Annotated in this window: 73 protein-coding genes and 1 other annotated feature (1 of these 74 only partly in view); of the genes, 70 read left to right on the top strand and 3 right to left on the bottom strand. The window is 43.5% G+C overall.

All coding sequences use genetic code 11. From position 1 onward, the window contains the following. From clpC to pssA, 4 genes are all read left to right on the top strand, one after another. Nucleotides 1-226, top strand: the 3' end of a protein-coding gene (clpC, locus tag BLT91_RS26455) for an ATP-dependent protease ATP-binding subunit ClpC (protein WP_090826752.1). It extends 2,216 nt beyond the left edge of the window; 226 of the gene's 2,442 nt are visible here — the last part of the coding sequence; its start codon lies off the left edge, out of view; the stop codon is at nt 224-226. 156 nt (nt 227-382) lie between these two features. After that, on the top strand, nt 383-1,750 hold the full coding sequence (radA, locus tag BLT91_RS26450) for a DNA repair protein RadA (RefSeq protein WP_090826750.1): 1,368 nt from the start codon (nt 383-385) through the stop codon (nt 1,748-1,750). Nucleotides 1,751-1,791: 41 nt separating this feature from the next. Next, nucleotides 1,792-2,871 carry a DNA integrity scanning diadenylate cyclase DisA gene (gene disA / locus BLT91_RS26445; RefSeq protein ID WP_090826747.1) on the top strand — a complete coding sequence of 360 codons (1,080 nt, stop codon included), beginning with the start codon at nt 1,792-1,794 and terminating at the stop codon, nt 2,869-2,871. Between the two features lie 85 nt (nt 2,872-2,956). Beyond that, a complete protein-coding gene (pssA, locus tag BLT91_RS26440) occupies nt 2,957-3,706 on the top strand; it encodes a CDP-diacylglycerol--serine O-phosphatidyltransferase (RefSeq protein ID WP_090826745.1) in 750 nt (249 codons plus the stop codon). An 81-nt stretch (nt 3,707-3,787) separates the two neighbouring features. Here the strand turns inward: pssA and BLT91_RS26435 are convergent, their stop codons facing one another. Then, the gene (locus BLT91_RS26435; RefSeq protein ID WP_090826762.1) at nt 3,788-4,183 is read right to left on the bottom strand and encodes a DUF1573 domain-containing protein; all 396 of its coding nucleotides are present in this window, start codon (nt 4,181-4,183) and stop codon (nt 3,788-3,790) included. A gap of 154 nt (nt 4,184-4,337) precedes the next feature. Between BLT91_RS26435 and BLT91_RS26430 the strand changes: the two genes are divergently transcribed. From BLT91_RS26430 to BLT91_RS26120, 63 genes are all read left to right on the top strand, one after another. Continuing rightward, nucleotides 4,338-5,405, top strand: a complete 1,068-nt coding sequence (locus tag BLT91_RS26430) for a PIN/TRAM domain-containing protein (RefSeq protein ID WP_090826743.1) — start codon at nt 4,338-4,340, stop codon at nt 5,403-5,405. A gap of 184 nt (nt 5,406-5,589) precedes the next feature. Next, entirely contained in the window at nt 5,590-6,294 is a 705-nt protein-coding gene (gene ispD / locus BLT91_RS26425) for a 2-C-methyl-D-erythritol 4-phosphate cytidylyltransferase (RefSeq protein ID WP_090826741.1), read from the top strand. Next, a complete protein-coding gene (ispF, locus tag BLT91_RS26420) occupies nt 6,291-6,776 on the top strand; it encodes a 2-C-methyl-D-erythritol 2,4-cyclodiphosphate synthase (RefSeq protein ID WP_090826739.1) in 486 nt (161 codons plus the stop codon). The genes ispD and ispF overlap by 4 nt, the downstream gene beginning before the upstream one ends. Before the next feature lie 33 nt (nt 6,777-6,809). After that, on the top strand, nt 6,810-8,264 hold the full coding sequence (gene gltX, locus BLT91_RS26415) for a glutamate--tRNA ligase (protein ID WP_090826737.1): 1,455 nt from the start codon (nt 6,810-6,812) through the stop codon (nt 8,262-8,264). Between the two features lie 328 nt (nt 8,265-8,592). After that, entirely contained in the window at nt 8,593-9,264 is a 672-nt protein-coding gene (gene cysE, locus BLT91_RS26410) for a serine O-acetyltransferase (RefSeq protein WP_090826736.1), read from the top strand. Beyond that, nucleotides 9,245-10,639, top strand: coding sequence for a cysteine--tRNA ligase (gene cysS / locus BLT91_RS26405; RefSeq protein WP_090826734.1), 1,395 nt, complete (start codon nt 9,245-9,247; stop codon nt 10,637-10,639). The genes cysE and cysS overlap by 20 nt, the downstream gene beginning before the upstream one ends. Next, nucleotides 10,636-11,067 carry a Mini-ribonuclease 3 gene (locus tag BLT91_RS26400; protein WP_090826732.1) on the top strand — a complete coding sequence of 144 codons (432 nt, stop codon included), beginning with the start codon at nt 10,636-10,638 and terminating at the stop codon, nt 11,065-11,067. Before cysS ends, BLT91_RS26400 begins: the two co-directional genes overlap by 4 nt. A gap of 53 nt (nt 11,068-11,120) precedes the next feature. Next, nucleotides 11,121-11,861, top strand: a complete 741-nt coding sequence (gene rlmB, locus BLT91_RS26395) for a 23S rRNA (guanosine(2251)-2'-O)-methyltransferase RlmB (protein WP_090826730.1) — start codon at nt 11,121-11,123, stop codon at nt 11,859-11,861. 5 nt (nt 11,862-11,866) lie between these two features. Then, nucleotides 11,867-12,379 carry an NYN domain-containing protein gene (locus tag BLT91_RS26390; RefSeq protein WP_090826728.1) on the top strand — a complete coding sequence of 171 codons (513 nt, stop codon included), beginning with the start codon at nt 11,867-11,869 and terminating at the stop codon, nt 12,377-12,379. 120 nt (nt 12,380-12,499) lie between these two features. Beyond that, on the top strand, nt 12,500-13,144 hold the full coding sequence (gene sigH / locus BLT91_RS26385) for an RNA polymerase sporulation sigma factor SigH (RefSeq protein WP_028557511.1): 645 nt from the start codon (nt 12,500-12,502) through the stop codon (nt 13,142-13,144). Nucleotides 13,145-13,367: 223 nt separating this feature from the next. Next, nucleotides 13,368-13,517, top strand: a complete 150-nt coding sequence (gene rpmG, locus BLT91_RS26380) for a 50S ribosomal protein L33 (protein WP_079418041.1) — start codon at nt 13,368-13,370, stop codon at nt 13,515-13,517. 19 nt (nt 13,518-13,536) lie between these two features. Continuing rightward, a complete protein-coding gene (secE, locus tag BLT91_RS26375; protein WP_090826726.1) occupies nt 13,537-13,749 on the top strand; it encodes a preprotein translocase subunit SecE in 213 nt (70 codons plus the stop codon). 24 nt (nt 13,750-13,773) lie between these two features. Continuing rightward, nucleotides 13,774-14,307, top strand: coding sequence for a transcription termination/antitermination protein NusG (nusG, locus tag BLT91_RS26370; RefSeq protein WP_090826724.1), 534 nt, complete (start codon nt 13,774-13,776; stop codon nt 14,305-14,307). A 101-nt stretch (nt 14,308-14,408) separates the two neighbouring features. After that, nucleotides 14,409-14,834, top strand: a complete 426-nt coding sequence (gene rplK / locus BLT91_RS26365) for a 50S ribosomal protein L11 (RefSeq protein WP_028557508.1) — start codon at nt 14,409-14,411, stop codon at nt 14,832-14,834. Nucleotides 14,835-14,948: 114 nt separating this feature from the next. Continuing rightward, the gene (gene rplA, locus BLT91_RS26360) at nt 14,949-15,641 is read left to right on the top strand and encodes a 50S ribosomal protein L1 (RefSeq protein WP_090826722.1); all 693 of its coding nucleotides are present in this window, start codon (nt 14,949-14,951) and stop codon (nt 15,639-15,641) included. A gap of 54 nt (nt 15,642-15,695) precedes the next feature. Next, nucleotides 15,696-15,850: a sequence feature (ribosomal protein L10 leader region), on the top strand. Nucleotides 15,851-15,917: 67 nt separating this feature from the next. Further along, on the top strand, nt 15,918-16,427 hold the full coding sequence (gene rplJ, locus BLT91_RS26355) for a 50S ribosomal protein L10 (RefSeq protein WP_090826720.1): 510 nt from the start codon (nt 15,918-15,920) through the stop codon (nt 16,425-16,427). A 54-nt stretch (nt 16,428-16,481) separates the two neighbouring features. Further along, nucleotides 16,482-16,847: a 50S ribosomal protein L7/L12 gene (rplL, locus tag BLT91_RS26350; protein ID WP_090826719.1), complete on the top strand. Its 366-nt coding sequence runs from the start codon at nt 16,482-16,484 to the stop codon at nt 16,845-16,847. A 137-nt stretch (nt 16,848-16,984) separates the two neighbouring features. After that, nucleotides 16,985-17,581 carry a class I SAM-dependent methyltransferase gene (locus BLT91_RS26345; RefSeq protein ID WP_090826717.1) on the top strand — a complete coding sequence of 199 codons (597 nt, stop codon included), beginning with the start codon at nt 16,985-16,987 and terminating at the stop codon, nt 17,579-17,581. A 384-nt stretch (nt 17,582-17,965) separates the two neighbouring features. Beyond that, a complete protein-coding gene (rpoB, locus tag BLT91_RS26340) occupies nt 17,966-21,505 on the top strand; it encodes a DNA-directed RNA polymerase subunit beta (RefSeq protein ID WP_090826715.1) in 3,540 nt (1,179 codons plus the stop codon). Between the two features lie 68 nt (nt 21,506-21,573). Next, nucleotides 21,574-25,194, top strand: coding sequence for a DNA-directed RNA polymerase subunit beta' (gene rpoC, locus BLT91_RS26335; RefSeq protein ID WP_090826714.1), 3,621 nt, complete (start codon nt 21,574-21,576; stop codon nt 25,192-25,194). 188 nt (nt 25,195-25,382) lie between these two features. Then, nucleotides 25,383-25,634 (top strand): ribosomal L7Ae/L30e/S12e/Gadd45 family protein, encoded by a 252-nt coding sequence (locus tag BLT91_RS26330; protein ID WP_090826712.1) that lies wholly within the window; start codon nt 25,383-25,385, stop codon nt 25,632-25,634. A gap of 163 nt (nt 25,635-25,797) precedes the next feature. After that, nucleotides 25,798-26,217 carry a 30S ribosomal protein S12 gene (rpsL, locus tag BLT91_RS26325; RefSeq protein WP_028557500.1) on the top strand — a complete coding sequence of 140 codons (420 nt, stop codon included), beginning with the start codon at nt 25,798-25,800 and terminating at the stop codon, nt 26,215-26,217. A 44-nt stretch (nt 26,218-26,261) separates the two neighbouring features. Then, the gene (rpsG, locus tag BLT91_RS26320; protein ID WP_090826710.1) at nt 26,262-26,732 is read left to right on the top strand and encodes a 30S ribosomal protein S7; all 471 of its coding nucleotides are present in this window, start codon (nt 26,262-26,264) and stop codon (nt 26,730-26,732) included. A 37-nt stretch (nt 26,733-26,769) separates the two neighbouring features. Beyond that, nucleotides 26,770-28,845 carry an elongation factor G gene (gene fusA, locus BLT91_RS26315; protein ID WP_090826709.1) on the top strand — a complete coding sequence of 692 codons (2,076 nt, stop codon included), beginning with the start codon at nt 26,770-26,772 and terminating at the stop codon, nt 28,843-28,845. Nucleotides 28,846-28,884: 39 nt separating this feature from the next. Beyond that, the gene (tuf, locus tag BLT91_RS26310) at nt 28,885-30,075 is read left to right on the top strand and encodes an elongation factor Tu (protein WP_028557497.1); all 1,191 of its coding nucleotides are present in this window, start codon (nt 28,885-28,887) and stop codon (nt 30,073-30,075) included. Nucleotides 30,076-30,314: 239 nt separating this feature from the next. After that, nucleotides 30,315-30,623, top strand: a complete 309-nt coding sequence (rpsJ, locus tag BLT91_RS26305) for a 30S ribosomal protein S10 (RefSeq protein ID WP_028557496.1) — start codon at nt 30,315-30,317, stop codon at nt 30,621-30,623. A 45-nt stretch (nt 30,624-30,668) separates the two neighbouring features. After that, nucleotides 30,669-31,292 (top strand): 50S ribosomal protein L3, encoded by a 624-nt coding sequence (rplC, locus tag BLT91_RS26300; protein WP_029196463.1) that lies wholly within the window; start codon nt 30,669-30,671, stop codon nt 31,290-31,292. Nucleotides 31,293-31,308: 16 nt separating this feature from the next. Beyond that, entirely contained in the window at nt 31,309-31,935 is a 627-nt protein-coding gene (gene rplD / locus BLT91_RS26295) for a 50S ribosomal protein L4 (protein WP_090826707.1), read from the top strand. Beyond that, entirely contained in the window at nt 31,932-32,222 is a 291-nt protein-coding gene (gene rplW, locus BLT91_RS26290) for a 50S ribosomal protein L23 (protein ID WP_028557493.1), read from the top strand. Before rplD ends, rplW begins: the two co-directional genes overlap by 4 nt. A 30-nt stretch (nt 32,223-32,252) precedes the next feature. After that, the gene (gene rplB / locus BLT91_RS26285; protein ID WP_028557492.1) at nt 32,253-33,083 is read left to right on the top strand and encodes a 50S ribosomal protein L2; all 831 of its coding nucleotides are present in this window, start codon (nt 32,253-32,255) and stop codon (nt 33,081-33,083) included. An 84-nt stretch (nt 33,084-33,167) separates the two neighbouring features. Beyond that, complete coding sequence (gene rpsS / locus BLT91_RS26280; protein WP_029196461.1) at nt 33,168-33,446, top strand: 30S ribosomal protein S19; 279 nt, start codon at nt 33,168-33,170, stop codon at nt 33,444-33,446. A 30-nt stretch (nt 33,447-33,476) separates the two neighbouring features. Continuing rightward, complete coding sequence (gene rplV / locus BLT91_RS26275) at nt 33,477-33,809, top strand: 50S ribosomal protein L22 (RefSeq protein WP_028557490.1); 333 nt, start codon at nt 33,477-33,479, stop codon at nt 33,807-33,809. Nucleotides 33,810-33,822: 13 nt separating this feature from the next. Continuing rightward, nucleotides 33,823-34,485, top strand: coding sequence for a 30S ribosomal protein S3 (gene rpsC, locus BLT91_RS26270; protein WP_090826705.1), 663 nt, complete (start codon nt 33,823-33,825; stop codon nt 34,483-34,485). A gap of 3 nt (nt 34,486-34,488) precedes the next feature. After that, nucleotides 34,489-34,923 (top strand): 50S ribosomal protein L16, encoded by a 435-nt coding sequence (gene rplP, locus BLT91_RS26265; protein WP_090826703.1) that lies wholly within the window; start codon nt 34,489-34,491, stop codon nt 34,921-34,923. Then, nucleotides 34,913-35,110 (top strand): 50S ribosomal protein L29, encoded by a 198-nt coding sequence (gene rpmC / locus BLT91_RS26260; RefSeq protein ID WP_028557487.1) that lies wholly within the window; start codon nt 34,913-34,915, stop codon nt 35,108-35,110. The genes rplP and rpmC overlap by 11 nt, the downstream gene beginning before the upstream one ends. Before the next feature lie 27 nt (nt 35,111-35,137). Then, on the top strand, nt 35,138-35,401 hold the full coding sequence (gene rpsQ, locus BLT91_RS26255; protein WP_090826701.1) for a 30S ribosomal protein S17: 264 nt from the start codon (nt 35,138-35,140) through the stop codon (nt 35,399-35,401). Between the two features lie 35 nt (nt 35,402-35,436). Continuing rightward, the gene (gene rplN / locus BLT91_RS26250) at nt 35,437-35,805 is read left to right on the top strand and encodes a 50S ribosomal protein L14 (RefSeq protein WP_028557485.1); all 369 of its coding nucleotides are present in this window, start codon (nt 35,437-35,439) and stop codon (nt 35,803-35,805) included. Between the two features lie 55 nt (nt 35,806-35,860). Further along, entirely contained in the window at nt 35,861-36,214 is a 354-nt protein-coding gene (gene rplX, locus BLT91_RS26245) for a 50S ribosomal protein L24 (protein WP_079418006.1), read from the top strand. 33 nt (nt 36,215-36,247) lie between these two features. Further along, nucleotides 36,248-36,790 carry a 50S ribosomal protein L5 gene (gene rplE, locus BLT91_RS26240; protein ID WP_090826699.1) on the top strand — a complete coding sequence of 181 codons (543 nt, stop codon included), beginning with the start codon at nt 36,248-36,250 and terminating at the stop codon, nt 36,788-36,790. Nucleotides 36,791-36,826: 36 nt separating this feature from the next. Next, nucleotides 36,827-37,012 (top strand): type Z 30S ribosomal protein S14, encoded by a 186-nt coding sequence (locus tag BLT91_RS26235; protein ID WP_029196455.1) that lies wholly within the window; start codon nt 36,827-36,829, stop codon nt 37,010-37,012. Nucleotides 37,013-37,044: 32 nt separating this feature from the next. Further along, entirely contained in the window at nt 37,045-37,443 is a 399-nt protein-coding gene (rpsH, locus tag BLT91_RS26230; RefSeq protein ID WP_029196454.1) for a 30S ribosomal protein S8, read from the top strand. Between the two features lie 29 nt (nt 37,444-37,472). Continuing rightward, entirely contained in the window at nt 37,473-38,015 is a 543-nt protein-coding gene (rplF, locus tag BLT91_RS26225) for a 50S ribosomal protein L6 (RefSeq protein WP_029196453.1), read from the top strand. 101 nt (nt 38,016-38,116) lie between these two features. Further along, a complete protein-coding gene (gene rplR / locus BLT91_RS26220) occupies nt 38,117-38,485 on the top strand; it encodes a 50S ribosomal protein L18 (RefSeq protein ID WP_090826697.1) in 369 nt (122 codons plus the stop codon). Between the two features lie 28 nt (nt 38,486-38,513). Continuing rightward, nucleotides 38,514-39,011, top strand: coding sequence for a 30S ribosomal protein S5 (gene rpsE, locus BLT91_RS26215; protein WP_029196451.1), 498 nt, complete (start codon nt 38,514-38,516; stop codon nt 39,009-39,011). Between the two features lie 11 nt (nt 39,012-39,022). After that, complete coding sequence (gene rpmD / locus BLT91_RS26210; RefSeq protein WP_079417994.1) at nt 39,023-39,211, top strand: 50S ribosomal protein L30; 189 nt, start codon at nt 39,023-39,025, stop codon at nt 39,209-39,211. Nucleotides 39,212-39,246: 35 nt separating this feature from the next. After that, nucleotides 39,247-39,687, top strand: coding sequence for a 50S ribosomal protein L15 (gene rplO / locus BLT91_RS26205; RefSeq protein ID WP_090826695.1), 441 nt, complete (start codon nt 39,247-39,249; stop codon nt 39,685-39,687). Continuing rightward, nucleotides 39,687-40,991, top strand: a complete 1,305-nt coding sequence (gene secY / locus BLT91_RS26200) for a preprotein translocase subunit SecY (RefSeq protein WP_090826693.1) — start codon at nt 39,687-39,689, stop codon at nt 40,989-40,991. The genes rplO and secY overlap by 1 nt, the downstream gene beginning before the upstream one ends. 85 nt (nt 40,992-41,076) lie before the next feature. Then, nucleotides 41,077-41,727 carry an adenylate kinase gene (locus tag BLT91_RS26195; RefSeq protein ID WP_090826691.1) on the top strand — a complete coding sequence of 217 codons (651 nt, stop codon included), beginning with the start codon at nt 41,077-41,079 and terminating at the stop codon, nt 41,725-41,727. Beyond that, complete coding sequence (map, locus tag BLT91_RS26190) at nt 41,727-42,479, top strand: type I methionyl aminopeptidase (RefSeq protein WP_090826689.1); 753 nt, start codon at nt 41,727-41,729, stop codon at nt 42,477-42,479. Before BLT91_RS26195 ends, map begins: the two co-directional genes overlap by 1 nt. Nucleotides 42,480-42,488: 9 nt before the next feature. Then, nucleotides 42,489-42,794, top strand: a complete 306-nt coding sequence (locus BLT91_RS26185) for a KOW domain-containing RNA-binding protein (RefSeq protein WP_090826687.1) — start codon at nt 42,489-42,491, stop codon at nt 42,792-42,794. Nucleotides 42,795-42,796: 2 nt separating this feature from the next. Beyond that, nucleotides 42,797-43,015 carry a translation initiation factor IF-1 gene (gene infA / locus BLT91_RS26180; RefSeq protein ID WP_009676800.1) on the top strand — a complete coding sequence of 73 codons (219 nt, stop codon included), beginning with the start codon at nt 42,797-42,799 and terminating at the stop codon, nt 43,013-43,015. A 125-nt stretch (nt 43,016-43,140) separates the two neighbouring features. Then, a complete protein-coding gene (gene rpmJ, locus BLT91_RS26175; RefSeq protein ID WP_003333770.1) occupies nt 43,141-43,254 on the top strand; it encodes a 50S ribosomal protein L36 in 114 nt (37 codons plus the stop codon). A gap of 19 nt (nt 43,255-43,273) precedes the next feature. Beyond that, entirely contained in the window at nt 43,274-43,642 is a 369-nt protein-coding gene (gene rpsM / locus BLT91_RS26170; protein ID WP_028557471.1) for a 30S ribosomal protein S13, read from the top strand. Between the two features lie 18 nt (nt 43,643-43,660). Next, a complete protein-coding gene (rpsK, locus tag BLT91_RS26165) occupies nt 43,661-44,056 on the top strand; it encodes a 30S ribosomal protein S11 (RefSeq protein ID WP_079417968.1) in 396 nt (131 codons plus the stop codon). 126 nt (nt 44,057-44,182) lie between these two features. Continuing rightward, entirely contained in the window at nt 44,183-45,127 is a 945-nt protein-coding gene (locus BLT91_RS26160; protein ID WP_090826685.1) for a DNA-directed RNA polymerase subunit alpha, read from the top strand. Nucleotides 45,128-45,151: 24 nt separating this feature from the next. Next, nucleotides 45,152-45,517 (top strand): 50S ribosomal protein L17, encoded by a 366-nt coding sequence (gene rplQ / locus BLT91_RS26155; protein ID WP_047683156.1) that lies wholly within the window; start codon nt 45,152-45,154, stop codon nt 45,515-45,517. Nucleotides 45,518-45,655: 138 nt separating this feature from the next. After that, nucleotides 45,656-46,417 carry a tRNA pseudouridine(38-40) synthase TruA gene (gene truA / locus BLT91_RS26150; RefSeq protein WP_090826760.1) on the top strand — a complete coding sequence of 254 codons (762 nt, stop codon included), beginning with the start codon at nt 45,656-45,658 and terminating at the stop codon, nt 46,415-46,417. A 173-nt stretch (nt 46,418-46,590) separates the two neighbouring features. Continuing rightward, entirely contained in the window at nt 46,591-47,028 is a 438-nt protein-coding gene (rplM, locus tag BLT91_RS26145; RefSeq protein ID WP_029196440.1) for a 50S ribosomal protein L13, read from the top strand. Nucleotides 47,029-47,046: 18 nt separating this feature from the next. Continuing rightward, entirely contained in the window at nt 47,047-47,439 is a 393-nt protein-coding gene (gene rpsI / locus BLT91_RS26140) for a 30S ribosomal protein S9 (protein ID WP_090826682.1), read from the top strand. A 219-nt stretch (nt 47,440-47,658) separates the two neighbouring features. Continuing rightward, nucleotides 47,659-48,351 carry a phosphoadenylyl-sulfate reductase gene (locus BLT91_RS26135; RefSeq protein WP_090826680.1) on the top strand — a complete coding sequence of 231 codons (693 nt, stop codon included), beginning with the start codon at nt 47,659-47,661 and terminating at the stop codon, nt 48,349-48,351. A gap of 33 nt (nt 48,352-48,384) precedes the next feature. Continuing rightward, the gene (gene sat, locus BLT91_RS26130) at nt 48,385-49,557 is read left to right on the top strand and encodes a sulfate adenylyltransferase (RefSeq protein WP_090826679.1); all 1,173 of its coding nucleotides are present in this window, start codon (nt 48,385-48,387) and stop codon (nt 49,555-49,557) included. 71 nt (nt 49,558-49,628) lie between these two features. Beyond that, nucleotides 49,629-50,384, top strand: coding sequence for an N-acetylmuramoyl-L-alanine amidase CwlD (gene cwlD / locus BLT91_RS26125; RefSeq protein ID WP_090826676.1), 756 nt, complete (start codon nt 49,629-49,631; stop codon nt 50,382-50,384). A 60-nt stretch (nt 50,385-50,444) separates the two neighbouring features. Beyond that, nucleotides 50,445-51,542: an Mrp/NBP35 family ATP-binding protein gene (locus tag BLT91_RS26120; RefSeq protein WP_090826674.1), complete on the top strand. Its 1,098-nt coding sequence runs from the start codon at nt 50,445-50,447 to the stop codon at nt 51,540-51,542. Nucleotides 51,543-51,593: 51 nt separating this feature from the next. Here BLT91_RS26120 and gerD read toward each other — a convergent pair whose 3' ends face one another. Next, nucleotides 51,594-52,415, bottom strand: a complete 822-nt coding sequence (gene gerD / locus BLT91_RS26115) for a spore germination lipoprotein GerD (protein ID WP_090826672.1) — start codon at nt 52,413-52,415, stop codon at nt 51,594-51,596. A 137-nt stretch (nt 52,416-52,552) separates the two neighbouring features. Here gerD and BLT91_RS26110 point away from each other — a divergent pair, with 137 nt between their 5' ends. Further along, the gene (locus tag BLT91_RS26110; protein WP_090826670.1) at nt 52,553-53,149 is read left to right on the top strand and encodes a KinB-signaling pathway activation protein; all 597 of its coding nucleotides are present in this window, start codon (nt 52,553-52,555) and stop codon (nt 53,147-53,149) included. 36 nt (nt 53,150-53,185) lie between these two features. Here the strand turns inward: BLT91_RS26110 and pdaB are convergent, their stop codons facing one another. After that, the gene (pdaB, locus tag BLT91_RS26105; protein WP_090826668.1) at nt 53,186-53,968 is read right to left on the bottom strand and encodes a polysaccharide deacetylase family sporulation protein PdaB; all 783 of its coding nucleotides are present in this window, start codon (nt 53,966-53,968) and stop codon (nt 53,186-53,188) included. 116 nt (nt 53,969-54,084) lie between these two features. Here pdaB and BLT91_RS26100 point away from each other — a divergent pair, with 116 nt between their 5' ends. Both BLT91_RS26100 and BLT91_RS26095 read left to right on the top strand, forming a co-directional pair. Continuing rightward, nucleotides 54,085-54,696 carry a stage II sporulation protein M gene (locus tag BLT91_RS26100; RefSeq protein ID WP_175532534.1) on the top strand — a complete coding sequence of 204 codons (612 nt, stop codon included), beginning with the start codon at nt 54,085-54,087 and terminating at the stop codon, nt 54,694-54,696. A 153-nt stretch (nt 54,697-54,849) separates the two neighbouring features. Further along, the gene (locus BLT91_RS26095) at nt 54,850-55,080 is read left to right on the top strand and encodes a hypothetical protein (protein WP_090826664.1); all 231 of its coding nucleotides are present in this window, start codon (nt 54,850-54,852) and stop codon (nt 55,078-55,080) included. The last annotated feature ends 279 nt before the right edge of the window (nt 55,081-55,359 follow it).

Here is a 55,359-nt window from a genome sequence, read left to right as displayed (position 1 = left end):
GGTTGATTTCTTGCTAACGGATAAAGCCAAGGTATTTCTTGCTAAAGAAGGATTCGATCCTACTTACGGGGCAAGACCGCTGCGCAGAGCAATTCAGAAGCATATTGAGGACCGCTTATCTGAGGAGCTTCTCAGAGGTAACATTTCCAAAGGCGACTCCTTAACGATTGATGAGAATGAAGGCGAGCTTGTCGTCCTGAAGGGCGAAGGCGTAGCTGTTAAATAAAAAAAAAGCAAAGAAGCATTTTGCTCCATCCGGCTAGGGTGCAGCAAAATGCTTTTTATTTGCTGCAGCCCTTTCATGGGCTTCGTAAAAATGGTAAACTTTATTGGTAAGGATAGCCAAATATGATCGTGAAGATTTTAAGGAGTCACTTACGCCATGAGCAAACAGAAAACGAAATTTTGCTGTCAAGAATGCGGTTATGAGTCGCCGAAATGGATGGGGAAATGCCCAGGTTGTCAATCTTGGAATACGATGGTGGAAGAGATTGAGACGGTTGTTCGCACAAAGGGAATGAATTCTTCAGCACCTCGAACGAAAGAAAAACCTACCCCTATCATACATATAGAAAGTAGCCCTGAACCTAGGGTTGTTACGAGCAATAAAGAATTGAATCGTGTCTTAGGCGGAGGTATCGTACCGGGATCCTTGATTCTAGTAGGTGGAGATCCAGGAATCGGGAAGTCGACTTTGCTGCTCCAAACTTCCTTCGAGCTTACGCAGGCACAGCAAAAAGTGCTTTATATATCGGGTGAAGAATCCGTCAAACAGACCAAACTTCGTGCAGATCGTTTGAATGCTTCATCTCCGCTGTTGTACGTGCTTTGCGAGACGAACCTTGAGCTTATTGAGGAAGCAATTCAAGAAATTGATCCTGATTTTCTGGTCATCGATTCGATTCAAACGGTGTATCACCCTGGGATTACTTCAGCGCCAGGTACCGTTTCACAAGTTCGGGAATGCACGGGTCATTTTATGAGAATAGCTAAGGGTAAAGGAATTGCAACAGTCCTTGTCGGTCATGTGACGAAGGAAGGCGCCATTGCGGGGCCAAGGATGCTGGAGCACATGGTGGATTGTGTGCTTTATTTCGAAGGAGAGCGCCATCATTCTTATCGCGTGCTTCGCGCGGTCAAGAATCGATTTGGCTCAACGAATGAAATCGGCATTTTTGAGATGCAAGAAGCAGGCCTTGTCGAAGTTAGCAATCCATCCGAATTATTTCTATCGGAAAGACCGCTTGGGGTTGCCGGGTCTACGGTCGTTGCCAGTATGGAAGGGACTCGTCCCGTATTGGTAGAGATCCAAGCCTTGGTATCTTCGACCAATTTCCCTTCTCCGAGAAGGATGGCTACAGGCGTTGATCATAACCGACTCTCTCTAATCATTGCAGTTTTGGAGAAACGTATGGGAATGTTCCTGCAAAATCAAGATGCTTACCTTAATGTAGCCGGCGGTGTAAAGCTTGATGAACCGGCTGTTGATCTTGCGATAGCCATTAGTATTGCATCCAGTTTTAAGGATCAACCGACTGGGCCCTATGATGTAGTGTTCGGTGAGATCGGGTTGACAGGAGAGGTCCGCGGTGTATCCCGGATTGACCAACGTGTGAAGGAAGCGGAAAAGCTTGGGTTCCGTAGAGTGATTATGCCGGAAAAAAGTTTGAAGGGATGGATACATCCGCCCGGTATGGAGATTATCGGAGTGAACACGGTAGCAGAGGCATTGAGAGCGGCACTGGGTTAACTCGTGGGTCATTCAACCTGCAAGCCTTCAGGAGGAAAATAATGAGTAAAGAAGAGATAAAGCGAGACGTCATGAGCCAATTGCTGCAAATGGTAGCACCTGGTACACCGTTCCGTGATGGATTGGAGAATGTTCTGCGCGCCAAAACGGGTGGACTGATTGTAGTTGGATATAGTACAGAAGTAATGGCAATCGTGGATGGAGGATTTTCCATAGATTGTGAGTTTTCTCCCAATTATTTATATGAGCTTGCCAAAATGGATGGCGCGATCATTCTAAGTGAGGATATCAAGCGCATCCTATATGCGAACACACAGTTAATCCCGGATTCCTCCATTTCTTCATCGGAGACAGGAATCAGGCACCGGACAGCCGAACGTGTTGCGAAGCAAACGAACAAATTGGTTGTTTCGATTTCGCAGCGACGTAATGTGATAACACTCTATCAAGGTAATTTGCGTTATGCGCTGAAAGATATTGGTGTCATTTTGACGAAAGCGAATCAAGCAATCCAGACCTTGGAACGTTACAAAGTTGTATTAGACCAGTCATTGACCAATCTAAGCGCATCAGAGTTTGAGGAATTAGTTACATTACACGATGTTACCAACGTTATTGCTCGCTTTGAGATGGTGCTGCGCATCAAGTCCGAGATCAACCGGTACATAAACGAACTCGGCAACGAAGGTCGTCTTATTAGTATGCAGCTCGAGGAACTTGTAGGAAATGCGGAACTTGAAGCTCGTCTTCTCGTAAAAGATTATGTGCGTGATTTCTCAGAAGACCGCGTCAAGGAAATGCTGGCAGGCTTAAAGCGTTTATCTTCAGATGAACTGCTGGAACCGCATCAAATCATTCGGTTACTAGGTTATCAGCATACCAATTCTATTGTCGAAGAACCGGTGTCCCCTCGTGGATTTCGTATTCTTGGAAAAATTCCGCGACTTCCCTCTATCATTATTGCCAATCTTGTGGAGAAGTTTGGTTACTTGCCGCACATGATGATGGCGACGATCGAAGAATTGGATGAAGTTGACGGAATCGGAGAAGTCAGAGCCCGCGCCATAAAGGAAGGTCTCAAAAGAATTCAAGAACAAGTGTTCATTGACAGACATATTTAAACTAGATACAATCATAAAGTATCATTGTTGAGGTTTTATTAAGTCAAGATTAGGGTATAGTAAATCCAGAGGTGGACAAAAACATATGTTAACGAAATCAATTCCCAGCCTTTTTACAGTAGGGAACTTATTCCTAGGTGTTCTGTCAATTATTCTTGCCTTCAGTGGTAAACACGGAATCGCAGCAGTACTCGTCATTGTCGCTATGTTACTTGATGGACTGGACGGACGTGTGGCCAGAGCTTTGAACGCACAAAGTGAGTTTGGTAAAGAGTTAGATTCGCTGTCCGATGTAATTTCCTTCGGTGTAGCACCTGCCTTTATCATGTATGTTGTTGCCTTTAATGATCCGAATGTGATCAGTCCGGCATTTGCTTGGATCGTCACAGCGATCTTCCCGATTTGTGGAGCGCTCCGTTTAGCCCGTTTCAATGTCGTTGCTGGTACACCTGGCTATTTCATCGGTCTGCCGATCCCGGCAGCAGGTGGTGTTCTTTGTACACTAGCGTTGTTTGTGAACGAAATTAATGTGTATGTGCTCTTAGTAAGCACCATCCTATTGTCGTACTTAATGGTAAGTACAGTTAAGTACCCGAACTTCAAGAAAGCTGGTATTCCCAAAGCAGCGATTTGGATTACGCCAATTATTGTTGCTGTAGCTATCTTGATTGCTATCAAATGGCCTGAGTCCATTTCCAAGATGATCTTCGTACCTTTGCTGTTGTACGCGCTATATGGCTTAAAAAAAAACGTTGATGGGTTCTTCATCCGTTTACGGAGAAAGAACAAAAGACGCGGCATGGATGATACAAACTCAGTAAAATCCGACGTCTAAGCGTAATTGCTCGAAAAATAAAAAGCATTTATTTTCTTCTGATGATTCAGATAGAAAATAAATGCTTTTTTTTGTTCATCTTCATGACATGTTGAAAAGTCCTAGTGTGTTGCATTTCTTAGACTCGTTCTCAACGACTTGTTCCAAATTAACGTCAAGTATGTTGCTTAGTGCGGACATATAAAAGAGATTTTTGCCCAGTTCACTACTAACGACCTCGATGCATTGTTCACATAAGTGTCCGGATACATGAGTGCCGAGCACATCCTTGGCTTCATTCAAAGTCATTTCTGGATGGTACTCTTGCTTGGCTGCATGAACCTGAATACATCCACATTCTGTAATGGATTTCACCACGGAACGATTAGCAGCTGCGCCTGACTGTTGAAATTTGGATAAGACGTCAAGCAGACTTCGGTGACGGAGTAACAATTCTGATACTTGATCCTGAAACTGCTTTAAAGTCAAGGAGCTCATTCCATCCACCTCGGGTGTGTTGGTAACTTCCAATTTCATTATAATGGAAGCCCTCTAATATTTCAATTTTCCATGTGAAGAAGTGATTAACGATGGATAAATTGGAACATAATTGTAATAAAGCTTAAACAAAGTTGATCTAGGGGGTGAATCTATGATGAGAAAATGGGTACAGTTCATTTTGGCCATCATGGGTGGTAGTTTAGGTTATGGATGGAGCGATACGATCCTTCGAACGACAGGGTTCATGAGTGAGGCAGGAAAAGGATTTTGGATCAATAGTTTATGCGCTGTCGCTATGTTCTTTCTTTCATCGTGGGTTGCAAGTCAGGGAATGAAGCTGTTGATGAGAGGCGAAAGGAATGTCGCGGACATTCCCGTATCCGATTTGCTCTCAGGTACATTAGGATTAGTCATTGGACTGCTTATATCAGTATTAGCGTTTCCTGTGCTAGAGCAGGCAAAGTGGGCGGGTCCCTTTTTACCTTTCATTGTTTCGGCGGTATTAGCTGTGATGGGGTTTCGTATTGGTTACAGTAAGCGAGAAGAACTTGTTCAGATCATTGCGAAGAGCCGATCGGCAGGTCCTGAGAAGCAGACACACCGTCCTTATGAGGAACATAAGATTCTCGATACTAGTGTCATTATTGACGGGCGGATCGCTGATATTTGCAAAACAGGCTTTATCGAGGGAACACTCGTTATACCGGAATTTGTCTTGGAAGAGCTGCAGCACATTGCTGATTCTTCGGATTTACTCAAACGGAATCGCGGTCGACGCGGTTTAGACATTTTGAACAAAATCCAAAAGGAACTCGAAGTAAAGGTGCTAATTTACGAAGGAGATTTCGAAGAAATATCTGAGGTAGATAGCAAGTTAGTTCGTCTGGCAAAAGTATTGCAAGGCAAAGTAATCACGAACGATTTCAATCTGAATAAAGTATGTGAATTGCAAGGTGTTTCGGTCCTCAATATTAACGACCTCGCGAATGCGGTGAAGCCTGTTGTCCTACCGGGTGAAGAAATTATTGTTCAAGTCATTAAAGACGGCAAAGAGCATGGACAAGGTGTTGCTTATCTTGACGATGGTACGATGATTGTTGTGGAAGGCGGGCGCGAATTTATCGGGATGACACTCGAGGTGATGGTCACAAGTGTCCTGCAGACATCGGCGGGACGTATGATTTTCGCTAAACCAAAACTATTGGAAAAAGCGCAGTAAAACCAGTATGATAAGGAGATGTAACGTAGCTCTTTCTAGTTGATAGGAAAGTATAAGTATTATACTTTTGCTTTGCATCAACTTTGACAAAACGCTCGTCCTAATAGGACGATGGGGTCGTTTATCCTTGGGCCTATGATTACGAAGAAAGCTTTCTAATAGAAAGCGCTTAGTTGGAGGACTTATGGGGAAGCTAGGGGTTATCATCGTGGCTGCGGGCAAGGGCTCGCGAATGCGAACGGCTGAAAGTAAACAATACTTACAACTGGGACAGCAGCCAATTCTGGTACATACCTTGCAATTATTTCAAAACATACATGAAGTGGATGAAATCATTCTCGTTGTTGGGGCAGATGATGTAGATCGCTGTAACGGCTATGTACAGGGCTATGCTCTCACCAAGATCACTCATGTGCTAGCGGGAGGTGCAGAGCGTCAAGATTCCGTTAGACGGGGCCTGGAGTCCTTACAAGAGGATACGGATTGGGTGCTTGTTCATGATGGTGTTCGGCCTTTCGTGAAAAAAGAACATGTGTTCGATTGCCTTGCGAAAGCAAAAGAACAGAATGCAGCCGTGCTGGCCGTCCCTGTCAAAGATACGATCAAAATCGTAGATATCGAGAAACGAATTCAATCTACACCGGATAGACGAAGCTTGTGGGCGATCCAAACGCCGCAAGCTTTTCGGCTTTCCCTACTACAGGAGGCGCATGAGCGCGCACTTCAGGACGATTTTATGGGGACGGACGATGCCATGTTGGTGGAGCGAATAGGAACGACGGTACATGTGGTCGAAGGGGACTATTATAATATTAAGATTACAACTCCGGAAGACTTACCATGGGCAGAATGGATACTATATAACGTAAGGGGAGAGGGACACCTATGATTCGCGTGGGACAAGGATTTGATGTTCATCAGTTGGTGGAAGGACGAAAGTGCATTATTGGGGGCGTAACGATACCTTACGAAAAGGGGTTGCTTGGTCACTCGGATGCCGATGTGCTGCTGCACGCAATTAGCGATGCAATTTTAGGCGCACTGGGCTTAGGTGATATCGGGAAGCATTTCCCGGATACGTCTGCAGAGTTCAAGGATGCGGATAGCTTGATACTGCTGAAACAGGTTTGGCAGCTAGCTAAGGATAGAGGTTATCATCTTGGGAATACAGATTCCACGATCATTGCCCAGAAGCCGAAAATGGCGCCGTACATTCCGCAAATGGTAAAAATTATTGCAGCTGCGCTAGATGCTAAGCCGGATCAAGTCAATGTGAAGGCTACGACGACGGAACAGCTTGGTTTCACAGGTCGCGGTGAAGGAATTGCTGCGCAATCGGTTGTTTGTTTAATTCGAGATGTGCTAGAATAGCAGGTATTATCGGGGAGAAGAGGGTACACTGTCATGAATAAACCTTTACGTGTGCGTTATGCACCTAGTCCGACTGGACATTTACATATTGGCGGTGCTCGTACGGCACTGTTTGATTATTTATTGGCGCGTCGCCATGGCGGTGCGTTTGTTGTGCGTTTTGAAGATACAGATCAAACTCGTCACAAAGAGTCTGGTATCGAGGATCAGCTGAACGGCCTTAGATGGCTTGGCTTAGAGTGGGATGAGAGTGTAGATATCGGAGGTCCTTACGGTCCTTATCGTCAGATGGAACGACTGGATATTTACCAGACTTATCTCGATCAATTGGTTCAGGGCGGACATGCTTACCATTGCTATTGCTCAGAAGCGGATTTGGAGCAGGAGCGGTCAGAGCAAGAAGCACGCGGGGAGATGGGTGGTTATTCAGGTAAGTGCCGTAACTTAACACCTGAGCAAGTTGCTGCTTATCAAGGTGAGGGACGTAAGCCTTCAATTCGTTTCCGTGTCCCGGAAGACCGTATTATCGGCTTCGAGGACAAGGTGCGCGAGCATGTTGAATTTGAATCCAATGGGATTGGCGATTTCATCATCGCGCGTGCTGATGGCATCCCTACCTATAATTTTGCCGTTATAGTTGATGATCATTTGATGAAGATCAACCTGGTTATTCGTGGTGAGGAGCATCTCTCCAATACACCAAGACAAATCCTGATGTACGAAGCACTCGGACTTCCAGTTCCGGATTTTGCACACTTAGCGCTTATTTTGAATCAAGACCGTAAAAAAATGAGCAAACGGGATGAGTCCATCATCCAATTTATCGAACAGTACAGAGAGCTAGGCTACCTGCCGGAAGCTGTCGTTAACTTCATAGCACTGCTAGGTTGGTCTCCTGGCGGCGAAGAAGAGATGTTCACGAAGGAAGAGCTTATTGCCCAGTTTGACCTGGATCGTGTATCTAAGAGTCCGGCTGTGTTTGATATGGATAAATTGAATTGGATGAACAATGCTTATCTGAAAAAGGCCCCTCTCTCCCGTGTGGTTGAGCTAAGTTTGCCTCATTTGCAAAAGGCCGGGTATATCCAAGAAGATTTGGATGAAGCGGGTCAAGAATGGGTTGCGGCTTTGGTTGGCCTCAATCAAGAGAGAATGCGCTATGCGGCAGAGATCATTGATCTAGCTGGCATCTTCTTTAAAGAAGAGCTGGTTATCGATGAGGAAGCAGCTGCTGTCTTGAAGGAAGAACATGTGCCTATCGTATTAACTAGCTTCCTAGGGCAAGTCGAGCAAGCTGAAGCTTTCACGGTAGAAGCCATTCCTGCTTTGCTGAAACAAGTGCAGAAAGATACAGGCTATAAAGGGAAGCAACTGTTCATGTCGATCCGTTCTGCGCTAACAGGACAAGTACACGGTCCGGATCTAAATGTGTCTCTTTATCTGCTTGGCAAAGAAAAAGTCGTATCTCGTCTAAGGAACTTATTGTAAAGCGGGTTTCTTTTCGCTATACTTAGTTCAATATCGAATGCAATGATCAGGAGAGTACGTTAACTAGGGATTTATCAGAGAGGATAATCGGAGCCATGAGGCTTCGGCTGTGAGTTATCCAATCCCTGTAATCGGAAATGCACCTGGGAGCTGCCGCGCCGAACTCTCGTAAGAGTAGGGTAGGCGCAGCCGGAATACCCACGTTACGGGAACCTAAGTTGGGAGACTTCCGAGTCACCAAGCAGAGTGGAACCGCGATAACTACGCCTCTGCAGCCATTTGGCTGCTGGGGCTTTTTTGTATTAATCTGGGTGAAGAAGGTGAGAACATGTGGGCAACGATCAAATCTGATATATCCGCCGTATTCGATAACGACCCGGCTGCACGCAGTTGGTTTGAAGTTGTGTTTACGTATTCTGGGCTTCATGCGATATGGTCACATCGAATCGGTCACTGGTTTTACAAACGGAGGATGTTTACAATCGCTCGGATCGTCTCGCAATGGAGCCGTTTCATGACAGGGATTGAGATTCATCCAGGAGCGACGATCGGGCGAAGACTATTCATCGATCATGGCATGGGTGTTGTAATTGGTGAAACCTGCGAGATTGGTGACGATGTTATTTTATACCAAGGTGTTACCTTAGGGGGAACAGGGAAAGAGAAAGGTAAGAGACATCCGACTATTGGCAATAATGTAGTTATTGGCTCGGGTGCCAAAATTCTCGGCTCCTTCCTCGTAGGTGAAAACTCACGCATTGGCTCTAATGCGGTAGTCATTCAGGAGGTTCCCTCCAATAGCACCGTTGTCACTATACCTGCTAAACTAGTGAAACGGGACGGGGTTCGTGTAAATCGTTTGGACCACGGTAACTTACCTGATCCCATTATTGATATATTTCAGGAACTTCAACAGCAGATTAACGATTTAAAACAGCAACTTGAACAAGAACGACTTAAGAATGGAGAAGCGAGAGAACATGACACTCAGAGTGTATAATACGCTAACACGTAAGAAAGAAGAGTTCATTCCCATAGAACCAGGCAAAGTTAAGATGTACGTTTGCGGTCCTACTGTCTATAACTATATTCATATTGGTAATGGCAGGCCGGTTATTTTCTTCGATGTCGTACGTCGCTATTTGGAGTCACAGAACTATGAAGTGACCTATATTACGAACTTTACCGATGTGGATGATAAAATGATTCGTAAAGCCGAGGAATTAGCTGTTACCGTTCCAGAGCTTGCAGAAACGTTTATCCAAGCCTTTCTGGAAGATGTCAAAACGCTCGGTGTTCATGATGCTACCTTGAATCCGCGTGTAACGGAGAACATCCAGGAAATCATCGATTTCATTGATGCTCTCGTGGAGAAAGATTACGCGTACGAGGTGCGTGGTGATGTTTATTATCGAACAAGCAAATTTGCAGACTATGGCAAGTTATCTAATCAAAATCTGGATGAGCTCCAATACGGTATACGTATTGAAGTGGACGACCGCAAAGAGAATCCTCAGGATTTTGTTCTGTGGAAAGCGGCGAAACCCGGAGAAATTTTTTGGGATAGCCCATGGGGCCAAGGCCGTCCAGGCTGGCATATCGAATGTTCTGCAATGGTGCGCAAATATTTGGGTGAAACGATTGATATTCACGGCGGCGGACAAGATTTAACTTTCCCGCATCATGAATGTGAAATTGCTCAGACAGAAGCTGTAACGGGGCATCCAATGGCTAACTATTGGATGCATAATGCGTTCCTGAACATCGACAATGAGAAGATGTCAAAGTCGCTTGGCAATGGAATCCTTATTCGCGATCTAGTAAAACAAATCAAGCCGAACGTGTTCCGTTTCTTCATGTTGTCCGCGCATTATCGCAATCCGCTGAATTTCAGCGACGAGAGCTTAAAACAAGCTTCTAACGCGTTAGAGCGTATCCAAAATGCTTATGACAACTTGAAGCATCGGCTAGCTACTGCTTCTAGTGAAGTGGAGTCCACAGTAACGGATCGCATGGCTGCGATTGCTAGTCAGTTCGTTGATAAGATGAACGACGATTTCAATACACCGGATGCTATTACAGCGGTATTTGATCTTGTAGCGGAAGCGAATCTGTACCTTCAACAGGAGCGGGTAAATGCAGCCACGCTGAAGCTTTTCTTGGATCAGTTCCAAGTTTTCGATCAAACCTTAGGTATTCTTTCGCTGCAAGCAGACGAACTGCTGGACGAAGAGATCGAGCAGTTGATTATAGAGCGGACAGAGTCGCGTAAGTCGAAGAACTGGGCTCGCGCAGATGAAATTCGTGATTTGCTCACGGAGAAAGGGATATTCCTTGAAGACACACCGCAGGGAATACGTTGGCGCCGCAAATGAGCGAGTCTTTCACTGATGCTGCAAACCTGTTTGTTTTCCCGCCATCCAAAAGTCCCCATTTACTGAATCCGCTTGTCTTAGCTTATATCGGGGATGCTGTGTATGAGGTGTACATTAGGCAATTTGTTATTTCTGGAGCCAACCATCGGCCAAACCATTTGCATAAAGCATCAACCGGATATGTCTCGGCGAAAGCCCAGTCCAAACTGCTGGAGGCTTTGATGCCAATGCTAACGGAAGAAGAAGTAGATATGGTAAAGCGCGGTCGCAATGCCAAATCAGGAACTACAGCCAAAAACGCGGATGTGCTGGAATACCGGCACAGCACCGCGTTTGAGTGCTTAATCGGATATTTGTACTATAAGCAATCCTTTGAGAGATTGAAGGAAATATTGGACTTTGCGCTTGCTCACAAGCAAAACGCTTAGCAAATGCATACGATGTAAGTTTTGCCAAAGCAAAACTTTTAGGAGGAACAATCATGGATGAAGAATATATCGGCGGGAAGCACTCTGTTCTGGAGGCGATTCGTGCAGGTCGGACAATTAATAAAATATGGTTAGCTGAGAATGCGCAGAAACAATTCGCCGGACCTATTGTAGCGGAAGCGAAAAATCTGGGGATTCTCGTTCAATTTACGGACAAGCGAAAGCTGGACCAAATGGTGGAAGGACTTCAGCACCAAGGGGTTATAGCACAAGTAGCTGCCTATGAGTATGTCGAAGTGGAAGATATTATAGCCAAGGCGAAAAAGCTTGGTCAAGAACCATTTATTCTGGTTCTCGATGAGATTGAAGATCCGCATAATCTCGGATCGATCTTGCGGACAGCAGATTGCACAGGTGTTCATGGTGTAATTATTCCCAAACGGCGATCCGTCGGACTTACAGCAACGGTTTCCAAAACTTCGGCTGGGGCCGTTGAATATGTGCCTGTTGCTCGTGTAACGAATATTGCTCAGACGATCGAGAAGTTGAAAGAACAGGGAGTTTGGGTTGCCGGAACAGACGTATCCGCAGCTCAAGATGTATACAAGGCCAACTTCAATATGCCAATAGCGCTTGTTATTGGCAATGAAGGCAAAGGTGTAGGTAGACTGATTAAAGAAAAGTGTGACTTCCTAGTCAAACTGCCGATGGCTGGGCATGTGAATTCTTTGAATGCCTCCGTTGCCGCGGGTGTATTGATGTATGAAGTGGTACGACAGCGAAATAAGAGTTAAATGAGATGGAAGAGTTTCTGATTGTAGATGGCTACAATATCATTGGAGCTTGGCCGGAGCTAAGTAAGCTGAAGGATACGGATCTGGAAGGTGCCCGCGATAAGTTAATTCATATGCTGGCGGAATTTCAATCCTACTCAGGTATGAAGGTATACCTTGTTTTCGACGCCTATATGGTTCCTGGACTTGGGAAGAAATACGTACAGAGCAAGCTGAACGTACTCTATACCAAAGAGAAGGAAACCGCGGATGAACGGATCGAACGCCTGGTCACGAATCTGATAGGAAGACGTAAGCAAATCTATGTAGCCACCTCCGATATGATTGAGCAGCATGTGATTTTCGGTAAAGGAGCTCTTCGATTGCCTGCCGGTGAACTTCTTATCAAAATCAAACAAAATCGCAAAGAGGTCCGAGAACGCATTCATCCGGAATCTTCCTCGAAGCGCAATCCGTTCGAAGGTAAACTGAGTGGCGAGCTCAAAGCGCAGTTCGAGCGGTGGCGAAGAGGAGAGTGAAATCGTCCAAATGCTAGAAATGGTGCGGTTCCCCGTTGACGGTGTGAGTTTTCTTCATGTATACTTAACCTAAACTTTTATAGAGAATCTGGGTAGTCCTGCAGGCCGGAGGGATTGTTGGTGAGTGTCGACCTCAAAGAACTGAGAATGTATGATTATGACCTCAAGCCAGATGAAGACATCGTCGAAGCAGTTCGTGAAGGCAGTAGCGAAGCGTTGGAATACCTTATCAATAAATATAAGAATTTCGTTCGTGCCAAAGCACGTTCTTATTTCTTGATAGGTGCAGACCGAGAAGACATTGTGCAGGAAGGTATGATAGGATTATATAAATCTATCCGTGACTTCCGAGGAGACAAGCTAGCTTCATTCAAAGCCTTTGCTGAACTGTGCATTACACGACAGATCATCACGGCGATCAAGACAGCAACGCGTCAAAAGCACATTCCTCTTAATTCCTACGTGTCATTGGACAAGCCTATCTACGATGAAGATTCTGATCGGACGCTGCTTGACGTCATTAGCGGTTCCCGGGTGACTGATCCTGAGGAGCTCGTGATTAATCAAGAAGAGTTTACGGGCCTTGAAGATAAAATGGGAGAGATATTAAGTGACTTAGAGCGCAGAGTGCTGATGCTCTATCTCGATGGCAGATCGTATCAAGAAATTGCTGTAGATCTAGATCGTCATGTAAAGTCTATTGATAATGCTCTTCAACGTGTCAAACGCAAGCTTGAACGTTATCTAGAAGTTAGAGATTTGTAGAAGTACCCGTGCTGCTTAAGCTGCGCGGGTGTTTTTCTTTGGATGAATGTTTAACAATTCTCTGGAGAGTCTATACTGGTGATACTCTCGCATTTGTGAGACTTCTGCCTTGACACCCTGTTACGGGTTGTGATAAAGTATTTCAGGTAGCCCTAAAAGTCGCTTTCTTTTTGACGCGCTTCGAAGGGCTTTAATTAGAAAGTGTCTGTAGGAGGTGTACATCATGCGGGTCATCATCACATTAGCGTGCACAAATTGCAAACAAAGAAACTATGCATCCACTAAAAATAAGCGCAACAATCCCGACCGTATTGAGTTGAAGAAATATTGCAAATTTTGCAATGAACATACTGCTCATCGCGAGACTAGGTAGTTCTTTGGAGGTGTAGTTTGTGGCGTTCTTGGCTAGAATGAGACAAAGCTTCGGATCCACTTTTTCCTTCTTCACCGACAGTTGGACAGAACTCAAAAAGGTCAAGTGGCCAAGTCGCAAAGAGATGATTACCTATACGCTTGTCGTAATTGGTACTGTAGCCTTTGTTGCTATTTATTTTTTTGTGCTGGATCTAGGAATTTCTGAGTTGCTGCGCCTTGTTTTTAAATAAACAGGACTATAGGTGAATTTATTCATGGAAAAAAGATGGTACGTCGTACATACCTATTCAGGGTATGAGAACAAAGTGAAAGCCAACCTAGAGAAACGTGTTGAGTCCATGGAAATGACGGACAAGATCTTCCGTGTGCTTGTGCCTATGGAAGAAGAACTGGTTAACAAAGACGGCAAGAAAAAAGTCGTCATGCGTAAAGTTTATCCAGGGTATGTCCTCGTCGAAATGATTCAAACGGATGACTCTTGGTACGTAGTGCGTAATACGCCAGGAGTAACTGGATTCGTAGGTTCTACGGGATCCGGCTCTAAACCGACTGCATTATTACCTGAGGAAGTTGAATCTATTTTGAAGCATATGGGGATGGAAGAGCCGAAGGAGAAAATCGACTTCGAACTCAAAGAAACCGTACGCGTCAAGGTGGGCCCTTTCGCAAACTTTGTTGGTTCTGTAGAAGAAATTGTGGCTGACAAAGGTAAACTTAAGGTGCATGTCAACATGTTTGGTAGAGAAACCCCGCTTGAGCTCGATTTCAATCAAGTGGAAAAGCTATAAAACAAGACAACCAAGGGTTTCTACCAGGTCTATTCCTCGGGATAGACCTTCGTTAGTGGGATTGCAAGTGATCCCATATTAAATGCAAGGAGGTGTCTATCATGGCAAAAAAGGTTATTAAAATCGTGAAGCTTCAAGTTCAAGCTGCGAAAGCAAATCCAGCACCGCCGATCGGTCCAGCATTGGGTCAAGCAGGTGTGAACATCATGGCTTTCTGTAAAGAGTTTAACGCTCGTACTGCTGATCAAGTTGGTCTTATCATTCCGGTTGAAATCACAGTTTTCGAGGATCGTTCCTTTACATTCATCACAAAAACGCCTCCGGCTGCAGTTCTTCTTCGCGTCGTTGCTGGTATCGAAAAAGGATCCGGTGAACCAAACAAAAAGAAAGTTGCAACTGTGAAACGCGCTAAAGTTCGCGAAATCGCTGAACAAAAAATGCCTGACCTGAATGCTGCATCCGTTGAGGCTGCAATGCGTATGGTTGAAGGTACTGCTCGCAGCATGGGAATCGTCATCGAAGATTAATTCCGCAAGGAATGCGGCTATGTAAGCATGTGCTTACGAGGAAGTTTCTACGAAAACTCTTAAGCCGCTCGGTGGGAGGATTATCCGCTAATACCACTAAGGAGGATTTAGATTATGCCTAAACACGGTAAAAAATACCGCGAGGTATCTCAGCTTGTAGACGCTGAAACCTTGTATGATCCGTCAGAAGCAATCGAGCTTGTTAAGAAAACAGCTCCTGCTAAATTTGATGAAACTGTGGATATCGCAGTTCGTCTGGGTGTAGACCCAAGAAAACAAGATCAGGCTGTTCGTGGAGTCGTAGTACTTCCACACGGTACTGGTAAAACGAAACGTGTACTTGTATTTGCCAAAGGCGAGAAAGCGAAAGAAGCTGAAGCAGCTGGTGCAGATTTTGTTGGTGATGCTGATATGATCAACAAAATTCAACAAGGTTGGTTCGAATTTGACGTTTGCGTAGCTACTCCAGACATGATGAGCGAAGTTGGTAAACTGGGTCGTATCCTCGGGGGTAAAGGTTTAATGCCAAACCCTAAAGCAGGAACAGTTACTTTCGACGTTACTAAAGCTGTTCAGGAGATCAAAGCTGGTAAAATCGAATACCGTCTTGACAAAGCAGGACAAATCCATGCTCCACTTGGTAAAGTATCTTTCGATGCTGATAAGTTGAACGAAAACTTCAAAGCATTGGTTGATGCACTTGTAAGAGCGAAACCAGCAGCTGCTAAAGGTGTTTACCTTAAAAACATTGCTGTATCCTCGACAATGGGACCTAGTGTTCGTGTTAACCTGCAATCCTTTAGATAAGTAAAAGCTACCAGTTGACTTCGGTTGCTGGGCGTGATACTCTATCAAAGGTCATAAAAATGAATATGCAAACCGTAGACAGTAGGTGCCAATGTGCTTAATTTCCTACCGAGGTGTTATGATATATATAACGATTTCTTTGTACATCAGGGAAAAAGTGAACACATCATGCCTTCGTAGCGTCTACGAAGGCATTTCTTATTTATAGATAAGAAATGCTGATGCTCCTACTGTTTGCGATCTTGAAAGATAAATGCATAAGAAGTGAGGTGTACTATGGCAAACGCGAAAATTCTTGCAGAGAAAGAACAAGCTGTAGCTGAAGTAACTGAGAAGTTTAAAGCTAGCACTTGTACAATCGTAGCAGATTACCGTGGTTTGAACGTAGCTCAAGTAACTCAGCTGCGTAAGAGCTTACGTGAAGCTGGTATCGAATTTACAGTTCTTAAGAACTCCTTAGCAAGACGCGCAACGGCTAAAGCTGAACTAAGTGAGTTGGATGAGTTCTTAACAGGACCTACAGCTATTGCTTTCAGCAAAGACGATGTGATCTCTCCTGCTAAAATCTTAACTGAATTTGCTAAAAAGAATGATAAATTGAGCGTGAAAGCTGGCGTGGTCGAAGGCCGCGTAGTTGGATACGATCAAATCAAAGCACTTGCTGAACTTCCATCCAGAGATGGTCTTCTCTCCATGTTGCTTAGCGTTCTTCAAGCTCCAGTTCGTAACTTTGCACTTGCTGTTAAAGCAGTTGCTGAGAAAAAAGAAGCTGAAGGTCAAGCTTAATTTTGTTTTACAACAACAACCACAAAATATATGAATGATAATGGAGGTTTAACCATGAGTAACAATGCAACTATCCTAGAAGCAATCAAAGGCATGACAATCTTGGAACTAAACGATCTGGTTAAAGCAATTGAAGAAGAGTTTGGCGTAACAGCAGCAGCTCCAGTAGCAGCTGGCGGTGGCGCAGCAGTAGCAGTAGAAGAAGCACAAACTGAGTTTGATGTAATCTTGACTAGCGCAGGCGCATCCAAAATCAACGTAATTAAAGTAGTTCGTGAAATCACAGGTCTTGGCCTGAAAGAAGCGAAAGACTTGGTTGACGGAGCTCCTAAAGCAGTTAAAGAAAAAGTTGGACAAGAAGAAGCAGAAGCAGTTAAAGCTAAACTTACAGAAGCTGGTGCTTCCGTAGAAGTGAAGTAATTCTTTTTCTTAGAAAACCTCTTGAAGCTTAACTTCAAGAGGTTTTTTTAACCTAAGCTTTTACCCTTAGGAAAGCCTTGGGAACGCTCTTTGTTAGTTGATTTTCCTATAGGTAAAAATGAGGAGGGAATCTTAACGTGTCAGAGCATTATTATACGCAACGGCCCACAGTTAAGCGAGATGTCCATACAACGCAAGAAGAGCTGCGTGGTAAAACATTTACGTTCCTGACGGATGCGGGTGTCTTTTCGAAAAAAGGTGTCGATTATGGTAGTAAGCATTTAATAGAAACGATGCAATTGCGAGAGGATGCCAAAGTGCTCGATGTGGGTTGCGGCTACGGTCCTATTGGTCTAAGTGCAGCCGTGATGTGTCCGAAGGGGCACGTGACGATGGTCGACATCAATGAGAGGGCGATCGAACTTTCTGCTGATAATGCGCGGCGTAATGGGATCACGAATGTGACTATTCTTCAAAGTGATCTTCTGGAACAAGTAAAAGAGCAGCGTTTTGACGCTGTTCTAACCAATCCCCCGATTCGTGCAGGCAAGGAAGTTGTTCATCGTATCTTTGTGGATGCCTATGATTGCTTAGTTGACGGCGGCTCCATTTGGGTTGTTATCCAAAAAAAGCAGGGTGCCCCATCAGCCATGAAAAAGCTTGAGTCTCTGTACAGCGAAGTTGTCGAGGTATCCAAGGATAAAGGGTACAAAATTCTAAAAGCTACAAAGTAGTAATGAATCAATTCGAAGTGAAATGCAGTCTTATCTGCCAGTCGAGGGAATTTATTTGACTTGACTTTTTACATGTGGTATTATTAAAAAATGTCAGTATTAAGATGGGACACATGTCTTTAGTTAACAAAAATGTCAAGTCTTTTTTTCATCCGAGATGAATAAAATTTGAACCTGTAACGTATAATGTTTGAATTTTAGGAAACTCTAACAGGATGGAAAGAAATATTTGGAAAAGTCTTATTGATTACAGAGAAAAACCTTCATCCATACAGTCGCTTAATTCGGACGGGCTCCACTAACGGAGGCGTCCTGAGTGTACGTCGGTCGAAGTTTTTCTTCTTTCTTTTTATTTATTGAGTAGAGTTGAGGGGTGAATGAAAGTTGGCGGGACATCTTGTTCAATTTGGACGACGTAAACGCAGGACTTATGCACGAATTAATGAGGTGCTGGGCATTCCAAACCTGATTGAAATCCAGCAAAAATCGTATGAGTGGTTTTTGGAAGAGGGACTTCGCGAGATGTTTCAGGATATCTCTCCGATTCAGGATTTTACAGGTAACCTAGTACTGGAGTTTATTGACTATAGCTTAGGTGAGCCTAAGTATTCGGTTGATGAATCCAAAGAACGCGACGTAACCTATGCGGCGCCGTTAAGAGTCAAAGTCCGTTTGATTAATAAGGAAACCGGAGAGGTCAAAGAACAAGAAGTGTTCATGGGGGATTTCCCTATTATGACTGACACGGGAACGTTCATTATTAACGGTGCGGAGCGTGTAATCGTCTCCCAGCTCGTTCGTTCGCCCAGTGTTTATTATAGCACGAAAGTGGATAAAAACGGCAAAAAAACTTACACTGCAACCGTCATTCCGAACCGTGGAGCATGGTTGGAACTTGAGACTGATGCGAAAGATATCATCTATGTTCGTATTGATCGCACGCGTAAAATTCCGGTAACTGTCCTGCTTCGTTCTTTGGGTTTTGGTACAGATGCTGAGATTTTGGATTTGCTGGGTGATAATGAATACATCCGTAATACGCTCGATAAAGATAACACCGATTCTACGGAAAAGGCGTTAATCGAAATCTATGAGCGTCTTCGTCCGGGTGAACCTCCTACACTTGATAATGCAAGAAGTTTGATCGTTGCTCGTTTCTTTGATCCGAAGCGTTACGATTTGGCTAATGTAGGACGTTACAAAATTAACAAAAAACTTCACATCAAAAATAGATTATTTAATCAACGTTTGGCTGAAACTTTGGTGGACTCTGAAACTGGAGAAATCATTGCAGAAGCTGGACAATTGCTTGATCGTCGCGTATTGGACGAAATCCTTCCTTTTATTGAAAAAGGAGCAGGATATAAAGAGTTTACGATTCCTAAAGGTGTAACGGGTGCTGATACAATTCCTGTTCAGTGCATTAACGTGTACTCACCAAATGAAGAGGGCAAGGTCGTAAAAGTTATTTCTAACGGTGTTATTGATAAAACTGTCAAAAACATTACGCCTGCCGACATTATTTCATCCATTAACTATTTCATCAATTTGCTGCACGGTATCGGGAACACGGACGATATTGACCATCTAGGTAACCGTAGACTTCGTTCTGTTGGTGAATTGCTGCAAAATCAATTCCGTATTGGTCTTTCCCGTATGGAACGGGTTGTTCGTGAGCGTATGTCGATTCAAGACGCGAATGTCATTACACCACAAGCATTGATCAACATTCGTCCTGTTATCGCATCGATCAAAGAGTTCTTTGGCAGCTCACAGCTTTCTCAGTTTATGGACCAAACGAATCCGCTTGCTGAATTGACGCACAAAAGACGTCTGTCTGCACTCGGACCCGGCGGTTTGACGAGAGAGCGTGCAGGTATGGAAGTTCGTGACGTACATCACTCTCACTATGGCCGTATGTGTCCAATTGAGACGCCAGAGGGACCGAACATTGGTTTGATCAACTCCTTGTCTACGTTTGCCCGTATTAATGAGTATGGCTTCATTGAAGCTCCTTATCGTTGGGTGGATCCGAAGACGGGTCTTGTAACCGACCAAATCGCGTACCTGACAGCGGACGAAGAGGATAACTACGTTATCGCTCAAGCGAATGCGCAATTGACGGAAGATAATAAATTCGTTGAAGATGCAATTATCGTCCGTTATAAGGATGACAACTTAACACTTCCGGTTGAACGTGTCGATTACATGGACGTTTCTCCGAAGCAAGTTGTTTCCGTGGCAACGGCGTTAATTCCATTCCTTGAAAATGATGACTCCAACCGTGCGCTTATGGGTTCGAACATGCAGCGTCAAGCGGTTCCGCTTTTGATCCCGAAAGCACCTCTTGTAGGAACAGGTATGGAGCATAAGGTCGCTAAAGACTCAGGAGTATGTATTGTCTCCAAATTCGATGGAATTATTGAGAAAGCTGCTGCGAATGAAATTTGGCTGCGTCGCCAAGAAATGGTCGATGGTAAGCTGGTCAGTGGCAACATCGTCAAATATAAGCTCCACAAATTCATGCGTTCTAACCAAGGTACGTGCATCAATCAACGTCCGATTGTGAAAAAAGGCCAATTGGTTAAAACGGGCGATATATTGGCAGATGGACCGTCTACAGAGCAAGGTGAATTGGCACTTGGACGTAACGTTGTCGTTGCCTTTATGACTTGGGAAGGTTACAACTATGAAGATGCGATCTTGTTAAGCCAAAAGCTTGTGAAAGAAGATGTGTACACGTCCATTCACATTGAGGAATACGAGTCTGAAGCACGTGATACGAAGCTGGGACCTGAAGAAATTACGCGCGATATTCCGAACGTTGGGGAAGATGCACTCAAAAATCTTGACGAGCGCGGTATCATCCGTGTCGGTGCCGAAATCGGCGCAGGCGATATCCTAGTTGGTAAAGTAACACCTAAAGGTGTGACTGAACTGACTGCAGAAGAAAGATTGCTGCATGCGATCTTCGGTGAGAAGGCGCGTGAGGTTCGAGATACATCCCTTCGCGTACCGCATGGTACTGATGGTATTGTCGTAGACGTTAAAGTATTTACCCGCGAGAACGGCGATGAGCTGCCTCCAGGTGTGAACCAACTCGTTCGTGTCTATATCGCTCAAAAGCGGAAAATTTCCGAGGGCGATAAAATGGCTGGACGTCATGGTAACAAAGGGGTAGTAGCACGTATTCTCCCAGAAGAAGATATGCCTTTCCTTCCTGATGGCACACCTGTTGAAGTTGTATTGAATCCACTAGGGGTTCCTTCGCGGATGAACATCGGTCAAGTGCTTGAAGTTCACTTAGGTATGGCTTCCAAGTACCTGGGTATCCATGCTGCAACACCAGTATTCGATGGAGCGCGTGAGTATGATGTGTTCGATGCGATGGAAGAAGCCGGCATGCAGCGCAGTGGTAAAACGATTCTGTACGATGGTCGTACAGGGGAATCGTTTGAACGTGAAGTTACAGTTGGCGTCATGTACATGATTAAACTGGCGCACATGGTTGATGATAAAATCCATGCCCGTTCCACAGGACCTTATTCCCTTGTTACTCAGCAGCCGCTGGGTGGTAAAGCGCAGTTTGGTGGACAACGTTTCGGGGAGATGGAGGTATGGGCACTTGAGGCTTATGGAGCTGCCTATACATTGCAAGAAATTCTTACTGTTAAGTCCGATGACGTTGTGGGCCGTGTGAAAACATACGAGTCTATCGTTAAAGGCGAGAATGTTCCAGAACCAGGTGTTCCGGAATCTTTCAAAGTTTTGATCAAAGAGCTTCAAAGTCTAGGTATGGACGTCAAAATCCTTTCCGGTGATGAAGAAGAGATCGAAATGAGAGAAGCCGATGATGATGACGAAGTCACTAGCGATAAATTAAACTTAAATTTAGAGGGCTCTGAACTAGGAGTCAACGAATAATAACACCACAATAGATCGAGAACGATTCACTGCATAGTGGGTTTAAATTCTTAAAGGAGGGTTGCTCCTTGATGGACGTTAACAACTTCGAGTTTATGAAAATCGGCTTGGCATCACCCGATAAAATTCGCTCTTGGTCCCGTGGGGAAGTAAAGAAGCCGGAAACGATTAACTACAGAACCTTAAAGCCTGAGAAAGAAGGTCTTTTCTGCGAAAAGATCTTCGGACCAACGAAAGATTGGGAGTGTCATTGCGGTAAATACAAACGCGTTCGTTATAAAGGCGTCGTTTGTGACCGTTGTGGCGTTGAGGTAACGCGTCAGAAAGTACGTCGTGAACGTATGGGGCATATTGAGCTTGCTGCTCCTGTTTCTCACATTTGGTACTTCAAAGGCATTCCAAGCCGCATGGGGCTCGCGTTAGATATGTCTCCAAGATCTTTGGAGGAAATAATTTACTTCGCTTCCTATGTGGTAACAGATCCAGGAGATACGCCTTTGGAGAAGAAGCAGCTGCTTTCCGAGAAAGAATACCGCAGCTATCGCGAGAAGTACGGTTATGCTTTCCAAGCGGGTATGGGTGCTGAGGCAGTTAAGAAATTGCTGATCGACATCGATATCGAACGTGAAGTGGATACGCTCAAAGAAGAACTCAAAACAGCGCAAGGCCAACGCCGTAATCGTGCGATCAAGCGTTTGGAAGTTATGGAAGCTTTCCGTAATTCGAAGAATTTACCGGGTTGGATGATTTTGGATGTACTTCCTGTCATCCCGCCAGAGCTTCGTCCAATGGTACAGCTCGATGGTGGTCGCTTTGCGACATCTGACTTGAATGATTTATATCGCCGTGTTATCAACCGTAATAATCGTTTGAAAAGATTGCTCGACCTAGGCGCACCGGATATCATTGTTCAAAATGAGAAACGTATGCTGCAGGAAGCGGTTGATGCTCTAATTGATAACGGCCGTCGCGGGCGACCGGTAACAGGTCCTGGTAACCGCCCTTTGAAATCCCTCAGCCATATGTTGAAAGGTAAACAAGGTCGTTTCCGTCAAAACTTGCTCGGTAAGCGTGTTGATTACTCAGGTCGTTCCGTTATCGTCGTAGGACCTAACCTGAAGATGTACCAATGTGGTCTTCCGAAGGAAATGGCACTTGAGTTGTTCAAGCCTTTCGTTATGAAAGAGCTTGTGAATAAAGGTTTGGCTCACAACATCAAAAGTGCAAAACGTAAAGTTGAGCGCGTAAGTCCGGATGTTTGGGATGTACTAGAAGAAGTCATTAAGGAGCACCCGGTTCTTCTGAACCGTGCCCCTACGCTGCACAGACTTGGTATTCAAGCTTTTGAACCGATTCTGGTAGAAGGCCGCGCTATTAAACTTCATCCGCTCGTTTGTACAGCATACAACGCTGACTTTGACGGTGACCAAATGGCGGTTCACGTACCATTGTCTTCTGAAGCTCAAGCGGAAGCTCGCTTGCTCATGCTGGCATCAGGCAACATTTTGAATCCGAAGGACGGTAAGCCGGTTGTTACACCTTCACAGGATATGGTTCTGGGAAGTTTCTACTTAACAACGGATAACAAATTTGCTAAAGGTGCCGGTTCTATTATTAGAACAGTCCATGAAGCAGTTTCTTCCTACCAATCGGGAAAAATGGCCCTGCACGCTCGGGTTGCTATTCCTGCAAGAGCATTGAATAAAGTTAGTTTCACTGAGAAACAGCAAAACGCAATTTTGATCACGACGATCGGTAAAATCATTATGAATGAGATCTTCCCTAGTGATTTCCCATTCATTAATGAACCAACCAAAACGAACTTGCTGAATGGGATTCCAGATGCTCACTTTGTTTTCGAAAAAGGTGCAGATCTCAGAGCAATCATGCTTGATCGTGCAGAGAATAAAGCGGTAGGTAAAGAATATCTCGGCTCTATCATTGCTGAGTGTTTCCGTAAATACCATACAACTCAAACGTCGATGATTCTTGATAAAATTAAAGAACTTGGATTCACGTACTCAACAAAAGCGGGTATTACTGTAGCAGTCTCAGACGTTATTGTTCCTACTGAAAAAGAAGGAATCCTCAAAGACTGTGAAGAGAAAGTACGCGTAGTTACGAACCAATATCGTCGTGGTTTGATTACGGATGAAGAGCGTTATGACCGCGTTATTGCGATCTGGAGTAAAGCAAAGGATGAAATCACCGATATTCTGATGAAATCCCTAGATAAGTACAACTCCATTAGTATGATGGTTGAATCCAAAGCACGGGGTAATAAATCACAGATTACACAACTTGGCGGTATGCGTGGTTTGATGGCGAATCCATCCGGTAAAATTATGGAGTTGCCTATTAAATCAAACTTCCGTGAAGGTTTAACCATCTTGGAATACTTTATTTCCACGCACGGAGCGCGTAAAGGTCTTGCCGATACGGCGCTACGTACGGCTGACTCCGGTTACCTGACACGTCGTCTCGTTGACGTAGCACAAGATGTAATTGTTCGCGAAGATGATTGTGGAACAGATAAAGGCTTCATGGTTAGCAAAATTCAAGATGGTAAAGAGGTTATTGAAGATCTCTATGACCGTATTGAGGGACGTTATGCTTATGAAACCCTTCGTCATCCAAAAACAGGTGAGGTTATTGTTCAGCGCAATGAACTTATCGAATCGGGTATTGCAGATACAATTATTGAAGCAGGCATCGAGAGACTTCAAATTCGTTCAGTTCTTAGCTGCCGCACCAATCATGGTGTTTGTAAAAAATGTTATGGTCGTAACTTAGCTACTGGTCAATTTGTGGAGGTGGGTGAGGCAGTAGGTATTATTGCCGCTCAATCCATTGGTGAGCCAGGAACACAGTTAACGATGCGTACGTTCCATACCGGTGGTGTTGCCGGTGATGATATTACGCAAGGTTTGCCGCGTATTCAAGAGCTCTTCGAGGCTCGGAATCCGAAAGGGCAAGCGATCATTTCTGAAATTGATGGTACCGTGAAAGAAATCCGTGAAGCGAAGGACCGTCGTGAAATCGAAGTCCAAGGGGAAGCGGAATCCAAGGTTTATGCGGTTCCTTATGGATCACGTGTCCGTGTCTCACTGAATCAACAAGTCGAGGCTGGAGATGAGCTGACAGACGGGTCTATCGATCCGAAAGAAATGCTCCGCATCAAAGGTATCCGCGGCGTGCAGAACTACATTCTGCAAGAAGTTCAACGCGTATATCGTAACCAAGGGGTAGAAATTAACGATAAACATATTGAAGTTATGGTTCGTCAAATGTTACGGAAAATCCGTATCGTAGATGCTGGAGATACAACGCTTCTTCCAGGTTCCTTCGTAGACATTCATGAATATGAAGCTGCCAACAAAGTTGCCTTGTTCGCTGGTAATGAGCCTGCTGTTGCAAGACCTATCTTGCTCGGTATCACAAAAGCGTCCCTTGAGACAGATTCCTTCTTATCCGCAGCTTCTTTCCAAGAAACGACTCGTGTCTTGACAGATGCAGCGATTAAAGGCAAGGTTGACCAATTGCTTGGTCTTAAGGAGAACGTTATTATCGGTAAACTCATTCCTGCTGGTACAGGTATGCCTCGTTATCGGAACATTCGTATTACGAATCCTAACGAAGTGCTTGTAAAAGATGAGGATCTAGAAAAAGAAACTGTAGCTGTCGAATAATTTCCATATATAATCAAGAGGGATAGCCACTTTTTAATGAAGTGAGCTGTCCCTTTTGGTTTTAACGACGAATCTATTAGAATGATAATAAAGGTAGAAGTTATTTCTTGACACTCGAAGTTCAAAGTGCTAATATATCGTAGTGTGCCTAAGTTGATATTCTTTCCTTTCTTTGAAGGGGGTGCCTTATGTCTTATGATAAAGTCAAACAGGCGAAGAATATAAGTGTAGGTACAAAGAAAGTTACAAAAACAGTCGAACAAGGCAAGGCTATCGAAGTTTTTGTTTCCAAAGATGCAGATCCGCGATTGACGATAAATCTGGTAACTCTCTGTTCTCAAAAGGGTATACCTGTAACCTACGTAGATTCTATGAAGATGCTAGGTAAAGCATGTGGAATTGAAGTTGGAGCTGCGGTAGCAGCTGTTGTAAATGAATAAACGCTAAAGACGTTTTTGTTAGTGGGTATAACATGCGTGAGTTTCTTAGAACTTTTGCAAATATCCATGGCAAAGACTTTCTATTTGCTCATTTATGACTCGCCTGGATCTGTGGGCTTGCAAGAAGCACATCATGTTATGAATGTAGGGAGGAGGTGGCGATATGCCAACAATTAACCAACTAGTACGTAAAGGTCGTCAAGCGAAGGTGGATAAGTCTAAATCACCAGCTTTGCAAAAAGGTTTTAACGCTTTGAAAAGAGAAGCAACGGATTTGAGTGCACCTCAAAAACGTGGTGTCTGCACGCGTGTAGGTACTATGACTCCTAAGAAGCCTAACTCCGCACTTCGTAAATATGCACGTGTTCGTTTGACGAACCGCGTAGAGGTGACAGCTTACATTCCAGGTATCGGTCACAACCTGCAAGAACACAGCGTTGTATTGATCCGTGGAGGTAGAATTAAAGATCTTCCAGGGGTACGTTATCACATCGTGCGTGGAGCGCTGGATACTTCCGGAGTTAACAACCGTAAGCAATCCCGTTCCAAATACGGTACAAAACGTCCGAAAGTTAAAAAATAAGAGATAATAATCAGGGATGATTCTTATAAGAAAGGGGGATAACTATGCCTCGTAAAGGTCCAGTTACTCGCAGAGACGTATTGCCAGATCCAATTTATAATAGCAAACTTGTTACTCGTCTAATCAATCGTATTATGATTGATGGGAAAAGAGGGGTAGCACAGTCCATTCTATACAACGCTTTTAACCTCGTGAAAGATCGTACAGGTAAAGAGCCGATGGAAGTGTTCGAACAAGCAATCAAAAACATTATGCCAGTACTTGAAGTTAAAGCTCGCCGCGTAGGTGGAGCAAACTATCAAGTTCCAATCGAAGTAAAACCAGAGCGTCGTACGACACTTGGTTTGCGTTGGTTGGTCAACTACTCCCGTCTTCGCGGTGAGAAGACGATGGAAGAAAGATTGGCTTATGAAATTATTGATGCTAGCAACAGCACAGGTTCTTCCGTTAAGAAACGTGAAGATACACACAAAATGGCTGAAGCTAATAAAGCATTCGCTCACTATCGTTGGTAGAATACTATAACAATTAAGAAAGGAGACATAACGACCTATGGCTAGAGAGTTCTCCTTAAAAAACACACGTAATATCGGGATCATGGCTCATATCGATGCTGGTAAAACGACAACAACAGAGCGCATTCTGTACTACACAGGTAAAGTTCACAAAATCGGAGAAGTGCACGAAGGTGCAGCTACGATGGACTGGATGGAGCAAGAGCAAGAGCGCGGAATTACGATTACTTCCGCCGCTACAACTGCGCAATGGGAAGGTCACCGCATCAATATCATTGATACCCCGGGGCACGTTGACTTTACCGTTGAGGTAGAGCGTTCCCTTCGTGTGTTAGATGGAGCAGTTGGTGTATTTAGTGCGAAAGAGGGCGTTGAGCCTCAATCGGAAACAGTTTGGAGACAAGCTGATAAATACAACGTTCCGCGTATTGCTTATGTAAACAAAATGGATATCATCGGTGCAGATTTCTTGCAAGTTGTTGAATCTATGCGTCAAAAACTTGGTGCAAATGCAGTTGCTATTCAACTTCCGATCGGTGCTGAGAATGAGTTCAAAGGCATCATTGACTTGGTTGAAGAAGTTGCTTATATGTACAAAGACGATCTCGGTAAGGATATCGAGAAAATCGAAATCCCTGCTGAGTTCAAAGATAAAGTCGCAGAACTTCGTTTGGAGCTTGTAGAGAAAGTTGCTGAGCTTGATGAAGAGCTTACAATGAAATATCTTGAAGGCGAAGAAATTACTGTTGACGAAATCAAAGCAGCTCTGCGCAAAGGTGTCTGTGAAGTGAAAATCTTCCCAGTTATCGTAGGGTCTTCTTACAGAAACAAAGGTGTTCAATTGATGTTGGATGCAGTTATTAGTTACCTGCCATCCCCTCTTGATGTACCTGACATTAAAGGTGTACTTGACGATGGTACTGAAGTGGTTCGTAAGTCTGCTGACGATCAACCTTTCTCAGCGCTTGCATTTAAAATCATGACAGATCCTTTCGTTGGTCGTCTTACGTTCTTCCGTGTTTACTCTGGTACCTTGAACTCCGGTTCCTATGTTGTTAACGCGACTAAAGGGAAACGTGAGCGTGTTGGTCGTATCCTGCAAATGCATGCGAACAGCCGTCAAGAAATCAGCATTGTATACGCTGGTGACATCGCCGCGGCCGTTGGATTGAAAGATACAACGACAGGTGATACGCTTTGTGATGAGAAAAACCCAGTTATTCTTGAGAAAATGGTCTTTCCTGAACCGGTTATCCAGCTTGCTGTTGAGCCGAAAACGAAAGCGGATCAAGATAAAATGGGTATCGCATTGCAAAAACTTGCTGAGGAAGATCCTACTTTCCGCGCTTCTACAGATGAAGAAACAGGACAAACGATCATTGCTGGTATGGGTGAACTTCACCTTGAGATCCTCGTTGACCGTATGCTTCGTGAGTTCAAAGTAGAAACCAATGTAGGTAAACCGCAAGTAGCATACCGTGAAACGTTCCGTGCAGCAGCTAAAGTTGAAGGTAAATTCGTTCGTCAATCTGGTGGTCGTGGTCAATACGGACATTGTTGGGTTGAGTTCGAACCTCAAGAAGCTGGTACAGGTTTCGTATTCGAAAGCAAGGTAGTCGGCGGAGCTATTCCTAGAGAATATATCGCACCTATTCAAGCTGGTATCGAAGAATCCATGAAGAACGGTGTAATCGCAGGATTCCCGCTCGTGGATATCAAAGCTACTGTAGTTGATGGATCTTACCATGATGTTGACTCCAATGAAATGGCGTTCAAAATCGCGGGTTCCATGGCACTTAAAGCAGCTAAAGAAAAATGTAAACCGGTTCTTCTTGAACCAATCATGAAGGTTGAAGTAACTGTACCAGAAGAGTACATGGGCGATGTTATGGGTGACCTTAACTCCCGTCGTGGACGTATTGAAGGTATGGATAACCGTCATGGAGCACAAATCATCCGTGCTAAGGTGCCTTTGTCTGAAATGTTTGGATACTCCACAACACTTCGTTCAAGAACACAAGGCCGTGGTGTTTACTCCATGGAACTTTCGCATTATGAAGAAGTACCTAAGTCCATTGCAGAAGAAATTATTGCAAAAGGCAAAGGCGCTTAATATAAAACTAATAGTCACTCTAAGGAGGAATCGTTTAAAATGGCAAAGGCTAAATTTGAACGTAACAAACCGCATGTTAACATTGGTACTATCGGTCACGTCGATCATGGTAAAACAACTTTAACAGCTGCAATCACTACAGTATTGTCCAAAAGATATGGTGGAGCTGCAGTAGCATTCGACCAAATCGATAAAGCACCAGAAGAGCGCGAGCGCGGTATTACAATCTCCACAGCTCACGTTGAGTACGAAACACCTAACCGTCACTACGCACACGTTGACTGCCCTGGACATGCTGACTATGTTAAAAACATGATCACTGGTGCTGCTCAAATGGACGGAGCGATTCTGGTTGTATCCGCAGCTGACGGCCCTATGCCGCAAACTCGCGAGCACATCCTGCTTTCCCGTCAAGTTGGCGTACCTTACATCGTAGTATTCCTTAACAAATGTGATATGGTTGAAGACGAAGAGTTGCTTGAACTAGTTGAGATGGAAGTTCGCGACCTTCTTAACGAGTATGAATTCCCAGGCGATGATACTCCAATCATTCGCGGTGCAGCTCGTGAAGCTCTTCAAAACCCAGATGGTCCTTGGGCTGATAAAATCATCGAGTTGTTCGAGCAAGTTGATACTTATATCCCAACTCCAGAGCGTCAAACTGACAAGCCTTTCCTTATGCCAGTTGAGGATGTATTCTCAATCACTGGTCGTGGAACAGTTGCAACTGGTCGTGTTGAGCGTGGTACTGTTAAAGTACAAGAAGAAGTTGAAATCGTTGGTATCGCTGAAGAAACTCGTAAATGCATCGTAACTGGTGTAGAGATGTTCCGTAAATTGCTTGATTCCGCTCAAGCTGGTGACAACATTGGAGCATTGCTTCGTGGTGTAGACCGTAAAGATATCGAGCGCGGACAAGTTCTTGCGAAACCGGGTTCAGTTAAACCACACACGAACTTCACTGCTCAAATCTACGTTTTGACTAAAGAAGAGGGTGGCCGTCATAAGCCTTTCTTCACTGGTTACCGCCCACAGTTCTACTTCCGTACAACTGATGTAACGGGTATCATCTCCCTTCCAGAAGGTACTGAGATGGTTATGCCAGGTGATAACATCACAGTTACAGTTGAACTGATCAACCCAATCGCAATCGAAGAAGGAACACGCTTCGCGATTCGTGAAGGCGGACGTACAGTTGGTGCGGGCGCGGTTGCAACAATTCAAAAGTAATACTTATATATAGAAGAAACACTCATCGTTTAGGCGGTGAGTGTTTCTTTATGCATATGCCTAAAATATCACTTGCATTTAGTTTTCAAATTTTATATAATATAAAACGTTGGTCTGTGACGTTGCGATGATGCGAAAGGTTGCCGACACACCTGGCCCCTTTGCCATGGGGATGGTTGTTGGAGAATTTTCGCGGAGTATGTCCGATACTAAATTGGGCGATAGAAGGAGGGACTTATATGGCAAAGCAAAAAATTCGTATCCGTTTGAAAGCTTATGATCACAGAATTATTGATCAATCAGCTGAGAAAATCGTGGAAACTGCCAAGCGTTCCGGTGCAGGTGTATCCGGTCCGATTCCGCTTCCGACAGAGAAGCAAATCATCACGATTCTTCGTGCGGTACACAAGTACAAGGATTCGCGCGAGCAATTCGAAATGCGTACGCATAAGCGTCTAATCGATATTGTGAATCCAACACCACAAACAGTTGATGCTTTGATGCGTCTAGACTTACCGTCTGGCGTTGACATCGAGATCAAACTGTAAAACTACTATAGAATGAACGTTTAGGAAGGAAATGAGGTGTCAACGATGAAAGGTATCTTAGGAAAAAAACTTGGGATGACACAGTTGTTTACTCCGGAGGGTAATGTAGTTCCGGTAACTGTCATTCAAGCGGGACCATGTGTGGTACTGCAAAAGAAAGATGTGGATAACGACGGATATGAGTCAATCCAAATCGGTTTTGATGATGTTAAAGCTAGCAGAATCATTAAACCAGAGCTTGGCCATGCGAAAAAAGCAGGGGCAACGCCTAAGCGCTACGTTAAAGAAATTCGTGGCATTCAGTTGGGTGACTATGAAGTTGGTCAAGAACTGAAAGCAGATCTGTTTACAGAGGGCGAATTCGTTGATGTAACGGGTACTTCCAAAGGTAAAGGTTTCCAAGGTAATATCAAAAGACATAACCAATCCACAGGCCCGATGGCTCACGGATCACGTTATCACCGCGGACCAGGTTCCATGGGTTCCATTCAAGCAAACCGCGTTCCTAAAGGTAAGAAATTGCCAGGGCACATGGGTAACGAAACAGTAACTTTGCAAAACCTGCAAATCATTAAAGTAGATGCTGAGCGTAATGTATTGCTAGTTAAAGGCTCCATTCCGGGCCCTAAAAACAGCTACGTTAGCGTGAAGTCTGCTGTGAAAAAGTAAGAAAGGAGGAAGACAGATGCCAAAAGTAGCTTTATATAATGTAACAGGTGCTCAGGTAGGAGAAGTTGAACTGTCTGACGTTGTTTTCGGAATTGAGCCTCACGTTCACGCGATTCACGAAGCTGTTCTTTTGCAACAAGCAGCTGTGCGTCAAGGAACACACAAAACAAAAGGTCGTTCTGAAGTTCGCGGCGGTGGTCGTAAACCTTGGAAACAAAAAGGTACAGGTCGTGCGCGTCAAGGTAGTATTCGTGCTCCACAGTGGAAAGGCGGCGGTACCGTATTCGGACCAACACCTCGCAGCTATGGTTACAAATTACCAAGAAAAGTTCGTCGCTTAGCGATTAAGTCCGCATTGTCCTCGAAGCTTATCGATAACAATTTGATCGTATTGGATCAACTTCAATTGAATGCTCCTAAGACCAAAGACTTCGTAGCAATTTTGAACAACCTGAAAGTAGATCGTAAAGTATTGGTTGTAGGCGTTGCTAACGACTCTAACGTTGCTTTATCTGCTCGTAATATCCCAGGTGTGAAATTTGTTGCTGCTGATGGTGTTAATGTTCTGGATGTCATGCTTTATGACAAATTGATCATTACGCAAGAAGCTGTACAGAAAGTTGAGGAGGTGCTTGCACAATGAAAAACCCACGCGACATTATCAAGCGCCCGATCATCACTGAGCGTACAAGCGACCTAATGGCTAACAAAAAGTATGTTTTCGAAGTGGATCTTCGCGCTAACAAAACAGAAATTAAACAAGCTATTGAAGCTATTTTCAAAGTAAAAGTTACAAATGTAAACACACTGAGAATGCCAGCTAAGCCTAAACGTTATGGCAAACACTCCGGTTACACTTCCATCTGGAAGAAAGCTATTGTGTCCCTAAGCGCAGAAAGCAAAGAATTGGAATTCTTTGAATCGGTATAACCCATTTCTTAAAGTAAGGAGGAAATCAGAGTGCCAATTAAAAAATATAAACCAACCTCACCAGCTCGACGTGCGATGTCGGTTTCTACTTTTGAAGAAATCACTACATCAACACCAGAGAAATCATTGCTTGCTCCTCTGTTCAAGCATGCTGGTCGTAACAACCAAGGTAAAATTACGGTTCGTCACCATGGTGGTGGACACAAGCGTAAATACCGGATTATCGATTTCAAACGTACTAAAGATGGAATACCAGGACGCGTTGCTACAGTTGAGTACGATCCTAACCGTTCCGCGAACATCGCATTGATTCATTATGCTGATGGCGAGAAAAAATACATCATCGCCCCAAAAGGTCTTAAAGTGGACGATCGTATCGTATCCGGACCACAAGCAGATATCAAAGTAGGTAACGCTCTTCCATTGGAGAACATTCCAGTTGGTACAGTTATCCACAACATCGAGTTGAAGCCTGGTAAAGGTGCACAACTAGTGCGTGCAGCCGGTACGGAAGCTCAACTTCTTGGTAAAGAAGAAACTTACGTAACAATTCGCCTTTCATCTGGTGAAGTTCGTAAAGTCCTTAAAGTTTGCCGCGCAACAATCGGTTCTGTTGGTAACGAAGATCACGAACTCGTGAAAATCGGTAAAGCAGGACGTAATCGTTGGAAAGGCAATCGTCCACAAGTTCGAGGGGTTGTAATGAACCCGAATGATCACCCACACGGTGGTGGTGAAGGACGCGCACCAATCGGACGTAAATCACCAATGTCTCCATGGGGTAAACCGACGCTTGGTTTCAAAACTCGTAAAAAAGGTAAAGCATCCGATAAATACATTGTACGTCGCCGTACGAAGTAATCACGATAAAATGAATCGAATAAATGTTTCAATTTATCTAGGATATATGAATTCTCTTGAGGTTCAAGGAAGGGAGGAACACCCATGGGTCGCAGCTTAAAGAAAGGTCCATTTATTGATGGATACTTACTGAAAAAAGTAGAAGACTTGAACACTTCCAGCAAAAAACTGGTTATCAAAACGTGGTCCCGTCGTTCTACGATTTACCCGCAATTCGTTGGTCACACTTTCGGAGTGTATGATGGAAGAAAACACGTGCCTGTTTATGTTACGGAAGATATGGTTGGACATAAGCTTGGTGAATTTGCTCCAACACGTACTTACAAAGGTCACGACGACGATAAGAAAACAGGAAAACGTTAATTTCATTTTTAACCGAGAGGAGGTACTACCATGCAAGCTAAAGCAATATTGAACCACGCTCGGATTGCTCCTCGTAAAGCAAAGCTAGTTGTTGACTTGATTCGGGGAAAAGCGGTAGGTGAAGCGATTGCGATTCTGCGTCACACACCTAAAGCAGCTTCTCCAATTCTGGAGAAACTATTGAATTCCGCAATTGCCAATGCAGAGCATAACTATTCATTAGATCCTAATAAGCTAGTGGTTTCTGAAACGTTTGTTAACCAAGGACCGACAATGAAAAGGTTCCAACAACGTGCAATGGGCCGCGCTAGCGCGATCAAAAAACGTACCAGCCACATCACAATCGTGGTATCTGAAAAATAAGGAGGGATAACGTGTGGGTCAGAAAGTAAACCCGGTAGGCCTTAGAATTGGTATTATTCGTGATTGGGAGTCCAAATGGTTCGCAGAGAAAGATTTCGGAACTCTGTTGCTTGAAGACGTCAAAATCCGCGAATACTTAAAAAATAAACTTAAAGATTCTGCAGTTTCCCACATCGACATCGAGCGCGCGGCTAACCGTGTGAACGTTACGATTCATACTGCAAAACCAGGAATGGTTATTGGTAAAGGCGGAGCTGAAGTTGAAGTTATTCGCAACTACATCGCTGGCATGTCCAATAAAAAAGTTCACATCAACATTTCTGAAATTAAAAGCCCTGACCTTGATGCAATCCTAGTAGCAGAAGCAATTGCACTTCAATTGGAACGTCGTGTTTCTTTCCGTCGTGCGATGAAACAAGCTATGCAAAGAACAATGAGATCTGGTGCTAAAGGTATCAAAGTAGCAACTAGCGGACGTCTTGGCGGTGCTGAGATTGCTCGTACGGAAGGATATAGCGAAGGAACAGTTCCACTTCATACGCTTCGTGCGGATATCGACTATGGTACTGCTGAAGCAGCCACTACTTATGGCCGTATTGGCGTAAAAGTATGGATTTATCGTGGAGAAGTGCTTCCGACAGCTAAGAAAAAGGCTCAGCCGGAAGGAGGAAATTAAATCATGTTAGTACCTAAACGTGTAAAACACCGTAAAGAACACCGCGGTAACATGAAAGGTCGCGCTAAAGGCGGAACGGAAATTGCTTTTGGCGAATATGGTCTGCAAGCATTAGAACCGGCTTGGGTATCCAACCGTCAAATCGAAGCAGCTCGTATTGCCATGACACGTTATATCAAACGTGGCGGTAAAGTTTGGATTAAAATCTTCCCAGCTAAACCAGTTACACAAAAACCGCTTGAAGTTCGTATGGGTAGTGGTAAAGGTAACGTGGAGAAATGGGTTTCCGTAGTAAAACCGGGTAAAATTTTGTTTGAACTTGCTGGTGTAAGTGAAGAGGTCGCTCGTGAAGCGATGCGTCTTGCTGCTCACAAGCTTCCAATCAAAACGAAGTTCGTGAAAAGAGAAGAAGTAGGCGGTGAAGCAAATGAAGGGTAGTGAATTCCGGAACTTAACCACTGCTGAAATTGAGCAAAAAGTTAATGGTTTTAAAGAAGAACTCTTTAACCTCCGTTTTCAACTAGCTACTGGTCAATTGGACAATCCGACTCAAATTCGTGATTTACGTAAAGAGATCGCTCGTGCCAAGACTATTTTGCGTGAAAGAGAATTGGGGATTGGGTAACCAAATCTAGAAGGGAGGGTTCCTTAGATGGCTGAACGCAACGATCGTAAAGTGCAGGTCGGTAAAGTTGTCAGTGATAAAATGGATAAAACCATTGTTGTTGCTGTTGAAACTTACAAAAAACATGATCTCTATCACAAGAGAATCAAATATACGAAAAAGTTTAAAGCTCATGATGAAAACAACCAAGCTAAAATTGGTGACACTGTGAAAATCAGTGAAACTAGACCGTTATCCAAAGACAAGAGCTGGAGATTGGTTGAAATTATTGAAGTTGCAGTTGTTATCTAACAATCTAGACATGAACCCCGAAAGGAGGGAATACGATGATTCAACCATTTACTCGTTTGGCTGTCGCTGACAACTCAGGTGCTAAACAATTGATGTGTATCCGTGTTTTGGGTGGTACTGGTCGTCGCGTTGGTCACATTGGTGATTTGATCGTCTGTTCAGTAAAAGAAGCAACACCAGGTGGCGTTGTCAAAAAAGGTGACGTTGTTAAAGCAGTTATCGTTCGTACGAAGAGCGGCGCTCGTCGTAAAGACGGATCATATATCTCATTTGATGAGAATGCGGCTGTTATCGTGAAAGAAGATAAAAGTCCACGTGGTACACGTATCTTTGGACCAGTTGCACGCGAACTTCGTGACAGAGACTTCATGAAGATCGTATCCTTGGCTCCAGAAGTTATCTAAGAACAGTTACGATGTTTGTTTTCCTAACGGGAAACCTCAGGAGGTGTAGAAGCTAATGCCAAGATTAAAAAAGAGATTAGAATCTCATAACAATAAATTGCACGTGAAAAAGGACGATACGGTTTTTGTGATCACTGGTAAAGACAAAGGGAAGAAGGGCCGCGTAATCGCTGCTTATCCTCGTCAAAACCGTGTACTTGTAGAAGGTGTAAACATGGTTAAGAAACATGCGAAACCATCTCAACAAAACCCACAAGGCGGTATCTTGAATCAAGAAGCTGCAATCCACGTTTCTAACGTGATGCTGATTGATCCTAAGAGCGGCAAACCTACTCGCGTAGGATACAAAGTATTGGATAACGGAACGAAAGTTCGTATCGCGAAAAAATCCGGCGAAGTTATCGACTAATACAAACAAGCATGGAAAGGAGGCAAATGAGTCATGGCAGTAAGAATGAAAGATCGTTATTTGAACGAAATTACTCCAGCGTTAATTCAAAAGTTTAACTACACAACAGTGATGCAAGTTCCTAAAGTCGAGAAAATCGTTATCAACATGGGTGTTGGTGAGGCTGTATCGAACTCCAAAGTACTTGACACTGCAGTAGAAGATCTTCAAAAAATATCTGGTCAAAAACCAGTTGTAACAAAATCCAAAAAAGCTATCGCGGGTTTCAAACTCCGTGAAAATATGCCGATCGGCGTGAAAGTAACTCTTCGCGGCGAGCGCATGTATCATTTCTTGGATAAACTCTTCAACGTATCACTTCCACGTGTACGTGACTTCCGTGGTATTTCCAACAAGGCTTTTGACGGCCGTGGAAACTATACACTTGGTCTGAAAGAGCAACTCATTTTCCCAGAAATTGAGTATGACAAAGTTGATAAAGTTCGTGGTATGGATATTGTTATCGTTACAACGGCTAAGTCCGACGAGGAAGCTCGCGAGCTTTTAACACAACTCGGAGCGCCTTTCGTAAAATAGGTTACCAGTCGTACCTATCAGGAGGTGTTATATTAAGTGGCAAAAACTTCGATGAAAGTCAAACAGCAACGTACCCCGAAGTTTAAAGTGCAAGCATACACACGTTGTGAGCGCTGCGGACGTCCGCATTCAGTGCTTCGCAAGTTCAAAATTTGTCGGATTTGTTTCCGCGAATTAGCACACAAAGGTCAGATTCCAGGCGTGAAAAAAGCAAGCTGGTAATCACCCTATTTTCGGGAAGGAGGTTTACACAAATGGTCATGTCAGATCCAATTGCAGATATGCTAACTCGCATTCGTAATGCGAATATCGTACGTCATGAAACAGTTGAAATTCCTGCATCTAAAGTGAAAAGGGAAATCGCTGAAATCCTTAAAAAAGAAGGATTTATCCGTGACGCTGAATACGTAGAAGATAGCAAACAAGGTATCATTCGTTTGTTCCTGAAATACGGTTCAAACAATGAGCGTGTTATCTCCGGTTTGAAAAGAATTAGCAAACCAGGTCTACGCGTTTACACTAAATCACAAGAAATCCCTCGTGTACTGGGCGGATTAGGGATTGCCATCATCTCCACATCTAAAGGAGTTATGACGGATAAAGATGCTCGTCAATCCAAAGCTGGCGGAGAGGTTATCTGCTACGTTTGGTAATACAATTGTAATTGAATGGAGGTGCAAACATGTCTCGTATTGGTCGTAAGCCAATCACCATTCCAAGTGGTGTAAATGTAACACTAGACAATACTCAAATCACGGTTAAAGGCCCTAAAGGTTCTTTGTCCCGTGAACTTCATAAAGATATGAAAGTAAATGTTCTAGAAAACGAGATTTCCGTTGAGCGTCCTTCCGATAACAAGCTCCATCGTTCCCTGCATGGTACAACACGTAGTGTTGTTGCCAACATGGTAAGTGGCGTAACGGAAGGCTTCACGAAATCTTTGGATCTAGTAGGCGTAGGTTACCGTGCAAACAAAAGCGGAGACAAATTAGTTCTCAACGTGGGTTACTCCCATCCTGTTGAAATCAACCCTGAAAATGGTATCGAATTCGATGTTCCAACGAACACGAAGATTATCGTTAAAGGTATTGATAAAGAATTAGTTGGCGCTATGGCAGCTAAAGTTCGTTCCGTACGTGAGCCAGAACCGTATAAAGGTAAAGGTATCAAGTATGAAGGCGAGCGCATTCTTCGTAAAGAAGGTAAAGCTGGTAAGAAGAAGTAAGATCGATAGATCGCGGGTAATAGCTAAGAGTTTTCGCAAGAAAACTTGCTACGTAAGCATAAGCCTCGCATCATAAGATGATGAAAGGAGTGTAAGTATAGATGATTACTAAAGGCGATAAAAACAAAGCACGTTTGAAAAGACACCTTCGCGTTCGTAAGAAAATCGAAGGTACAACAGTTCGTCCGCGCTTAAACATTTTCCGTTCTTCCAAGCACATGTATGCTCAACTTATCGATGATACAACTGGTGTTACAATCGTTGCTGCATCGACACAAGATAAAGAGTTGAAAAGTGATATCGGTAACGGCGGTAACGTTGAAGCTGCTCGTAAAGTTGGCGCATTAATCGCTCAACGCGCGAAAGAAAAAGGTTTGGACAAAGTGGTATTTGACCGTGGTGGCTACCTTTATCATGGACGCGTTCAAGCATTAGCTGACGCAGCTCGTGAAGCTGGACTTGAATTCTAGGCAAAACATATATAAGGAGGTAAAAGACTTGCGTGTAGATCCTAATACTTTAGAGCTAACAGAAAAAGTTGTTAATATTAATCGCGTAGCTAAAGTAGTAAAAGGCGGACGTCGTTTCAGCTTCAGCGCACTTGTTGTCGTTGGCGATGGCAATGGCTGGGTTGGCGCAGGAATCGGTAAAGCTTCCGAAGTTCCTGATGCAATCCGCAAAGGTATTGAAGATGCGAAAAAGAACTTGATTCATGTTCCTATCGTAGGCACTTCGATTCCTCACCTCGTAACAGGTAAGTTTGGTGCAGGACGCGTTCTGTTAAAACCAGCTTCCCAAGGTACAGGAGTTATCGCAGGCGGACCAGTTCGTGCAGTTCTTGAACTTGCTGGTATCGGCGATATCTTAACAAAATCCCTGGGTTCATCGAACTCCATGAACATGGTTAACGCAACGCTTGAAGGCTTGAGCCGCTTGAAAAAAGCGGAAGAAGTTGCTAAGCTTCGCGGTAAAACTGTTCAAGAGCTATTAGGTTAGGAGGGGTAAACATGGCGAAACAATTACAAATTACCCTAAAACGCAGCCTGATTGGCCGTCCTGAAACGCAACGCGTTACTGTGAAAACACTTGGTCTGCGCAAGCTGCACCAAACTGTTCTTCATCAAGATAATGCTGCAATCAGAGGCATGGTTAATCAAGTGAGCCATTTGGTAGAAGTTAAAGAAATCGAAGCATAGTGCAAGATATTAAGATCTAGAGGAGGTGTGCAACGATGAAGTTACATGAGCTAAGTTCTGCTACTGGTTCTCGTCACACTCGTAAACGTGTTGGCCGTGGTACAAGTAGCGGCATGGGTAAAACATCAACTCGCGGACATAAAGGTCAAAACGCACGTTCCGGTGGAGGCGTTCGTCCTGGTTTCGAGGGTGGACAAAACCCGTTATACCGTCGTTTACCTAAACGTGGTTTCACGAACCGTTTCCGTACGGAGTATGCAATCGTGAATCTTGAAGATTTGAACAATTTCGCAGCTGGTACAGAAGTTACTCCGCAAGTTTTAATGGAGAATGGTATTGTTAAGGCTCCTAAAGATGGTATCAAGATTTTAGGAAACGGTGAAATCACAGTAAAATTAACCGTTAAAGCGAATAAGTTCTCTCAATCAGCGATTGAGAAAATCCAAGCTGCCGGCGGTCAAACCGAGGTGATTTAATGTTTAATACCATAGCCAACATCTTCAAGGTAGAAGATTTACGCAGAAGAATTTTATTTACGCTCATCTTGCTTATCGTCTACCGCTTAGGTGCCTTCATTCCGGTGCCTAACATTAATACAGATGTTCTGAAACTTCAAGACCAAGCGAATCAGAGCGATGTCTTTGGTTTGCTTAACACGTTTTCCGGCGGTGCGCTATTCCAGTTCTCCATCTTCGCGATGGGAATTATGCCTTACATCACAGCTTCTATCATCGTTCAGCTTTTGTCCATGGATGTAGTCCCGCGCTTTGCGCAATGGGCAAAAGAAGGTGATGTCGGAAGAAAGAAGATGACACAAGTTACTCGATACGGTACGATTGTTCTTGGTGTGATTCAAGCCTTTGGTCTTTCAATTGGGTTTAACCGCCTTTATAGCGGACTCGTGATTGATGCAGGTTTCACAACTTTTGCTTTAATCGCTATCGTACTGACTGCTGGTACAGCTTTCTTGATGTGGCTCGGTGAGCAAATCACGGAATATGGGATTGGCAACGGTATTTCCATTATCATCTTTGCAGGTATCGTCGCGGCGATTCCTACAAGCATTCAGCAAATCTACAAATCACTGTTTGCGACCGAAGGAGCTTTGTTCCTGAATATCGTGAAACTTATCATTATTGCTTTAGTTGTTATACTGATTATTGCCGGCGTCATATTTGTTCAACAAGGTGTTCGTAAGATACCTGTACAATATGCCAAACGCGTAGTTGGTCGTAAAATGTATGGTGGTCAAACCACTCACATTCCTCTTAAAGTGAATGCGGCTGGCGTTATCCCTGTAATCTTTGCACTATCGTTATTGATGTTTCCTCCTACCATTGCAAGTTACTGGAGAGGGAATGTAGTTGCAGAATGGATTATTAACAATTTAAGTATTAACCAAACTGCACCATTAGCGATTGTACTATACGTACTGCTGATTATTGGATTCACATACTTTTATACCTTCGTTCAAATTAATCCAGTTCAAATGGCTGATCAGATGAAGAAAAATGGCGGGTACATACCGGGGATTAGACCTGGTAAAACAACTTCTGTTTATCTGACTCGCGTAATGACTAGAATTACTCTTTCTGGAGCTCTGTTTCTTTCAGCAATCTCGATTCTTCCAATGTTATTTGGCGGACTTGCAGGTTTGCCTAGTTCGGTTCGGATTGGTGGTACATCTTTACTTATCGTAGTAGGCGTTGGTCTTGAGACGATGAAACAGATCGAGAGCCAATTGATTAAGCGGCATTACAAAGGTTTCATCAATAAATAGCTAATAGGTTCTGATGGGGCAAGTTCTGCGACATCGGCACCTATTGTGCTGTTCGTAATGCCGAGTGCGATGGGAGGTTTTAAAGTTGAACGTAATTTTTATGGGGCCTCCTGGTGCAGGCAAAGGTACGCAGGCTGAAAAGATCGTAAGTGAATTTCAAATTCCTCATATTTCAACTGGAGATGCATTTCGCTTGGCGATGAGTCAAGGGACACCACTTGGTGTTGAAGCCAAAGGCTATGTGGATAAGGGACTTCTTGTTCCTGATGAAATCACGAACGGTATTGTGAGAGAGCGACTTGCTCAACCTGACTGCGATAAAGGATTTTTGCTTGACGGGTTCCCGAGAACTGTAGCTCAAGCAGATGCATTAGCTGAAATCGTTGATTCCCTGGGCAAGAAGATTGATGTAGTAATCAATCTTTCCGTTGATCGCAGTTTCTTGCTTGCTCGACTAACCGGCCGAAGAATTTGTAAATCCTGTGGTGCTACGTATCATGTAATCTTCAACCCACCAAAGCAAGAAGGCGTATGCGATAAGTGTTCAGGTGAGTTGTACCAACGATCTGATGATACGGAAGAGAAGGTCGGAACGCGTTTGGATGAATACATCAATAAAACGGCTCCGCTGCTGGATTACTACCAAAAGAGGGAATTATTGCGTGAGGTTAACGGGGAACAAGACATTCATGCGGTAACCGAACAAATTAGCTCACTGCTACGAGGTCTAGCGTAATGATCATTTGTAAGTCCGAGGTTGAACTGGACCTAATGCGAGAAGCTGGTCGTATCGTAGCCGAAACGCACCGCTTATTGGCAAGGGCGATTCGTCCGAACATTACAACGAAAGAACTTGATCAGATCGCAGAGGAATTCATTCGCAGTCAGGGAGCGATTCCATCTTTCAAAGGCTATAACGGTTTTCCTGGAAGCATATGTGCTTCAGTCAACGAAGAATTAGTTCATGGTATTCCTGGTCCAAGAAAGCTGGCTGAGGGCGATATTATCAGTATAGATATTGGTGCTCAGTATAAAGGTTATCATGGAGATTCTGCTTGGACTTATCCTGTCGGTGAAATTTCTGAAACGGCCAAACGTTTGTTAGCCGTGACAGAACAATCACTGTATCGAGGCATAGCAGAAGCTAAACCGGATGCTAGACTCTACACGTTGTCGCATGCAATCCAAACTTGTATTGAAGACGCAGGCTTCTCCGTGGTTATAGAGTATGTCGGTCACGGTATCGGAACGGATCTTCACGAAGAACCGCAAATTCCGAATTACGGTGTGCCTGACAAAGGTCCTCGTCTCAAACCAGGCATGGTCCTAGCCATTGAACCCATGGTGGTCGTTGGCGAAAGATTTGTCCAAACACTCGAAGACGATTGGACAGTAGTCACTGCGGATCGTACGCTGTGTGCTCATTTTGAACATACGATTGCAATAACGGCTGCCGGTTATGAAATATTAACTTTGCCTAGATCGTAGGTGATATGAGTGGATAGTTTGATTCCGAAGGTGGGTCAAATCGTAAAGGTGCTTCGCGGTAGAGATCCCGGAGAATATGCGGTCGTGATTGGTATTGTCGATCATCGCTTTGTCTGGCTTGCAGACGGTGATAATCGCAAGTTCGATCAGCCGAAGAAGAAGAACCTGAATCATCTTCAATTACAAGAAACGATTAGCAGTGAAGTGGAGTCAAGCATTAGGGAAACAGGTCGTGTTACTAATGGAAAGTTGCGCTTCGCAATTGCCAAATTCGTTGAACTTATGCAAGATGAAGCACAAGAGAAAGGAGAATGACTGTGGCCAAAGAAGATGTAATTGAAGTAGAAGGTACAGTGATTGAACCTCTTCCGAATGCAATGTTTAAGGTTGAATTGGAAAATGGTCATAAAATCCTAGCCCATGTATCCGGTAAAATCAGAATGCACTTTATCCGCATTTTGCCTGGAGATAAGGTTACCGTAGAATTATCGCCTTATGATTTAACGAGAGGCCGTATAACCTACCGTTTTAAATAAATGTTCGGCTTACATGTAAGTTACTCTCTCAAGGCGTATGCTTACGAAGCAAGTTTTCTAACGAAAACGCAACATGGTGCTTACGATGCAAGATTTCTTGAAGAAATCTTTAAGGAGGGCTTAAAATGAAGGTAAGACCATCGGTTAAACCGATTTGCGAGAAATGTAAAGTTATTCGCCGTAAAGGTAATGTAATGGTAATTTGTGAAAATCCAAAGCATAAACAAAAACAAGGTTAAAAGGAGGTGCAATCTGTAGATGGCACGTTTAGCTGGAGTTGACTTACCTCGTGACAAACGAGTAGTAATCGCGTTGACTTACATTTTCGGTATCGGCACTACAACTGCTCAGAAAATCATCGCTTCCACAGGTATCGACGCTAGTACTCGCGTTCGCGACTTGACAGAAGATGAAGTGAGCAAGATCCGTGATGTAATTGACAAAACCCTTAAAGTAGAAGGCGATCTTCGCCGTGAAATTTCCCTAAACATCAAACGTCTAATCGAAATCGGATCCTACCGTGGTCTTCGTCACCGCCGTGGTCTTCCTGTTCGTGGACAACGTACTAAAACAAATGCTCGTACACGTAAAGGTCCTCGTCGTACGGTAGCTAATAAGAAGAAATAATAAAGGGGGTTAGACCTAATGGCAAAACCTAAAAAAGTAGTCCGTACGAAACGTCGTGACCGTAAAAATATTGAGACCGGAGTAGCACACATCCGTTCAACGTTTAACAACACGATCGTAACGATCACGGATCCTCATGGTAACGCAATTTCCTGGGCAAGTTCAGGAAACCTTGGATTCAAAGGTTCCCGTAAAAGCACACCATTTGCAGCGCAAATGGCAGCTGAAAAAGCAGCTAAAGCAGCTATGGAGCATGGCTTGAAAACTGTTGAAGTTATGGTTAAAGGACCAGGCGCTGGCCGCGAAGCAGCAATCCGCTCTTTGCAAGCAGCAGGTCTTGAAGTAAACCTGATTAAAGACGTGACTCCGGTTCCTCATAATGGCTGCCGTCCTCCAAAACGTCGTCGCGTATAATTCAGGATCACTTTGTAGTATAATTATTCCAAAATCGTGAATAATGGTTTGAAGGATAGGCATACTATGAAATTTTCAGGCGAAGTATCCAGAGGGAAACGACGTATTGAATGGAGGGTACATTTCATGATCGAAATCGAAAAGCCAAAAATAGAAACCGTAGCATTAAGTGAAGATGGCGCTTATGGTAGATTTATCATAGAGCCGTTGGAACGTGGCTATGGTACAACCTTAGGTAACTCACTACGTCGTATCTTACTGTCCTCTTTACCAGGGGCAGCTGTAACCTCTGTCCAAATCGATGGCGTTTTGCATGAGTTTTCAACGATTCCCGGCGTGCTTGAGGATGTAACGGAAATTATCCTCAATCTAAAAGGTCTCTCGTTGAAAATTCACTCCGACGAGGAGAAAGTGCTTGAAATTGATGCAGAAGGAGAAGGTAATATTACCGCGGCAGATATTCGTGGTGATAGTGATGTGGAGATTCTTAATCCGGATCTTCATATTGCTACCTTATCTCCCGATGCGCGTCTTCATATGAGGATTCATGCGGGCAGAGGTCGCGGTTACGTCCAATCGGACAAAAATAAGCATGAAGAACAGCCAATTGGTGTTATTCCAATTGATTCGATCTACACGCCTATTACTCGAGTAAACTACAGCATTGAGAATACTCGCGTCGGCCAAGTGACTAACTATGATAAGTTGACCCTCGAAGTGTGGACCGATGGAAGTATTCGACCAGAAGAAGCAGTGAGCTTGGGTGCCAAAATCTTAACAGAACATTTGCTCTTGTTCGTCGGTTTGACGGATGAAGCGAAGGATGCTGAGATTATGGTAGAGAAGGAAGAAGATAAGAAAGAGAAAGTTCTGGAGATGACAATCGAGGAACTTGATCTATCTGTTCGTTCTTACAACTGTCTCAAGCGTGCAGGGATTAACACCGTACAAGAGCTTATTACCAAAACAGAAGAAGACATGATGAAAGTTCGGAACTTAGGTCGCAAATCCCTTGAAGAAGTTCAAGAGAAACTCGAAGAGCTAGGTTTGGGTCTACGTACCGAGGAATAATCGTGTCAGAAGGAGGTTAATTCAATGAACTACAGGAAGTTGAACCGCGATTCCAGTAATCGTAAAGCATTATTCCGTGATCTGGTTACAGATCTGTTCATACATGAACGCATTCAAACTACAGAAGCAAAAGCAAAAGAAATTCGTTCCATCGCTGAGAAGTTAATCACTCTTGCGAAACGCGGAGATCTTCATGCACGCCGTCAGGTTGCTGCTTTTGTTCGTAGAGAAGCTGCAGATGAGAATCAAGATGCGATTCAAAAGCTGTTCTCTGAATTGGCTACTCGTTACTCCGAGCGTCCAGGTGGATACACACGTATCCTTAAACTGGGGCCACGCCGCGGTGACGCAGCACCAATGGTTTACCTAGAGCTAGTAGATCGCGCATAAAGACGGATGGGAAAGGGTGGACGGAATCACTAGATTCTGGTGAAGCCCTTTTTTTGCAGTCTTAGCCCGTTCTCTAGAAGTGAATTTAGCTAAGGCTAATCACTTAGATAGGAAGGATGACTCATGGAGGAACAAGCCTTGAGAAATCTACGTTTTACTATAAGCTATGATGGGACTGCATATTCAGGTTTTCAGATTCAGCCTAAAGCAGACACGATTCAACACCGTTTAGAACAGGCTGTTTTTATGTTAACGGGTGAGTCGGTGAAAGTTATCTCATCCGGGCGAACAGATGCTGGTGTACACGCGAAAGCACAAGTTATTAATTTCACCACGAATTCTAAGATACCAGTGGAACGTTGGTGTTTAGCTCTAAATGCTAGACTACCCAAGGATATCGTCGCACATACCGCGGAAGAAGTCCTTCTTTCCTTTCATTCTCGCAAAGCCGCGAAACGTAAGACTTACTGCTATACGATTCGCTCGGCGCGCTTCCCTGATGTCTTTCACCGCAACTTTGAATACCATCATCCTACGCATTTGAATGTGGAAGCCATGAGAGAGGCGCTCCCTTGCTTGCTAGGAGAGCATGATTTTACTTCGTTTTGTACGGTGAGAACGGATAAGGAAGTAAAGGTGAGAACTCTCTATGAGGTTCGTATGGAGATGGAAGCCGATGAGGTAATGGCGGCGGGAAAGGTTGCACGAATTCGTTTAATCGTGACGGGCAATGGCTTCCTTTACAACATGGTTAGGATTATTGCGGGAACGCTGATTCAGATCGGAGAAGGTAAGAGACCTAGCAGCGATATGCAGCGAATTCTTGAAGCTAGAGACCGAGGTCAGGCAGGTCCTACGGCCGAAGCTATGGGTTTAACGTTGTGGAAAGTTGACTATTAAAAAGCTCAAAACACTACTTGATTGTTCTCTTAGTTTCGTGTAAAATATAACTTGGCGTTTCGTGATCGGCTAACCCACAGCCCCTGATCACAAATTGCCATTAACCATCCATCGCTTATGTAAGTTAAACAACTATAATTATGTATTGAGATATATTTTTAGGAGGATTAAGCATGCGCACCACATATATGGCTAAGCCAAATGAAGTAGAGCGTAAATGGTACATTGTTGACGCTGCAGGCCAAACACTTGGCCGTCTTGCAAGTGAAGTTGCTAGCATTATCCGCGGTAAGCACAAACCGGAGTTTACTCCACACGTAGATACTGGCGATTTCGTTGTTGTTATCAATGCTTCCCAAATTAAGCTTACTGGTAAGAAAATGCAAAACAAAATGTACTACCGTCACTCTTTATACCAAGGTGGTTTAAAAGTGACTTCTGCTCAGGATCTGCTTAACAGCAAACCTGATCGCATGATTGAGTTTGCCGTACACGGTATGCTTCCTAAGAACCGTCTTGGCGACAGTTTGAAAACTAAGCTTAAAGTCTACGGTGGAGCAGAGCATCCACATCAAGCACAACTACCAGAAGTCTGGAATCTTCGCGGATAATATAAGGAGGACTGTTTCGTGGCACAAGTTCAATATTATGGAACGGGTCGTCGTAAACATTCGGTAGCGCGCGTGCGCCTAGTACCGGGTGAAGGACGCATCATTATCAATAAACGTGATCTAGACGAATATTTCGGTCTAGAAACTTTGAAGCTGATCGTTAAACAACCATTAGCATTAACTGAGACTGTCGGTAAATACGATGTTCTGGTTCTTGCAAATGGTGGTGGAATCAGCGGACAAGCTGGAGCAATTCGTCACGGGATTTCCCGCGCATTGCTAAAAGCTGATCCGGAATACCGTGGATCCTTGAAAAAAGCAGGATTCTTAACACGTGATTCCCGTATGAAAGAGCGTAAAAAATATGGATTGAAAGCCGCTCGTCGCGCTCCTCAATTCTCGAAACGTTAAGATTTTGCGCCTTTGGCGCTCAAGAGAAACCTTTTTGGCATTATGCCGGAAAGGTTTTTTCTTTTTGTCTAAAAAGAAGAGATTGGCCATTTACTTTTAAGGAATTCAAGAAAGTTAATACCAAAATGATAAAAAGTCATTGACACGAATAAGAACTCAGCTATAATTAAATATAAATCATACAATAACACTCGGAATTAAAATGTGGAGGTATTTACTATGAATCTCTTTGAAAAAGAAGCCTTTGTAACGAAAGCTGCAGAAGAATTCGAAAACCAATCGCCGGAAGCGATATTGAAACTTGCTGTTGAAACATTCCCAAGCTTAACGCTTGCATGCAGTTTTGGTGCTGAAGATGTTGTGCTTGTCGATATGCTGCAAAAAATTAATCCGAACGTAGATATTTTTTACTTGGATACGAACGTTCATTTCGCAGAAACGTATGAAACAAGAGATCGCCTAGAACAACATTATGGAACAAAATTCGTTCAAGTATTGCCTAAGTTTACACTTGACGAACAAGCTGAGAAATTCGGCGATGAGCTATGGAAAAGCGATGCTAACCAGTGCTGTAACATTCGTAAAGTAGATCCTTTAACGGATATTCTAAAAAATTATGACGCATGGATCACAGGTATCCGCCGCGATCAAGCGCCTACTCGTGCAAACGCGAAAAAAGTGGAGTATGACGTGAAATTTGGCTTGATTAAATTCAATCCGCTTGCTGGTTGGACATCTGAAGATGTATGGAATTACATTCGTGAAAACGATGTGATCTATAATCCCTTACATGATCGTAATTACCCAAGTATCGGTTGTACACACTGCACCCGCCCTGTAGCTGAGGGTGAAGACCCGCGTGCTGGTCGTTGGGCTAGTATCGAGAAAACAGAATGCGGACTTCATAAGTAATCATAGATATAGAAATCATGGAGGTACTACGAAATGACGACGATTATACCTCATGGCGGTGAGCTAGTTAACCGCTTGGTACCAGGAGAGCAGAGAGAAGAACTTCTCAAACGAGCAGCATTATTGAAACAAATACGTGTAAATACATGGACAATTTCCGACCTTGATCTTATTGCGGTAGGTGCTTTTTCACCATTAGTCGGGTTTCTTGATGAGGAAAACTACACATCCGTTGTAGAAACAATGCGTCTTTCTGATGGGACCGTATGGAGTATTCCGATAACATTATCTATTGATCCAGTAGTTGCAGCTTCCATTTCGATCGGTGAACAAGTAGCGCTTGTTGGTGAAGAAGATGGTGTGATTTATGCGATATTAGATGTAACCAGCATCTATACAGTAGATCAAACTAATGAAGCAATTAAGATCTTCAAAACAGATGATATGGCTCACCCTGGTGTAGATAAGCTGTTCTCGCGTTCTTCTACGAATATCGGAGGACCTATTCAGCTGGTTAACCGTCCAAAACCTAAGAAATTTGAAGAGTTTTACTTTGATCCATCTGAAACTCGTCGTATTTTTGCCGAAAAAGGTTGGAAAACCATTGTTGGCTTCCAAACACGTAATCCTGTCCATCGAGCTCATGAGTACATTCAAAAGTCAGCTATGGAAATCGTGGATGCTCTTTTCCTCAACCCGCTTGTAGGTGAGACTAAATCCGATGACATCTCAGCAGATGTTCGTATGAAAAGCTATCTTGTTTTGCTTGAGAACTATTATCCGAAGGATCGTACTTTCTTAGGTGTATACCCGGCTGCTATGCGTTATGCAGGGCCTCGTGAGGCGATTTTGCATGCTATTGTGCGTAGGAATTATGGTTGTACGCATTTCATCGTAGGACGGGATCACGCGGGTGTTGGTGATTATTATGGTACCTATGAAGCACAAGAAATTTTCAGTAATTTTACTGCTGAAGAAATCGGAATTATGCCATTGTTCTTTGAACATAGCTTTTTTTGTACCAAATGTGGGAATATGGCTTCTAGCAAAACGTGTCCTCATGATAAATCCCATCATATGCATCTCTCGGGTACAAAGGTTCGTGGATTACTCAGAGACGGTCAATGCCCGCCTCCGGAGTTTACTCGTCCCGAGGTTGCGGAAGTTCTTATTGAAGGTCTAAGAGACCCTGAATATCAAGTATAAGCATGGTATATTTGTCCACCCTGTCCCATATAGATGTTACAGAGTCTATGGGGAACAGAGGTGGATTTTTTATGCGTAAAAGGAAGAAGAGGCTGGTCGTCTGGCTGACTTTTCACAGTAGTCTTAAGCTTGTTCTCTCCACTTTGTTGGTCGCACTTGTAGTTTTCATCTACGCCTATGAACTGCCGGCGACGAAAACATGGTCGGAGTGGAATTTACCATTGTCGGGTAAAACGATTGCTCTTGATGCAGGGCATGGTGGACCTGATGGTGGTGCTTCCAGTAAGGAAGGGGTTATTGAGAAGGATATTAATTTAGCGATCACACTCCAGCTGCGTGATTATTTACAGCAGGCCGGTGCGCTAGTCATTATGACAAGGGAAACGGATACAGACTTGGCTGAACCGGGTACAAAAGGTTACAGTAAAAGAAAAACAGAAGATCTCCACAATCGTGCCGATCTCATCAATGAAAAAAATGCAGATATGTTTCTTAGTGTCCATTTGAACAGTATACCTTCTTCGAAGTGGAAAGGCGCACAAACGTTCTATTATACAAATAATCCTAACAATCCTAATTTAGCGTCACTTATTCAGCTGGAATTAAAGAGAAACCTAGAAAATACCGATCGTGTTGCCAAACAGGCTGACAAGACCGTTTACTTATTAAAATCGTTAAAAATTCCTAGTGCTCTTGTAGAAGTGGGTTTCCTTTCAAATCCGGAGGAAGCAAGATTGCTTGCTAATGAAAAATACCAGAAGATGGTGGCAGCATCTATCTATCAAGGTGTTTTAAGATTTTATGCTGGGGAAAAAGTTGGTTCTTGATCATAATGTGATATAATTAAAGCCACAAATACGATGTCTGAATAAAGGTGTGGTGTGGCTATGATAAATAAAGATCAGCTATTTGAAGCTTTAAGACCTCTTATGGAACCTCATTTCAACAAAAGTGTTGTAGAGTTGAATTTAGTCAGAGATATTTTATTTAAAGAAGCTAATGTTTCTCTAAGCTTAATCGTTGCAACAGAAGATGAGGCGTACAAAGAAAAAGCTAAGGCTTACATTCAACAGGCTTTAGAAACTTTGGGTGTGGCTCAAGTACATATTCGTTTCAGACTTATGACAGAGTATGAGAGCAACCAGATCAAAGAGTTGGTTCAACCGGCTGCAGCGGAGCAAAAGAAATCCAAACAAGTCCAACCGCCAATTGAGCAACCGATACTGGGGGAATCTTCCAAAGTTGAATTTATAGCAATTGCAAGTGGAAAGGGTGGTGTGGGTAAATCGACAGTAACTGTTAATTTAGCCGTTGCCTTAGCCCGTAAAGGTAAAAAAGTAGGAATCATTGATGCGGATATATACGGCTTTAGTATCCCTGATATGATGGGTATCGAGGAGCAGCCGAAGCTTGTCGATAACGTGATCATGCCCGTCGAGAAGTTTGGTGTTAAAGTGATTTCCATGGGCTTCTTCGTTCAAGATAACGCACCTGTGGTTTGGCGTGGGCCTATGCTTGGAAAAATGCTGCGCAACTTCTTCAATGAAGTTAATTGGGGAGATGTAGAATACATACTTCTTGATCTGCCTCCTGGTACAGGGGACGTTGCCTTAGACGTGCATCAGCTAATCCCTCAAAGTAAAGAAGTGATTGTAACTACGCCGCATGCGACAGCAGCCTTTGTAGCGGCTAGAGCAGGGGCAATGGCTATTCAAACGAACCATGAAATTCTAGGTATCATTGAGAATATGTCCTACTATGAATGCAAAGAATGCGGCAGCAAAGATTTCATATTCGGTAAAGGTGGAGGAGCTAAACTGGCGGAAGATCTGCACAGTGATTTATTAGCGCAAATTCCATTGGGTGCTCCTGATAATCATATTTCGGAAATTGATTATTCCCCATCCGTCTACAAACAAGATTCGAAGGCTGGACAAATCTATTTGGACATGGCCGCGAGTATCATCACGAAATTAGAAATGTAAATAGAAAAGGGCATATGGAGGGAAAATCCACATGCCCTATTTTCTGTGCTATTAAGAATCAGATGAACTTGAATCTTTCTTTTTCTTGTCATCTTGCTTTTCTGAGTCTCCTGAATCACTTTTATCATCCTTCTTTTTGTCTCCGCCGCTATCTTCGCCGCTGTCTCCGCCACCTCCTCCTTTGTCTCCGCCGCTATCGCTTTTCTTCTGGCCGCTATCGCTTTTCTTCTGATCACTTTTAGCCGTAGGCATCTGCTCAGGCTTACTTTGCTGTGCTATGGCCGACTTAAGCAGCTCTACCATGTGTGCACGGAATAGAGGGCTCTGTATCGATTCTTCCATCACCGTCATCATTTGCTGGCGATAGGCGGCAGTTTTCATGATATCGAGTATCATCTTCTCATAATCAGGGTTCTTCATGACATCAATGAGCGCTTTTTGATATTCGGGGTCTTTTAAAAGCTCTTTGAACATCTGCTTGGTTTCTTTTTGAATAGCTTTAGCAAAATCGCCGGCAAATTTAGGGTCCTTCATCATATCTGAGAGAAATTTATTATTCTCTTTTGCAGTGAGAACGTCTTTGACCGCCATTTGCAGCTGTAAAGATTCATTCGCAGAGAGAAGCTTGATTTGAGATTGCCCAGCGAAACTATTGGACCCCACATCACCATTCATTATGCTGCGGTTTGCAGCGCTAATTGCCTTCTTCCCATCATCTGACTTCAAAATATCAAGAATCATTGTCTTTTGTTCTTTATACGTATTGGCTTGAGATTGACCTTGAGATGATTTATCGGATCCACATGAAGAGAGAAGTAAGGCAACAGAAATGAACAGTAGAACTTGAAGCTTTATTGACCTTCTTTTAAACATAAGAACATGCTCCCCTTCCCTAGCTTAATAGTGTTAGTATGTGTGGTTAGGGACAGATTATAAGGACCATTCGTTGGCTTTTTATCTCAAACGTTGGTACAATTAACAATTAGAGTTGAAGTGTGGAGGTAATGATCTTGACGTTGCGTAAATGGTTTCACTTATTTTGGACAACATTATTATTAGGAATGATTGTATCTATAGGTATTGGACTCATTTTACAATATTCCGACAAAGAGTTTTCGGTTATGGGGTTATCGGCAGTAGGATTTAATGTATTGAATATGTTACTTGGTGGTGCGACAATAAGCGTACTGAGTCAAATGGGCTTTTTTGCTTACCTGATTGTCAGGTTCATCGCTGCAGGAATCATTCGGTCTAGGACAATATGGGATCTTTTACAATTAACCGTTGTCATTGTTGTTCTGTTTGACCTCGTTTATCTCAGGATGACTAATTTTGAGGGTACAGAATCAGTGTTCAGTTACTCTGTATTACCTGTTATTATATTGATTATTTCTTTGGCTGTTGCTTATTGGAAGGTGAAGATGACGAATCGGAATGCCTTTATCCCGACTTTGTTCTTCATGTGTGCAGTATCCGTACTTGAGGCCGTACCTGCACTAAAGTTAGATAATGCAGCATCAAGTCTGTTTATGTTGGCCCCGCTGCTCGTATGCAATGCATGGCAAATTCTGATTTTACATAAAATATTGGATAACAAAAAGAGCTAATAGCATTAGCTCTTTTTTAAATATAAGCAAGGCTTATTAATGAATTTGTTTCATCGTGCGGTCTTCTACCGGAGTCGTCTCCACCTGGGTTTGTTTAATTAATTCACTTACCGTGACGAATTCATATCCCTTAGATCTCAACTGATCTATGATAACCGGTAAGGCTTCATGTGTTTGTTGGGATGAATCGCTGGCATGCAGTAAAACAATATCTCCTGGATGTGCTTTCGTTATTACGCGGTTAATAATCGTATCAACACCCTTGTTCAACCAATCTTGAGAGTCAGTGTCCCATTGAATAACAGAATAACCCAAGTCATCAGCAATTCGGAGCACGCGTTTGTCAAAATCACCATTAGGTAAGCGGATGAGGTTTGGCTCTTTTCCGATCAATTCCGTTAATATACCATGTGCTGTAGTTATTTGTTTACGTATTTCCTCATCACTTAGTGTGCTGTAATTGTCATGTTTGTTGCCATGACTGCCAATTTCAAATCCATTCTTCTTAATTTGTTCTACAATCTCCGGATGACTCTTGCTCCAGGGAGAAGAGAGGAAGAAGGTGGCATCATTTACGCCTTTATCCTTAAGAATCCTCAAAATTGGTTCAGCCCGCTTTTCGCCCCAAGAAATATCAAAGGTCAGTGCAATAACTTTTCTCTCGGTTTGTACGCTATAAATAGCCGATGGTTCTGCGTTGGAAAAGACCGATACATTGCTTTGCTCCGAATAGACAATAGCTGCTGCGAATACGATGGCAAGAGCAATAAATACATATTGTTTAAATTTACGAGCGTTTACAACGAAAAAATAGTTCATGAATAGCTTGTACCTCCTTATGCCTTACATACGGGTAAGGCTTGTATACTCTTTAGTAAGTAATGTATGCTCGTACACACGGTACTTATGCTTCCGAAATTGGAGGAAAAATGAAAATGACATTCAAACCATTGCTCCAACATTTTAAAGAAATGAAACATTATTTCATCGTAGTCGTTTTAGTATTTGGGTTCAGTTTTTATTTAGGTTGGGCGAACTCTGATCAATTTTCACATTTTTTGGAAGGACAGCTGCAAGGACTTAAATCATTAAGTCAATCACTTAGCAGCAAGGATCATCCGCAATTCTGGTTTTTCTTCATTATTTTTCTAAATAATGCAATAAAATCAATAACCATCATATTTCTTGGACTACTTTTAGGCGTACCGCCACTTTTTATGTTAGTTGCAAATGGAATGATACTTGGATATGTACTCTCACTACAAACGCATGAAAGCACAATGGCTATCGTTCTTAAGGGGATCCTTCCGCATGGCATTATAGAAATTCCGGTTATTTTAATTGCATGTGCGTATGGACTTAAACTGGGTATGTTGGTCTGGAAGTCCGGTGCTCAGCTCTTCATACCAGTTAAAGCCAGAACCGCTCGTGCAGAACTAGTGAAAACACTCCATCTAACAAAACCATTGCTCGTGTCTATTGTCGCACTATTGCTGCTCGCAGCAATCATTGAAAGTACACTTACATACTGGTTGGTGCATCTGTAAAATTTTTTCAGAATGTTTGTCATAAAAATGGCAAAATCTGAGCATAACAGTAAAGCAGTAGGGAGGGCGGGCGAAGTTGTTGGTCTGCCACTTCTTTAAATCAAACTGTTAGCGCCATAAATCTCTACCGTCGAGAGGGGTTTGGATGGATGTATGCTCGGATTTTTGTTCAATGATCGCGAATGCAGAGAGTTGGATTATGTGCTTCGGAAAGAATTAGATGAAATGTTGTTCGATCTCAATGACAAAAGAATTGATCAAGAGATCAAAGGGGCTATAGAATCCAGATATAAAGTGATCTTTAGGATGTATGCTCGCTTAGCTACACCAAAGGAAATATCGAAATATGCCAGAAATCGTAATTATCAAGCTCAAAAAAAATAGGGGGTATGTGCTTGACGTACCCTCTCTTTCTGTGTTATTTTATAACTCGCCCCTTTGATAAGAAGGACACGCAAGTTATTTGAGAAGACAAACCTTTAAAAACTTTTTCAAAAAAGACTTGCAATCGACTAGGTCAATGTGGTATATTAAAAAAGTCGCCGCTAAACAGATGGTGATGAAATACGAAAGAAATTGATCTTTGAAAACTGAACAACGAGTGAGTAAGCACGGTCGAGTAATCGACCAAAAAGAGATTGTAAAATCTCGCTAGCAACGCAA

The organism is Paenibacillus sp. yr247, from assembly GCF_900103825.1.
Lineage (GTDB): Bacteria > Bacillota > Bacilli > Paenibacillales > NBRC-103111 > Paenibacillus_E.
The sequence above is the reverse complement of the archived record's forward strand: the minus strand, read 5'-3'. Positions and strand labels throughout refer to the sequence as shown.

Bases quoted from the DNA above. Each gene is read 5' to 3' on its own strand.
- radA (WP_090826750.1), top strand. From the start codon at position 383: ATGAGCAAACAGAAAACGAAATTTTGCTGTCAAGAATGCGGTTATGAG.
- disA (WP_090826747.1), top strand. From the start codon at position 1,792: ATGAGTAAAGAAGAGATAAAGCGAGACGTCATGAGCCAATTGCTGCAA.
- pssA (WP_090826745.1), top strand. From the start codon at position 2,957: ATGTTAACGAAATCAATTCCCAGCCTTTTTACAGTAGGGAACTTATTC.
- BLT91_RS26435 (WP_090826762.1), bottom strand. From the start codon at position 4,183: ATGAGCTCCTTGACTTTAAAGCAGTTTCAGGATCAAGTATCAGAATTG.
- BLT91_RS26430 (WP_090826743.1), top strand. From the start codon at position 4,338: ATGATGAGAAAATGGGTACAGTTCATTTTGGCCATCATGGGTGGTAGT.
- ispD (WP_090826741.1), top strand. From the start codon at position 5,590: ATGGGGAAGCTAGGGGTTATCATCGTGGCTGCGGGCAAGGGCTCGCGA.
- ispF (WP_090826739.1), top strand. From the start codon at position 6,291: ATGATTCGCGTGGGACAAGGATTTGATGTTCATCAGTTGGTGGAAGGA.
- gltX (WP_090826737.1), top strand. From the start codon at position 6,810: ATGAATAAACCTTTACGTGTGCGTTATGCACCTAGTCCGACTGGACAT.
- cysE (WP_090826736.1), top strand. From the start codon at position 8,593: ATGTGGGCAACGATCAAATCTGATATATCCGCCGTATTCGATAACGAC.
- cysS (WP_090826734.1), top strand. From the start codon at position 9,245: ATGACACTCAGAGTGTATAATACGCTAACACGTAAGAAAGAAGAGTTC.
- BLT91_RS26400 (WP_090826732.1), top strand. From the start codon at position 10,636: ATGAGCGAGTCTTTCACTGATGCTGCAAACCTGTTTGTTTTCCCGCCA.
- rlmB (WP_090826730.1), top strand. From the start codon at position 11,121: ATGGATGAAGAATATATCGGCGGGAAGCACTCTGTTCTGGAGGCGATT.
- BLT91_RS26390 (WP_090826728.1), top strand. From the start codon at position 11,867: ATGGAAGAGTTTCTGATTGTAGATGGCTACAATATCATTGGAGCTTGG.
- rpmG (WP_079418041.1), top strand. From the start codon at position 13,368: ATGCGGGTCATCATCACATTAGCGTGCACAAATTGCAAACAAAGAAAC.
- nusG (WP_090826724.1), top strand. From the start codon at position 13,774: ATGGAAAAAAGATGGTACGTCGTACATACCTATTCAGGGTATGAGAAC.
- rplK (WP_028557508.1), top strand. From the start codon at position 14,409: ATGGCAAAAAAGGTTATTAAAATCGTGAAGCTTCAAGTTCAAGCTGCG.
- rplA (WP_090826722.1), top strand. From the start codon at position 14,949: ATGCCTAAACACGGTAAAAAATACCGCGAGGTATCTCAGCTTGTAGAC.
- rplJ (WP_090826720.1), top strand. From the start codon at position 15,918: ATGGCAAACGCGAAAATTCTTGCAGAGAAAGAACAAGCTGTAGCTGAA.
- rplL (WP_090826719.1), top strand. From the start codon at position 16,482: ATGAGTAACAATGCAACTATCCTAGAAGCAATCAAAGGCATGACAATC.
- BLT91_RS26330 (WP_090826712.1), top strand. From the start codon at position 25,383: ATGTCTTATGATAAAGTCAAACAGGCGAAGAATATAAGTGTAGGTACA.
- rpsL (WP_028557500.1), top strand. From the start codon at position 25,798: ATGCCAACAATTAACCAACTAGTACGTAAAGGTCGTCAAGCGAAGGTG.
- rpsG (WP_090826710.1), top strand. From the start codon at position 26,262: ATGCCTCGTAAAGGTCCAGTTACTCGCAGAGACGTATTGCCAGATCCA.
- fusA (WP_090826709.1), top strand. From the start codon at position 26,770: ATGGCTAGAGAGTTCTCCTTAAAAAACACACGTAATATCGGGATCATG.
- tuf (WP_028557497.1), top strand. From the start codon at position 28,885: ATGGCAAAGGCTAAATTTGAACGTAACAAACCGCATGTTAACATTGGT.
- rpsJ (WP_028557496.1), top strand. From the start codon at position 30,315: ATGGCAAAGCAAAAAATTCGTATCCGTTTGAAAGCTTATGATCACAGA.
- rplC (WP_029196463.1), top strand. From the start codon at position 30,669: ATGAAAGGTATCTTAGGAAAAAAACTTGGGATGACACAGTTGTTTACT.
- rplD (WP_090826707.1), top strand. From the start codon at position 31,309: ATGCCAAAAGTAGCTTTATATAATGTAACAGGTGCTCAGGTAGGAGAA.
- rplW (WP_028557493.1), top strand. From the start codon at position 31,932: ATGAAAAACCCACGCGACATTATCAAGCGCCCGATCATCACTGAGCGT.
- rpsS (WP_029196461.1), top strand. From the start codon at position 33,168: ATGGGTCGCAGCTTAAAGAAAGGTCCATTTATTGATGGATACTTACTG.
- rplV (WP_028557490.1), top strand. From the start codon at position 33,477: ATGCAAGCTAAAGCAATATTGAACCACGCTCGGATTGCTCCTCGTAAA.
- rplP (WP_090826703.1), top strand. From the start codon at position 34,489: ATGTTAGTACCTAAACGTGTAAAACACCGTAAAGAACACCGCGGTAAC.
- rpmC (WP_028557487.1), top strand. From the start codon at position 34,913: ATGAAGGGTAGTGAATTCCGGAACTTAACCACTGCTGAAATTGAGCAA.
- rpsQ (WP_090826701.1), top strand. From the start codon at position 35,138: ATGGCTGAACGCAACGATCGTAAAGTGCAGGTCGGTAAAGTTGTCAGT.
- rplN (WP_028557485.1), top strand. From the start codon at position 35,437: ATGATTCAACCATTTACTCGTTTGGCTGTCGCTGACAACTCAGGTGCT.
- rplX (WP_079418006.1), top strand. From the start codon at position 35,861: ATGCCAAGATTAAAAAAGAGATTAGAATCTCATAACAATAAATTGCAC.
- rplE (WP_090826699.1), top strand. From the start codon at position 36,248: ATGGCAGTAAGAATGAAAGATCGTTATTTGAACGAAATTACTCCAGCG.
- rpsH (WP_029196454.1), top strand. From the start codon at position 37,045: ATGGTCATGTCAGATCCAATTGCAGATATGCTAACTCGCATTCGTAAT.
- rplF (WP_029196453.1), top strand. From the start codon at position 37,473: ATGTCTCGTATTGGTCGTAAGCCAATCACCATTCCAAGTGGTGTAAAT.
- rplR (WP_090826697.1), top strand. From the start codon at position 38,117: ATGATTACTAAAGGCGATAAAAACAAAGCACGTTTGAAAAGACACCTT.
- rpmD (WP_079417994.1), top strand. From the start codon at position 39,023: ATGGCGAAACAATTACAAATTACCCTAAAACGCAGCCTGATTGGCCGT.
- rplO (WP_090826695.1), top strand. From the start codon at position 39,247: ATGAAGTTACATGAGCTAAGTTCTGCTACTGGTTCTCGTCACACTCGT.
- secY (WP_090826693.1), top strand. From the start codon at position 39,687: ATGTTTAATACCATAGCCAACATCTTCAAGGTAGAAGATTTACGCAGA.
- map (WP_090826689.1), top strand. From the start codon at position 41,727: ATGATCATTTGTAAGTCCGAGGTTGAACTGGACCTAATGCGAGAAGCT.
- rpmJ (WP_003333770.1), top strand. From the start codon at position 43,141: ATGAAGGTAAGACCATCGGTTAAACCGATTTGCGAGAAATGTAAAGTT.
- rpsM (WP_028557471.1), top strand. From the start codon at position 43,274: ATGGCACGTTTAGCTGGAGTTGACTTACCTCGTGACAAACGAGTAGTA.
- rpsK (WP_079417968.1), top strand. From the start codon at position 43,661: ATGGCAAAACCTAAAAAAGTAGTCCGTACGAAACGTCGTGACCGTAAA.
- BLT91_RS26160 (WP_090826685.1), top strand. From the start codon at position 44,183: ATGATCGAAATCGAAAAGCCAAAAATAGAAACCGTAGCATTAAGTGAA.
- rplQ (WP_047683156.1), top strand. From the start codon at position 45,152: ATGAACTACAGGAAGTTGAACCGCGATTCCAGTAATCGTAAAGCATTA.
- rplM (WP_029196440.1), top strand. From the start codon at position 46,591: ATGCGCACCACATATATGGCTAAGCCAAATGAAGTAGAGCGTAAATGG.
- BLT91_RS26135 (WP_090826680.1), top strand. From the start codon at position 47,659: ATGAATCTCTTTGAAAAAGAAGCCTTTGTAACGAAAGCTGCAGAAGAA.
- sat (WP_090826679.1), top strand. From the start codon at position 48,385: ATGACGACGATTATACCTCATGGCGGTGAGCTAGTTAACCGCTTGGTA.
- cwlD (WP_090826676.1), top strand. From the start codon at position 49,629: ATGCGTAAAAGGAAGAAGAGGCTGGTCGTCTGGCTGACTTTTCACAGT.
- BLT91_RS26120 (WP_090826674.1), top strand. From the start codon at position 50,445: ATGATAAATAAAGATCAGCTATTTGAAGCTTTAAGACCTCTTATGGAA.
- gerD (WP_090826672.1), bottom strand. From the start codon at position 52,415: ATGTTTAAAAGAAGGTCAATAAAGCTTCAAGTTCTACTGTTCATTTCT.
- pdaB (WP_090826668.1), bottom strand. From the start codon at position 53,968: ATGAACTATTTTTTCGTTGTAAACGCTCGTAAATTTAAACAATATGTA.
- BLT91_RS26100 (WP_175532534.1), top strand. From the start codon at position 54,085: ATGACATTCAAACCATTGCTCCAACATTTTAAAGAAATGAAACATTAT.
- BLT91_RS26095 (WP_090826664.1), top strand. From the start codon at position 54,850: ATGCTCGGATTTTTGTTCAATGATCGCGAATGCAGAGAGTTGGATTAT.